The sequence below is a fragment of the Yersinia similis genome (genome assembly GCF_001053095.1).
In the GTDB taxonomy this organism is placed as follows: Bacteria; Pseudomonadota; Gammaproteobacteria; order Enterobacterales; family Enterobacteriaceae; genus Yersinia; species Yersinia similis.
In genome coordinates, this window is sequence record NZ_CGBP01000011.1 from 1 (window position 1) to 57,671 (window position 57,671).

Below are 57,671 nucleotides of genomic sequence, written 5' to 3' on the forward strand. Positions count from 1 at the left end.
GGAAGATCTCTAAAAATGAATGGGTCGTTTTGGTGGGATACTTACAATTTGGCAGCAAAACGAAATTTTGTGTTAAAAATAGGTCAGAGAATAACAACTCTTTCTCGTTTATTTGTAGTGACTGGCTACTTTTCAGTAATAAAATACGTAAATTCTAGTATGCTAATCAAATTGGCTATTGCAGAAATTAAAATAGCACTCTATTATTATCCAGACGCCCCCCCACCAATTATAATTTGAGACTAGGACAATGAGCGAAGCGTTAAAAATTCTTAACAACATCCGTACTCTACGTGCTCAAGCGCGCGAATGCACTCTTGAAACACTAGAAGAAATGCTTGAGAAACTTGAAGTGGTCGTTAATGAACGCCGCGAAGAAGAATCTCAATCACAAGCAGAAATTGAAGAGCGTGCACGTAAATTGCAGCAATACCGTGAAATGCTTATTGCTGACGGTATTGATCCAAATGAACTGCTACAAGCTTCAGCTGCAGCTAAAGCTGCTGGTAAAGCAAAACGTGCTGCACGTCCTGCTAAATATCAGTATAAAGATGAGAATGGCGAATTGAAAACTTGGACAGGCCAAGGCCGTACTCCTGCAGTGATTAAGAAGGCTATTGAAGAGCAAGGCAAATCACTGGATGACTTCCTGCTGTAATAGTTTTATTTCTTGAGCTATTACTATCGAAACACCCTCCCATCAAAAGGAGGGTGTTTTTTTCTTTCATTTAACTAACAGATATCACCCCAGTTGAAATGTGCGCTTTACAGCCGCTGTATTAACATACAACCAACGAGCACTATACTTTTGACCAGCAACCTTTAGCCAGCAACATAGTTATGATGAGTAACATAATTCAAAATGTATTATTTTGTACGAATAACTCTCTGCTCTCAATTCGGTTGCAATTTCATACGAATACTTTGCTAACCTATAACAATATAATAATCTATATAACTGCCCAAATCGAAGCAAGGGTATCGCTTTACTCTATTAGGTACTTGTTCTGTTAGCGACCAATTTGCAGTCATACACATAAAAATCAAGTACAAAAAATTTAACTAACGTTTTGTAATCAACACATAAAATCAGAGTTCTCACTTACTACGATAGATTAATCGAAACACCACGCCCAATTCCATAATAAGTGAACCCACGACTATTTAGGCGTTCTGGATCGTACAAATTACGCCCATCAAAAATAACAGGGTGCTTTAACCTTGACTTGATCATATCAAAATCTGGAGCGCGAAAATTTTGCCATTCAGTACAAATAATCAAAGCATCAGCTCCCTGTAATGCAGACTCTTTAGTCCCCATTAATCTCAAATCATCTCTTGCACCATAAATGCGCTGTGTCTCATCCATTGCTTCGGGATCGTAAGCTTGAATTATAGCCCCGGCTTCCCACAATGATTCCATTACCACACGGCTCGGTGCCTCACGCATATCATCGGTATTGGGTTTAAAAGCTAATCCCCAGACAGCAAATGTTTTTCCAGCTAGCTGCGAATTAAAATGACTTTTAATGAATTCAGTTAACTTATACTTCTGCTGATTATTGATTTGCTCGACAGCCTGTAATAGCTGGGGCTTATAACCATTATCTTCTGCAGTACGAATTAATGCTTGTATGTCTTTTGGGAAACAAGAACCACCATAGCCGCAACCAGAATAAATAAAATGGTACCCAATACGTGAATCGGAACCGATGCCTTGTCGAACTTTTTCGATATCTGCACCTAATCGTTCAGCAATATTAGCAATCTCATTCATGAAACTTATTTTCGTTGCCAGCATGCCGTTTGCAGCATACTTTGTCAGTTCTGCACTACGGATATCCATTACTAGCATACGATCATGATTTCGATTAAAAGGTTCGTATAATTCACTGATTAGCTCAAGAGCACCACTGTCATCCGAATCAATACCAATAACAATACGTTCAGGCCGTTTACAATCAGCAACCGCGGCACCCTCTTTTAAAAACTCAGGATTTGATACCACACTAAAATCTATCTTCTCACCGCGCTGATCCAAAATAGCTTGTATAGCTTGATGTACTTTATCCGCTGTCCCCACGGGCACTGTAGATTTATCGATAATGATCTTAGGTGAGTCCATATACGTGCCAATGGTACTGGCCACATCAAGGACATATTTAAGATCGGCAGCACCGTCTTCATCGGGTGGAGTACCAACAGCGATAAATTGAATGACACCATGTGCCACACCAGCTTGTGCATCTGTTGAAAACTGTAATCTGCCTGCCTCATAGTTTTCTTTGACCAACGGAGCCAACCCCGGCTCAAAAATAGCAATACGGCCTTTTTGCAAATCGGTAACTTTATTAGCATCAATATCGATACAAAGGACATCATGCCCCACCTCGGCAAGCACTGTGGCCTGAACAAGTCCCACATAACCAATACCAAAAACCGTAACCTTCATTCGATCGATCCTCGAGTTGAAATTCAATACCAGACTTACTCCCAGTGATTATCGGAAATTAACCTTAATTTATCCTGAGGTGACAAACTGTTATCGAAAATTAATAATATATCTGAATGTAAATTTTTAGACTCAAGTAGGCGCGAGCGTATATCTATCGATATTTCTCGCGACTCGACCATACACTTCAATTGAAGCAAGTTAGGCTGATTTTACTGGTTCGTTATAGAACCATTTATAAACAAGGGAAGGTTTAACTAATCGGGGAAAAAAGGAAGTGAACCAACAAACTATTCTTGAGATTACTATTCTTCAGCAGCAAGCATCAGCCTCAAACGGCTCCCACTCCCCCATACCTGACACTGCCATGCTTCACACCGCTGGCTAACCTGGTTTAGATGTGCTGTTTTTAAGGTCCCTAAGGGGACACCATTGTTAAGCTGAATCTGATTTTTACCCGCGCTGACATTTGCATGCAAACCTGCTGAAACCAGAATTAAATTCTGATACTCAACATGGTAATAACCAACTAATAAAGGAAACTGTCCATCAAGGTGCGTACGTCTTAATAGTTGATTGACCTGCTTAAGTAAAGATGACATCTGCGGTAAACGTTGCTGTTGGTGTGTCAAATGCTCTTGTAAAATGCCATTAAATAATACACGTAATAATAGTGCTGCTAAAACCCCATTATCACCCGCACGGGTGACATCCAAACAATAAAACGCTAAATCTTTATCGGATAACGCTGCAATATCGAGTACCAACCCTGGTTTTTCTACCATGGTAAGCTGGCGGTAATTTATCCGACAATGGGCAAGGGTTTGTTGCGCTGGAGGCTGTAACTGTTTTAACAATTGTACGGCATCACTAGGATTTTTGCGTAAAGCCTCCCAATCCTGAATAAGCTCTGTTTCCTCAATAGCATGGGAAGTAAATAATGTGGGATACAAGCAGGCCAATACGGTTTCACGTAAACGGTTCAAATCTACGATAGGTTTCAATAGCACATCTTTTACGCCTAAACGTAATACCTGAGCAATATCCGCCATCTTGTCAGTTGCAGAGATCACTAATACGGGGATCTTTATCCCTTTCAGTAATAACTGCTCAACAAACTCAATCCCCCCCATCTTCGGCATAGCCAGATCGCAAAGGATCAAGTCAGGAGAGTGACCTTTTAGCTGATACAAGGCCGCCAGCCCATTTTCGGCCTGATGGATTGTCGCGCCAAGTGAGCCGAGGTATTCCGCCAAGACGGTACGGAATACGACTTCATCCTCGACAACTAAAATACTTTTACCTACTAGTGGTTTTTCCATGCACGGCTTCTCTTGCTCACCTTAAGTTTAATAGTGGCTCAAAATAGTTGTTTGTGCTTGTCAGAAATTGTCATGCAATTCTGTTTTCTTATGCCAATGTGAATGACCACATCTGATCAAGTTGCTCATTGCTCAACTTATTGACATATGGACACATGATTTAACATAAGTAAGGATGTATTATCTCCCCGATTTATTGTTTGGTACCTATGACACTATAGTGAACTTTTATCTTTCATGCTGAACACATACATATGGTTTACATTTAATAACTAAAATATAACGATACGGCTGGAGGGTACATAGCGAAGACTGAAATATGCCAAACCGATCTATTTGATCATGTTCTTATTACATTGATTACTTAATTAGATGCGTACCAACTAGCATTCTACCTTGCAGAAAGCAATTACGCCGAATCAGCAGAAAACATGTGGCAGGAGGAATACTCGTGTTATATCGCTAAGATTGGAGAAAGCATTACTGGATGTAACACTTTCTTTCTAATGGAACGTTTTCCACTGAATTTAAACAGTTTTTATGCAGAAATGTCATGACTTATGGAAACACTCTATTTTTAAAGATTTTTATCTAAATATAATAGTTATTCATTAACCTAATCTACATAGTGGATAGTAGTGAAACCTCTGCATGGTACATACAATCAAGAGGTGGTATAGAGAGATAATGTTTGATTGGCCTGAGTATGCAAGAAAAATAGCCACCGTAAAGGTGGCTATTCAGCATAAATATTCGGAATGTAAGTTAAATAAAAAGGTTAAACGACACCTAGTAATACAATATTTCACACATAGGTAATTGCATATTATGCTTTCATTTCACAGATAACTCGCAATGGCTACTGTATCATTACCTACATGTCGAATTTAGTTCAGAATATTATGAAGACTGACGGATGATTAGAAATAATAATTAACCGTTGATAGTGCCAAATGATACGCTCATTTTTTCAAACATTGCGATAACTTTATTGATGAATTTCATGGGTTGCTCCTGTAAATATAATTATTTTATGTGATGCACATCACATTTACTAACTTACGCCATAATGAAACGACGGTCAAGTTTTTTTGTGACAAATATCACAAAACTTTCACGACGAAATATTCTTACCAGGACGAACAACTTTGAACCTCAATCAGTGATTAGGTAAGATAGGCCCACATTGAGCACCACCATCCTGTATATCGCCCTACTCTATCGTTAAACGATAAGAGCGAGTGGCCTTTGTTGATTCTTCTGGAGAGATTTTGTCAGAACTGTGTCCTTGCGGCAGCCCCCTTAATTATCACGAATGCTGCGGCCCCTACATCCTCGGCACTCAGGTTGCGACAAAACCGGCAATATTAATGCGCTCGCGCTATTGTGCTTATGTAGAAAAAAATGTGGATTATCTGATTGCTACCTGGCATCCGGACTGTCATGCACAGGAGTGGCGAGAAAGTATCATTCAAGACTTTACCAATACGGTGTGGCATGGGCTAACAGTTATTGCTGAGACTCCCGGTCGCCATCCTGATGAAGCTTTTGTGGAGTTTATTGCCCGTTTCACCGATGCAGATAATGCACAGATAACGGCAATGCACGAACGTTCTCGCTTCCTACGTATAAAAGAACACTGGTACTATATTGACGGTATTCGCCCCTCTTTGGGTAGAAACGATACATGTCTTTGCGGTTCGGGGAAGAAATACAAGAAATGCTGTGGCCGTTAATTAAACTATTTCTTTATTGTTACTCCTAAAACATCAGACACTTACACAACATCAAATAATGTTAAGACAGGATTTACCACCTTATGCCACACCAGAATGTACAAAAGAAAGTATTGCGCACTATTTGCCCCGACGCTAAAGGTTTAATCGCAAAGATCACTAATATCTGCTACAAGCACCAATTGAATATCGTACAAAATAATGAGTTTGTTGATCACCTGACTGGTCGCTTCTTTATGCGCACCGAGCTTGAAGGGATTTTTAACGACACAACACTACTGGCAGATCTTGACGATGCATTACCTGAAGGCACTAATCGCGAGTTACACGTTGCTGGGCGCCGCCGCATCATCATTATGGTAACGAAAGAAGCACATTGCCTTGGCGACTTATTAATGAAGAGTGCTTATGGTGGCTTAGATGTAGAAATTGCGGCGGTCATTGGTAATCATGATGCGTTGCAAAATTTAGTCGAGCGTTTTGATATCCCATTCCATCTGGTCAGCCATGAAGGCCTCACCCGTGAGCAGCATGATCAACGGTTGGTCGAGAAAATTGAACAATATCAACCAGATTATGTTGTTCTGGCTAAATATATGCGGGTGCTAACACCGGCCTTTGTGCAACGCTTCCCTTATCAAATTATTAATATTCATCATTCATTTTTACCTGCATTTATCGGTGCTCGGCCATACCACCAAGCGTATGAACGCGGTGTAAAGATTATTGGCGCTACTGCCCATTACGTAAATGATAGCTTGGATGAAGGCCCAATCATCATGCAGGACGTGATCAATGTGGACCATTCTTATACTGCTGAAGATATGATGCGTGCTGGCCGTGATGTAGAAAAGAATGTTCTCAGTAGTGCGCTATACCGTGTTCTTGCTCAACGTGTTTTTGTTTACGGTAACCGCACTGTTATTCTATAAAGTGATGTTTTTTGTCTAGATATCCATCTTCACGGACAAAAAAGCACCGAACGAATTATTTTTTTCATTTCAAGTCTTTACAGGGGCGCTTCATTTGATATGATGCGCCCCGCTTACCAAGACAGTATTGATAAGTAGCAAGACCAGTGGTGGGGTTCCCGAGCGGCCAAAGGGAGCAGACTGTAAATCTGCCGTCATCGACTTCGAAGGTTCGAATCCTTCCCCCACCACCATTAACTTTGAGCTTAAAAGTTAATAATTTTTAAAGGCTACTAATAATAAATACCACGTTATCAGTGGTGGGGTTCCCGAGCGGCCAAAGGGAGCAGACTGTAAATCTGCCGTCATCGACTTCGAAGGTTCGAATCCTTCCCCCACCACCATTTCTTATAAATACGCCCTCCATTTAAATACACTAAGCAGTAAAATAGTTCTCATATCTGGGGAAGGTAAGAATCTTCGATAAGGTTCGCGCCGAGCGTAGAATACAGTGACGAGTCCTTTCCTCACCACTGTTTCAGTTAAATTAACGTTTACTCCAATGTATATATATAATCTATAAGACGATTCAATACGCTAGAGTGTGAGCGTGATTTGTAAAAATATAATTTATTTTCATCTTTAAAGTTCGTTAAATTAACAAAGTCTAACTTTGAATCACCATTAAAATCATCCATTATTGAATCAGTAATGCAAATATAACGTCCTGAATAGATAAAATTCAAACAACAGGCCAAATTATCAACCTGCCTAACACTAACTTTATCATATTGTTTTTTAACAGATTCCTCTAGTGACTTGACAAATTTACTTTTGTATAAAGTTGGATTACATAACCAAACATTACTGTGAAGAATATTTATAATATCTTCACTTTCATTAATTATATCCTTCCTTCCATATATACCAAAACCAATATCTTGTACTTCGTTCAAAAGCATAAATCTTTCACTGGCTATTTTTTCAGATGTTAATATGAGTGAGTTTCCATCATAATCTCCAATTTCATCAATGTTTTCATAATAAAACTTAATTATGTTTGCTTGAATATTGTTTTTTTCTGCAATTTTATAAAGTTGAGTTAAGTTCTCACTTTTACCCCAGTCGTAATAAATATTAATAACATTTGACACATGACCCGTGAGATGCTTTTTAGTTATTTCTTTTTCTTGTTGATACAAATCTTTTAGATCATTGTATAGAACCTCACCATCGCGTGTCAGGCTCATACCAAACTTCTCTCTTTTAAAGAGTTTTTTCCCTATTATGCTTTCAAAGTCTTTTATCGATTTTGCAACAGGAGGTGTTGTTCTGTTCATCACTCTTGCGGCTTTACTTAGCGAACCATTCTCAACTACTGCCATAAAGGCTTCTAACTTTCGAGATAGAAACATAATTCACCAATCCTTTGTGTCAAAAGTTCATCAGAAAAAACCACAAGTCATAAAGACGTCTATGCTTTAGTTGCTTGTTATAGATGTGTTTAATTCATTTATTATCTCAATATGCTAAATTAAATTTATCATGGCTGAGTTATAAATTATAAAAATGACTACTGTATAGACTCTAACAACGTAAATTCTCATGTTTCTAGATCAATGTTGAGTGTTTGTTATGTATTCCCACTGTAGTATCACAAACATTTCTAACAGACATAACATTGTAGATCCATGATTTTTAATAACTAATTTTTAACCTCCCCATTACAAAATCAATTAACGGATTCAGGTATATAAAGGTATGAGACGTAATAAAAATCTATGATTTTCTTTTTAAAATAAGAGAAAATCGTCGTATCTATATCATTGAAGTTGTCAGGAAAGTGATCAATTTTATTCTAAATCTTACGTTTATAAATTAATGACATCCTAAATTTACTCATAAATATCGTAGCGGAGAGTTGAATTACTTTGGACAGTTAAATAACGACCAAAGGTAAATCACCTTTATTAAAATTAGTCATTAAAATAATAATTTAATGATCTTAAAAACTCACTAACTAATTAAATGATGTTTTGAAATAAATTATTAATACTTTTTGTACTCATAGATTGATAAATAAGCATTTATATAATCAGTTCAATAAATAGGAAATACATTAGATCATTTTATACTCAGCCAGAACATTACATTCTTCTTCTTATTCTGCTAATATCCACTCACATTTTTTAGCCAAAAACGGTGCTGACCATGAAGTTCGTTTCTTTTAATATCAATGGCCTACGTGCTCGTCCTCATCAACTAGCCGCAATAATTGAACAGCATCAACCGGATGTTATCGGCCTACAAGAAACTAAAGTACATGATGATATGTTTCCTCTTGAAGACGTCAGCCAGCATGGTTACCACGTTTTTTACCATGGGCAAAAAGGTCATTACGGTGTTGCACTATTGACGAAAGAACAGCCGTTGGCTGTGCGCCGTGGCTTCCCAGGCGATGAAGAAGATGCACAGCGCCGTATTATCATGGCTGACTTAGCCACCCCGCAAGGCACCTTAACGGTAATCAATGGCTATTTTCCTCAGGGAGAAAGTCGTGACCATCCAATAAAATTCCCCGCTAAAGCACGCTTTTATGCTGACCTGCAACGCTATCTTGAGGAGCAACTCTCCCCTGAGGCCCAGGTACTTATCATGGGGGACTTGAATATCAGTCCAACAGACTTAGATATTGGTATTGGTGAAGATAGCCGTAAACGCTGGCTACGCACAGGTAAATGCTCGTTCTTACCAGAAGAACGAGAGTGGCTGGAACGTCTGCAAAACTGGGGATTAGTTGATACTTTCCGCGCGGCTAATCCTGATTGTAATGACCATTTTTCGTGGTTTGATTACCGTTCCCGTGGTTTTGATGAAAACAGAGGCCTTCGTATCGATTTATTGCTGGCCAGTCAACCATTGGCGGCACGTTGTATTGCTACAGGTATTGATTACGCAATCCGTGGGATGGAAAAACCATCAGACCACGCGCCAGTTTGGTCCGAATTCTCACTCTAATGTCTGCGCCCTGTTTAAATACAGGGCCATCTCTCATGCGTATTAAGCACATTATCCGTAATCAGGTAAACACGAAATGATTGATGTCGTCGCCGCCATTATAGAGCGGGATGGGAAGATATTACTGGCCCAGCGGGATGGGCAAAGCGATCAAGCAGGGTTGTGGGAATTTCCTGGGGGCAAAGTGGAGGCGGGAGAAACCCAGCCTAAGGCGCTGATCCGTGAGCTTGCTGAGGAGTTAGGTATCGAGGCCACTGTCGCTGAGTATATCGCAACCAACCAATGGGTAGCAGCCAAGAATAGTATCCGCTTACATGCTTGGCATGTTAACCATTTTAGCGGGGAGCCGGTAAGACATTGCCATGCTGCGTTTATCTGGCTGACGCCGCAGGAGGCTTACCGCTATTCTCTGGCTCCCGCAGATATTCCACTGCTAGACGCGTTTATTGCACAAAGACAATCAACCTATGGAGATCTATCTGGTTAGTCTTTTCCAAATCAGTGGATTGGTGCCAATAACACTAGCATCACGCACACATTGCAAAACTTCACCTTCGACCCGCAATACCGCGCCTTCTGAATAGCTCTGATTTTGATAAACACAACAACGCGTACACGAGTTATTGTTCGTGTTACGGTTTGATGAGTTATTCCATACCTCCGGTGGCAAGGGAACAATCACATCAACATTGCTACGATTCGCTAATGCCGCACCAGAAATAAGTGTGGCAAAGCCAATGCAACTCAATAGCAACCGTGTTTTCATGATTTACTCTCCTTGGCCTTAGAAGATATTTTCTTACGTTTCTTGGGTGCCCCTGAAGGGGCTGCGGGTAACCCACGGAAAACCTGTGGAGAGCGATTTTGTTTCGCCTGACTAATTAAATCCTGCAATGTTATCACCAGTGGTTGCATAAAATCTTGATAGCGGCAGTTTTTTTCACTGATTTGTGTCAACGTTGATTCCCAATGTGCTGTCATATCTGGCCGTGCCGCAATATCCGGTAATGCATGAATCAAAGCGCGCCCCGCAGGGCTGGCATGTATATAACGCCCTTTCTTAAAGAGAAAAGTGCGCTTGAAGAGCAGCTCGATAATGCCTGCTCGAGTGGCTTCCGTACCCAAGCCATCGGTGGCACGCAAAACTTTTTTCAGTTCTTTATCCTGAACAAAACGAGCAATCCCTGTCATCGCAGATAACAAACTGGCGTCGGTGAAAGGCCGGGGTGGCTGAGTTTGTCGTTCAACAACCTCACCGCGTTCACATAATAATTCAGCCCCTTTTGCAACCACAGGCAATGGCGCACCTTCGTTCTCTTCATCACGCTCTTTACTACCCAGTAAGGTCCGCCATCCCGCCTCGGCCAAAAAACGCGCCTTGGCAACAAATTTCCCGCCGGCGATATCCAATTCAATCACACATTTACGGAACTGTGCATCTGGACAGAACTGCATCAGATATTGCTGTGCTACCAACCGGTATACTTTGCCTTCATCCGTCGTCAAATTTACTTTACTGGCGCGTGCTGTTGGGATGATAGCGTGGTGCGCATCGACTTTTTTATCATCCCAGCAGCGGTTGCGCCGATCACTATCCATGACCTCAAGCGGCAAAAGGTCTGACTGATGAATACTAATGGCATTAAGCACCAAATGACGACCGGCAAAATGCTCTTCAGGTAGATATCGGCAATCCGAACGGGGATACGTAATCAATTTGTGCGTTTCATACAATCGTTGGCAAATATCCAATACTTGCTGAGCGCTGAGGCCGAAACGCTTTGCGCCTTCGATTTGTAATGTAGACAAGGAGAATGGCAACGGTGCCGTTTCCGATTCCCGTTTATCATTATAGGATGTCACCAGCGCGGGCTGACCGGTTATACGATTGACAACATGTTCTGCAAGTGGCCGATGCAACAAGCGCCCTTCTTCGTCCTGATAAGATTCGCAGGAGTCACTCGGCTGCCATAGAGCAATAAAACGTTCATCTGCAGGCGTCACTATATGAGCTTTAACTTCAAAAAAATTTTTGGGAATGAAGCTTTCAATTTCTTCGTCACGGCGAACAACCAGCCCTAATACGGGTGTTTGTACCCGTCCGACTGATAAAACACCGTCATAGCCCGCATTACGCCCAAGAATGGTATAGGCGCGAGTCATATTGATGCCATAGAGCCAATCGGCTCTGGCTCGAGCCAACGCAGAAACACACAGCGGGATAAACTCACGGTTATAACGCAAACGCCCCACTGCACGCTCAACCGCCTGTGGGTTTAAATCGTTAATCAAACAACGACGAACATTTTGCCGTTTCTCTGCGGCCAATCCCAAATAATCCAGAACCTCATCAACTAACAGTTGCCCTTCTCTATCTGGGTCACCAGCATGGACCACTTCATCGGCTTGCTGTAGTAGTTGCTTAATCACATTGAGTTGTTTGCTGACTGAAGGACGAGGTTGTAGCTGCCATTTTTCAGGAATGATAGGTAAATCCGCTAATGACCAACGTGCATAACGGCTATCGTAAGCATCCGGCTGGGCTTGTTCGAGTAAATGACCTACACACCAGGTCACCATTTGATCATTACCACAGGCGATGAACCCATCACCTCGACGATGCGGTTTTGGCAAAATATCTGCAATCGCCCGCGCTAAACTGGGTTTTTCGGCAATAAACAGTCGCATCATTCACCGCATAAATACGTCAAAGAAAACATCACGCTACAATCTCAATCAGCGCCCGGCGACTATCCGTAGAGGTTAACTCACCAATTGGGCTGAGAATCATTCCATGCTGAGCGGCAATGGCCTGGACATCGGTTTCAGCATCAGGTAATACCGCCAACAGTAACCCGCCTGAGGTTTGAGGATCACAAAGTAGTTGTCTTTGTAAATCAGACATGTCACCGATCAGGTGGCCATAGCTGTCGAAATTACGCCCAGTCCCCCCCGGAACACAGCCTTCAGCAATATAGTCTTCAACGGCAGGTAAACGTGGGATCGCAGAGTAATGCAGAATGGCCTGGACACCAGAACCCTGGCAAATTTCACTCAAATGGCCCAACAAACCAAACCCCGTGACATCGGTCATGGCGGTAACACCGGGAATATGCGCAAAATCAGCACCAGACTTATTCAACTGACACATGGTTTCTGTTGCCAATCCCTGGTGTTCTGACCGTAATTTACTTTTCTTTTCGGCTGTAGTTAAGATGCCAATGCCCAGTGGCTTGGTCAAAAACAGTTTACACCCTGGCTTTGCTGCACTGTTTTTCTTAACCTGTTCAGTGCTGACAATTCCGGTGACAGCCAAACCAAAAATCGGTTCAGGGGCATCAATAGAGTGGCCTCCAGCCAAAGAAATCCCCGCTTGCTGGCAAACATATCGCCCACCCTCGATCACTTGCTGTGCGATTTCGGGTGCCAGTTTGTCAATGGGCCACCCTAAAATAGCAATAGCCATTATGGGTTTCCCCCCCATAGCATAAACATCGCTGATCGCGTTTGTAGCGGCAATTCGTCCAAAATCAAAAGGATCATCAACGATCGGCATAAAGAAATCAGTGGTGCTGATAATACCAACACCGTTACCAATATCATAAACTGCTGCATCATCACGCGTTTCATTGCCCACCAGCAGCCGGGGATCAAAAAACTTTTGTTGCTCAGTATGCAAAATTTTATCCAAAACTTTTGGTGAAATTTTGCAACCACAGCCCGCCCCGTGGCTGTATTGAGTAAGACGTATCGCTGGCGATGCCATAGAACTCTCCCGTTAGGTCATTCGGTGATAAGCAGTTTATTCAGTAAGTCGTCGATTGATTCAATAAAACAATCCCCAGATTGCCTATGGTAGCGCTTAAGACGTGGCTTGGTAAGTGCAGAGCCCCTGTCGGGCAGATAGGTTGGTCACAAAGCAGGCTAAAACGCAGCTTATTCCCCGTAAAGAACATAAGCTGCATGACATGAGTGGAGACAAAACGCGTAAGACTTAGAAATAGCGGACAAAAGCGCTGTGATCTGGGGGCATGATCTTGGTTGCAGATTTTAATTGCGGTGTCCCGATATACAGAAAGCCCACTATCTCGTCTTGTTCACGACACGCAAACCCCTGACGAACAACTGGATGGTGGGTCCAAGAACCTGTGCGCCAGATACCATTAAACCCCTGCGCCAAAGCAGCCATCTGCATTGCTTGTACCGCACAGCCAGCAGAAATAACCTGTTCCCAATTAGGCACTTTGGCATTCTCTGTCACATGGGCAATCACCGTAATAATCAGCGGAGCACGAAAAGGCGCCTGCTTTGCTTTCTCTAATACCGCCTCATCAGCACCATCTTGCTGAACAGCTTTTTGTAACAATTGACTAAAACGCGCTAACCCTTCGTTTTCAATCAAGACAAAGCGCCATGGCTGCAATGCACCATGGTCCGGTGCCCGCATACCTGCGTGAATAATATGGTCCAATGCCTCACCGGCTGGGGCCGGAGCGGTTAAACGGGACGCCGAGCGGCGGTTAAGTAAGAGTTCCAACGCATCCATTATTATCTCCTGATAACGATTTTCATTTTCAGCACGGTAGCATAAGTTGCCGTTTTGTTGCCAGCGTTGACCTATCAGCTAGGCTTATCGATGATTTAAAGCTGACTTTTTTTCATCAGGTCATTAGGATAACCCTACTTTCCCGGTTTTGTTGGAGATCATATGCGCACTTTGTGGCAAATTATTGCTGGTTTTTTCAAGTGGACCTGGCGTCTACTGAATTTCACCAGAGAGCTTATCCTTAATCTTTTTTTGGCACTGCTTATTTTGATCGGTGTCGGTATTTATTTTCAATTTCAAAGTAAGCCTGTGGAGCCAGTTAAAGGCGCATTGCTGGTAAATCTAAGCGGTGTGATCGTAGACCAGCCTGCTATCAATAATAAGCTACGCCAATGGGGACGTGAGCTATTAGGGGCATCCAGTAACCGTCTACAGGAAAACTCCCTGTTTGATATTGTAGAAACCATTCGATTGGCAAAAGACGATGACAATATTAATGGACTGGTTCTGTCTCTGAGTGACTTAACGGGGGCAGATCAACCCTCGCTGCAATATATCGGTAAGGCTTTACGGGAATTTCGCGACACTGGAAAGAAAATTTATGCCGTCGGCGACAGCTACAATCAAACCCAATACTATTTAGCCAGTTTTGCTAATAAGATTTATCTCTCACCACAAGGGGCTGTTGACCTACACGGTTTTGCCAGCAATAACCTTTATTACAAGTCACTGCTGGAAAATCTTAAAGTCACGACCAATATCTTCCGCGTAGGGACTTATAAATCAGCAGTTGAACCGATGATCCGTAATGATATGTCCGCCGCTGCCCGTGAAGCCGATAGCCGCTGGGTGGGTGGCTTATGGCAAAACTACCTCACCACGGTCTCCGCTAACCGCCAGCTCACCCCAGAACAACTGTTCCCCGGTGCCGCAGGTGTGATCAGTGGCTTACAGGTAGCGGGTGGCTCGCAAGCTAAATACGCACTGGATACCAAACTGGTAGACCAATTAGCAGCCCGACCAGAAGTAGAAAGTGCGCTGGTTGAGGCCTTTGGCTGGAATAAAAAGACTAATGACTTCAACTACATCAGTATTTATGACTATCAGCCAACGCCAGCACCACAACAAGGGGAACAGATAGCGGTTCTCTTCGCTAACGGGGCGATTATTGACGGCCCGCAAACCCCAGGGAACGTGGGTGGAGATACGCTGGCAGCACAAATTCGCCAGGCCCGTTTAGATCCGAAGATTAAAGCGGTTATCTTGCGCGTAAACAGCCCTGGCGGCAGTGTGAGCGCCTCTGAACGGATCCGTGTCGAGCTGGCTGCATTACGTGCTGCCCATAAGCCATTGGTGGTATCAATGGGGGGAATGGCGGCTTCTGGTGGATATTGGATCTCAACACCTGCAAACTATATCGTTGCCAGCCCAAGCACTCTGACCGGTTCCATCGGTATTTTCGGTGTGATTAACACCTTCCAAAATTCACTGGAAAGTATTGGTGTCCATACCGATGGTGTCGCGACATCGCCATTGGCTGATGTTTCACTGACTAAAGCATTGCCGCCTGAGTTCTCTCAGATGATGCAAATCAATATCGAAAATGGGTATAAAACCTTTATTGATTTGGTTGCAACTTCTCGCCACAAAACCCCTGAGCAAGTGGATCAAATTGCACAAGGCCATGTGTGGATTGGTCTGGATGCTAAAAGTAACGGTTTAGTCGATCAACTCGGCGATTTTGATGATGCAGTGAAAAAAGTGGCAGAACTGGCCAAACTGAAGACTTGGCAATTGAATTGGTTTGTTGATGAGCCAAGCTTAAGCGACCTTATTTTGGGTCAAATGAGTGCGTCGGTGCATGCTATGTTGCCAGCTGCTATTCAGACATGGTTACCCGCGCCTTTATCCGCCATGGCGCTTGCAGTTAAAGATCAACCTGGTTTATTCAATACCCTGAATGATCCGCAAAATCGCTATGCTCTGTGCCTAACGTGTGGTGATGTCCGATAATAATCGTCCTAAAATACAGATAAATATTCAGCCCGACACCCATCGGGCTGTTTTTCCTCGCTGAGCTCCTTATAATTCAATCATCCAATTCCAGTATTACTTTTCAGGCCTCCCCCATGCAAAAGAAGTCTATTTACGTCGCTTACACTGGTGGCACCATTGGTATGCAACGTTCAGATAATGGGTACATTCCAGTGTCCGGTCATTTGCAACGCCAATTGGCTTTAATGCCGGAGTTCCATCGTCCGGAGATGCCTGATTTTACTATCCATGAATATGCACCATTAATAGATTCTTCGGATATGACCCCGGAGGATTGGCAACATATTGCTAATGATATTCAGCAAAATTATGACTTATATGATGGCTTCGTTATTTTACATGGTACCGATACCATGGCATTTACTGCTTCCGCCCTCTCCTTCATGTTGGAAAATCTGGCAAAGCCTGTGATTATTACTGGCTCACAAATTCCATTGGCCGAGCTACGCTCTGATGGGCAAACCAATTTATTGAATGCTCTCTATTTGGCAGCCAACCACCCGGTGAATGAAGTCAGCTTATTCTTCAATAACCAACTATTCCGTGGCAACCGCACCACCAAGGCCCATGCCGACGGCTTTGATGCTTTCGCCTCGCCTAATCTTTCAGTATTACTGGAAGCAGGGATCCATATTCGCCGCCAATCATCAGTAGTGTCACCCGCCAGTAATGGTCCACTGATTGTCCATCGCATCACTCCACAGCCGATTGGGGTGGTCACTATCTACCCTGGGATATCCGGCGCGGTAGTGCGGAACTTTCTACTACAACCCGTAAAAGCCTTAATTTTACGCTCCTATGGTGTGGGCAACGCACCGCAGAAAGCAGAGTTGCTGGATGAGCTAAAAAACGCCAGTGACCGTGGCATTGTCGTCGTGAATTTGACGCAATGCATTTCCGGCAGTGTCAATATGGGGGGCTATGCAACGGGTAATGCCTTAGCTCAAGCTGGAGTGATCAGTGGGTTTGACATGACAGTCGAAGCGGCGTTGACAAAACTGCATTATTTGTTGAGCCAATCCTTATCTCCTCACGAGATTCGCCAACTGATGCAGCAAAATTTACGTGGTGAATTAACCGATACTCAATAATTTTTGGGGTTTTAATGAAAACAGCCTTGCTCTTAATCGATTTACAAAACGACTTTTGTCCTGGTGGAGCGTTGGCTGTTAGCGAAGGCAATGAGGTCATCAGCGTAGCTAACCGAATGATTGAAGCCTGTGTCGCCAAAAATATACCAGTGATTGCCAGCCAAGATTGGCACCCAATTGAGCACCGTAGCTTTGCGGTGAACTCCAATGCAGAGCCGGGCACGGTTGGGGAACTAGAGGGATTAGTACAAGTATGGTGGCCGGTACATTGTGTTCAGGAACAACCAGGGGCAGCATTGCACCCACAGTTGAAACAAAGTGCTATTACAGCCATTTTTCGCAAAGGGCAAGATCCTGATATCGACAGTTACAGCACCTTTTTCGACAATGACCGACGAGCTAAAACATCATTGGATAGCTGGCTACAGCACCATGGCATTAACCATCTGTATGTTATGGGGCTGGCCACAGATTACTGTGTGAAGTATAGCGTACTAGATGCACTCGCTTTGGGTTATCAAACAACTGTTATCAGTGATGGGTGCCGCGGGGTAAACTTGCAACCAGAAGATAGCCAGCAGGCTTTCGATGCTATGAGTGATGCAGGTGCCAACTTACTGGCTCTTGAACAATGCCTGGCTGAAGTTGCTTCAGCAGACTGACCCCTTTCTGAGCAAATATTGGAGCCTGCCCCGGCTCCAATATTTTATGTAAAGATACGCAACTCAATTTTGCGTACGTTAGCGATTATTCTGGTTTCAACTTAACCAACGTTGACTGACTGAACTGCTGTTTCAGCTCTTGTTTGGTTTTCATTACTATCTGCCCATCTGTGCCAATACTCATATGTTGAGCATCACGGTTATTACGGGCCTGCCACAGCATAACCATTTGCAGGCTATTTTCCTTCTGCTCAGGTGTCAGCGCCACACCGTCTGGCCACTTCCCCAGTTCAACTGCTTGCACTAAACGCTGGTATATTTCGGGGGTCATTACTGAAATCAGGTCTTCAAGCTCCATCAGAGCATCCTCGGATAAACGAATAATAAGCTGAATCGATTCTTTACATGTGGAATTGAGATGTTTCTCTTCAGCCTGCAGTTTGCTCACCATTTTGGTCATCAACGAAATTCAGTGATGCCGAATTTATGCAATAACGTTCCCCCGTAGGCTGTAGTCCGTCAGGGAATACATGCCCCAGATGGGCATCACAGTTACCACAACGAATCTCGACACGATGCATATTATGAGAGTAATCATCAATATAGCGTATTGAATCAGCGTCAATAGGTTGATAGAAACTTGGCCAACCACAGCCAGAATCAAACTTTGACTCAGAGATAAAGAGCGGCTGGTGACAACACAGACATTGGTACACGCCATCACGCTTATTGTGCAACAGTTTGCCCGTAAAAGGGGCTTCCGTTCCACGCTCCTGGGTGACATACCGCTGAATATCGGACAGTTTCTCAATATTTTCTGTAGGGTTCAGTTCTTTGGCCATTTTTGCGGTTCTCTGGCAGGGAATAAAGTCAACGAAAACAACGTCTAATAATAACAAAAAATTAACAACAAAGCAGTTAAAATTGTCCTAAACTGTATGCCATCGAGGTGGTAACGGCATAAATGTGATAAAAATCGCAAATATTATCAATTATCACTTTAAACTGAATATTGCGCCCCAACATAGCAATGACACTTATCGTATCTGGAAACGTGTAATTAATGTTCGAACTACCGCCCTTGGTTTGATTTGTAGCAATAATTGACACGATTCCGCTTGACGCTCGGCAAGGTTTTTGTAATTTTACAACCAACCTTTTATTCACTAACAAATAGCTGGTGGAATATATGACTATCAAAGTAGGTATCAACGGTTTTGGCCGTATCGGTCGCATTGTTTTCCGTGCTGCTCAGGAACGTTCTGACATCGAAATCGTTGCAATCAACGATCTGTTGGACGCTGATTACATGGCATACATGCTGAAATACGACTCTACCCATGGTCGTTTTGACGGTACTGTAGAAGTAAAAGACGGCCATCTGGTTGTTAACGGTAAAACCATCCGTGTTACCGCAGAGAGAGATCCGGCTAACCTGAAGTGGAACGAAGTTAACGTTGATGTTGTTGCTGAAGCAACAGGCCTGTTCCTGACCGACGAAACTGCACGTAAGCACATCGCTGCTGGCGCTAAGAAAGTTGTTCTGACTGGTCCATCTAAAGATGACACCCCTATGTTCGTTATGGGCGTTAACCATAAAACTTACGCAGGCCAAGAGATCGTTTCTAACGCTTCTTGTACCACTAACTGCCTGGCTCCATTGGCTAAAGTGATCAACGATAAGTTTGGTATCGTTGAAGCGCTGATGACCACTGTGCATGCTACTACCGCAACTCAGAAAACTGTTGATGGCCCGTCTCACAAAGACTGGCGCGGCGGCCGCGGCGCATCCCAGAACATCATCCCTTCTTCTACTGGTGCGGCTAAAGCAGTAGGTAAAGTGATTCCAGAACTGAACGGTAAACTGACGGGTATGGCGTTCCGCGTCCCTACTCCTAACGTTTCTGTTGTTGACCTAACCGCTCGTCTGGAAAAACCAGCTTCTTACAAAGAAATCTGTGCAGCGATCAAAGCAGCTTCAGAAGGCGAGCTGAAAGGCGTTCTGGGTTATACCGAAGATGACGTTGTTTCTACCGATTTCAACGGCGAAAAACTGACTTCAGTATTTGATGCTAAAGCAGGTATCGCGCTGAATGACAACTTTGTGAAACTGGTTTCTTGGTACGATAACGAAACTGGCTACTCAAACAAAGTTCTGGACCTGATCTCTCACATCTCTAAGTAATCGATTGATGTAGATTTCGACCTAAAGCCACCCCCTCGGGTGGCTTTTATTATTTATCGACACGGATAATATTTACTGCCCTATTCCCAACCCAATGGTCTCTCCTTCCCCCTATTTTCTACTCCAGCAAGTCATTCAGATGAGTAACTGAGCCGGGTGAGTGTGTGCGCTAATCCTACTGCGACATCAAGTATGAAGGATAATCTTGCGCCATATCAATGATTCGCCACACCTGCATCGCACGCTTGCTGCAAGATTCAATGCCTGTGATATTATCGAAAGACTGAAGATAAACTGAACCCAGCTCCTTTTCCCATAAGGCCAAACGAATGAACGAGAAAGTATTTGCCCTCCCCGTTGTCGAACAAATCTCTCCTTATATCAGCCAGCGTCAACTGGATGAATTGCCGGTAGTGGTTGTTTCTCATCCGAAGGTACGTGCGGCAATAAGTTTGCAGGGTGCCCATTTACTGGCCTATCAACCCAGTGGTGAACAACCAATTATTTGGCTGAGCAATAACACGCCTTTTAAAGAGGGTATTGCGATTCGTGGAGGGGTTCCAATTTGTTGGCCTTGGTTTGGCCCAACGGCACAACCCGCTCATGGTTTTGCCCGTATCTCACCATGGACGCTCAGTGCTCATGATGAAAATGAAAACGGCGTCATTCTGACTTTTACCCTTGAAGACAGCGACACAACCCGTCAATACTGGCCACATGCCTTCACCTTGATCGCGCGTTTCAAGTTGGGAGATGAATGTGAAGTTGAACTGGAATCACACGGTGATTATCAGGCTGCGGCTGCATTACATACCTACTTCCAGATTGGCGATATAAGTCAAATTAAAGTCAGCGGACTGGGTGAGAAGTATTTAGATAAAGTGCTGAAAGTTGCCGATGTCACTCAACAAGGCGATTTAGTCTTTAACGGCCAAACTGACCGTGTCTATACCCAACCTGAAGCCTATAGTCTGATAAAAGATGCCGCGCTGAAACGAACTATTGAGGTCCATCACCATCACCAAAGTGATGTGGTTGCCTGGAACCCCGGCGCTGAATTGTCCTGCAGCATGGTAGATATGCCAAATGATGGCTATAAAACGATGGTTTGCGTAGAAACCGCACGAGTCAACAAGCCATTGGTGGCTGCGCCTGATGCACCAGCACGTTTGGCGATGACGCTCCGGAGCCGTAAAAACACCTGATACCGACAGTTCGGTAAATATGAAAATGGGGCCTGTGGCCCCATTGGTCTTGTTCAACGCTGATTAGCGGAATGTATAGGTAACGCCTGTCCACAACACGCCAGTGTATGATTTATCCACCATTGGGCTGTTTTTAACTTCATTAGCCAGACGGATATAACGGCCAGTAAAGAAAGCATTCCAATTTGGATTGATATTGTAGTTAGCAGACAGCTCCAAATACGGTGACCAGCTATCGCTTGGGTTATATTCAGCCAAACCACTGCGCGCAGACTCACCACGGCTCACACCATAGTAGTAGCTATTCTGATCTTTGCTGTTCCAGCTCATACCGGCACCCGGCGTTAACGTCCAGCTATCAATGCTAAAGCGGTACAAATACGCTAAGTCACCAACAAAACCATTGCTGTTATCCAATACATCACCAGCAAACATCGCACGCAGAGTCCCCCAATCCTCAATGTGAGAATAAGACATCCCTGCCATCATGGTGCTACGACGTCTATTGAGTTGCTTCATCTGCTGATCGTCACTGTCACCGGGTTTGAAGTGCAGTGGTGAGTAGAAAGCATCAATTGATAAACGATTACTGCTATCGTTCCACAGGTAATAACCTGCTGCCAGTGTCCGGAAGTAAAAATTATCACTCTCATAAGAGACAACAGGTACGGGATAGACACGATCATTTTTGCCACGGTAAGGGTCCGGGCTGACTAATGCAGAAGCCCCCAGAGACCAATTTCCTGCATTGGCGGTTGGCATGCAAACAGCCAATGCAACTGTTAAAGCCGCCAGCGTTTTTATTTGGTTCATTTCTTTACGATCTTTTTTCACGAAGTAAATTCCCTTAGTAACAAAATAATCAGCTAACTTAGTGTAAATCAATTGGTTGTCAGTAGCGAAATCTTTACATATGCAAAATTGATGTGAATGCCCTCTGCTGTACTTACTGCCAATCATGAACTCACTGGCAATCCAAAATTTACGTCTATTTAATTACAATAAAATAACGAGATATTCAAACAGATAAGTCCAATTAATCATATACAACATACTGACAATGAAATAAAAAATAGATTTAATTACTAAATAATGGTTATTTATTGTTCTAAGGGTGGCAAATCTATGGTCAGGGCTAACTTGACCTTTAGAGGAGACGCGACCATAACAATAAGGTAGTAGTTTCAAAATTTTAACCCAATAAAACACTACTACTCTTTTATGTTCCCAACCATTCAAACAGGACGGGCATCGCTATGAACATATTTGATCATTATCGCCAGCGCTATGAAGCGGCCAAGGACGAAGAGTTCACTCTGCAGGAATTTCTCGCTATCTGTCAGCAAGATCGTAGTGCGTATGCCAATGCGGCTGAACGTCTGCTGATGGCTATTGGTGAGCCAGTCATGGTCGATACCGCACTAGAATCCCGCATGTCTCGGCTATTTTCTAATCGAGTTATCGCACGTTATCCTGCGTTTGAAGAGTTCTATGGCATGGAGGAGGCCATAGAACAGATTGTTTCTTATCTCAAACATGCCGCTCAAGGGTTAGAAGAAAAGAAACAAATCCTTTATTTGCTCGGCCCGGTCGGCGGGGGTAAATCATCACTGGCGGAGCGCTTAAAAGCGCTGATGCAACGTGTGCCTATTTATATATTAAGTGCTAATGGCGAACGTAGCCCCGTGAATGACCATCCGTTGTGCTTATTTAACCCGCAGGAAGATGCGGCAATTTTGGCCAAAGAGTACAACATTCCAAACCGTTATCTCGGTACTATCATGTCGCCATGGGCAGCAAAACGGCTACATGGGTTTGGCGGTGACATCACTAAATTCAAAGTGATCAAAGTCTGGCCTTCTATCCTTGAACAGATTGCGATAGCAAAAACTGAACCCGGTGATGAGAATAATCAGGATATTTCCGCATTGGTGGGAAAAGTGGATATCCGTAAGCTGGAGCATCACGCCCAGAACGATCCTGACGCCTATGGTTATTCCGGTGCATTGTGCCGCGCAAACCAAGGGATAATGGAATTCGTTGAGATGTTTAAAGCACCTATTAAAGTGCTGCATCCATTACTGACCGCAACGCAGGAAGGAAACTATAACGGAACGGAGGGAATATCCGCCCTTCCATTTAGTGGAATTATTCTCGCGCACTCAAACGAATCTGAATGGGTGACATTCCGTAATAATAAAAACAATGAGGCCTTCCTTGACCGCGTTTATATCGTCAAAGTGCCTTATTGCCTACGGGTCTCGGAAGAGATCAAGATTTATGACAAATTGCTCCAGAACAGTGAATTAACCCATGCACCTTGTGCTCCGGGGACGTTGGAAACGCTGGCACGGTTCTCGATTCTTTCGCGAATGAAAGAGCCAGCGAACTCCAGCATTTACTCCAAAATGCGGGTGTATGACGGTGAAAGTTTGAAAGATACCGATCCAAAAGCCAAATCTTATCAGGAGTATCGGGATTACGCGGGGGTTGATGAAGGTATGAGCGGCCTATCCACCCGCTTCGCCTTTAAAATTCTGTCGCGGGTATTTAACTTTGACCATGCTGAAGTGGCAGCCAACCCAGTTCATCTGTTTTATGTGTTAGAACAGCAAATTGAGCGTGAACAGTTCCAACAAGATATTGCAGAGAAATACCTTGAGCACCTGAAAGGTTATCTGATCCCGAAATATGCCGAATTTATCGGGAAAGAGATCCAAACCGCCTATCTGGAATCTTACTCTGAATACGGCCAGAACATATTTGACCGTTATGTTATCTATGCTGATTTTTGGATTCAGGATCAAGAGTACCGAGATCCTGATACCGGTCAGTTGTTTGACCGTGAATCACTGAATGCAGAATTGGAGAAAATTGAAAAACCCGCAGGTATCAGTAATCCGAAAGATTTTCGTAATGAAATCGTCAACTTTGTGTTACGCGCCAGAGCAAATAACAATGGCCGTAATCCAAACTGGACCAGTTATGAAAAGTTGCGCACGGTGATCGAGAAAAAAATGTTCTCCAATACCGAAGAGTTACTGCCGGTTATCTCCTTTAATGCCAAAACGTCAACAGATGAACAGAAAAAGCATGATGATTTTGTCGATCGGATGATGGAGAAAGGTTATACCCGTAAGCAAGTTCGTTTGCTGTGTGAATGGTATCTGCGGGTAAGAAAATCTTCATAATTTTTCTATCGAAAGTAGAGTTCAGGCACAGGAAGGCAAAACCATGCACTGAGTCATTGGCGTTACAGCTAACACCGCTGTAACGCCAAGTACAAAGGGACAGTGTGGGGCTGGTGGATGCAAGCTTGGCAAAGTCGTTTGGGGGATATATGGGCTATTTCATTGACAGACGACTTAACGGTAAGAATAAAAGCATGGTGAATCGCCAGCGCTTTTTACGCCGCTATAAGTCGCAAATTAAACAGTCGATTGCCGATGCCATCAACAAACGGTCGGTAACCGATATAGAAAGTGGCGAGTCAGTTTCAATACCTATCGACGACATCAATGAGCCAATGTTTCATCAAGGCAATGGTGGGCTGCGCCATCGGGTGCATCCCGGCAATGACCATTTTATCACCAATGACCGGGTAGACCGCCCTCAAGGCGGTGGAAGTAGTGGTAGCGGTCAAGGCAATGCCGGTAAAGATGGTGAAGGTGAGGATGAGTTTGTCTTTCAGATCTCTAAAGATGAGTACCTGGACTTACTGTTTGAAGATCTCGCCCTGCCTAATCTGAAAAGAAATCAGTACAAACAACTGGCAGAGTTTAAAACGCACCGGGCGGGTTATACCTCTAATGGCGTGCCTGCCAATATCAGTGTGGTACGTTCACTACAAAATTCACTGGCTCGCAGAACCGCGATGACCGCCAGCAAACGGCGCGAGTTACGTGAACTGGAAGCAGCGCTTAATGTGCTGGAGAATTCTGAGCCAGCGCAATTGTTGGAGGAAGAACGCCTACGCAAGGAGATTACCGAGTTAAAGCAAAAAATTGCTCGGGTACCGTTTATTGATACCTTTGATTTACGTTATAAAAATTATGAACGCCGCCCTGAACCCTCCAGCCAAGCTGTCATGTTCTGTTTGATGGATGTCTCGGGATCCATGGACCAAGCCACGAAAGATATGGCTAAACGGTTTTATATTCTGCTCTATCTATTCCTGAGCCGGACATATAAAAATGTCGATGTGGTGTATATCCGCCACCATACGCAAGCCAAAGAAGTGGATGAACAGGAGTTTTTCTACTCGCAAGAAACCGGCGGAACCATTGTCTCCAGCGCACTGAAATTAATGGATGAAGTGGTTCAGGAGCGTTATGACCCGGCGCAGTGGAACATTTATGCCGCTCAGGCTTCTGATGGTGATAACTGGGCAGATGACTCGCCATTGTGCCATGAATTACTGGCCAAAAAGATTCTACCGGTGGTGCGTTACTACAGCTATATCGAGATAACCCGTCGTGCTCATCAGACGTTATGGCGCGAGTATGAAGATCTGGAAGAAAAATTCGACAACTTTGCCATACAACATATTCGTGAACCCGAAGATATTTATCCCGTCTTCCGTGAGTTATTTCATAAACAGACCGTGGATAATTAGCAGTAATATTAGCCGGTTAGTTTTTTCTTATTCAGAAAACATTTTCCGGCTTTTTTATGGGCTAAAATTATCACTTCCCGCTATTCGTGGATCACAAGCTGAATTGATGAAATGGTATAATGGATTACGGCATCCGGGTGTATTAGCGGCATTCTCTGCAGCAATACTGTTTGGTGCCGGTACCCCTCTGGCAAAACAATTACTGAATACCGTTAGCCCATGGTTATTGGCCGGTTTGCTTTACCTTGGCTCCGGTATTGGTCTAACACTCTACCGCCTAATCACACGCCCAGCGGCGGTGAGCCTGCCCCGTAACGAATTACTGTGGTTTATTGGTGCCATCCTCTCTGGGGGCATTATCGCACCCGTACTACTAATGGTCGGCCTCACGGGTATGCCCGCCTCTGGCGCATCACTGCTACTCAATGCTGAAGGGGTATTCACCGCCCTTTTAGCCTGGTTCGCCTTCAAAGAGAATGTTGACCGCCGTATTGCTCTGGGTATGGTGGTTATCATCGCTGGCGCAATAGTACTTAGCTGGCCAAGAGGAGTACTTAGCTGGCCGGGAGAAGCTCAATTTGCCGGATTATGGCCGACACTGGCCATCTTAGGTGCTTGCTTTGCTTGGGGAATTGATAACAATCTGACCCGTAAAGTCTCGCTGAACGATGCAACCTGGATTGCCGCCGTCAAAGGGGGCGTTGCCGGAGTGGTTAATCTGGCGCTGGCCTTCGCCCTCGGAGCAACATTGCCTCCTTTGGGAAACCTCGTTGGCGCATTGTTGGTTGGATTTTTGGCTTATGGTGTCAGTTTGGCGCTATTTGTCATTGGATTACGCCACCTCGGCACTGCCCGCACTGGTGCCTATTTTTCTATTGCACCGTTTTTAGGCGCAGTGTTGGCGGTCGCCTTAGGTGACACCGTCACTATTCCATTGCTCATCGCGGGCATTTTGATGGCGATAGGGATCGGGTTACATCTTACGGAGCAGCATGAACATCAACATATCCATGATGAAATGATACATGAGCATGAACATATTCATGACGAACATCATCAACATCTCCATGACTTTTCGGTAGACGTGGGTACCTCCCACAAGCATCGTCATCAGCACCTGCCGATGACGCACTCTCATTCGCATTTTCCTGATTCACACCATCGGCATAAACATCTTCGCCATAAACATCATCAACACAAGCATCATCAACACAAGCACTAGCGGTATAAACACGAAGTTCTCACCGCTCATCCAATTGGCTGAAGCGCTGAACAAGATAATCCAATACGCTGCGTACCGAGGGTAGCAACCCGCGCCTTGAAGGATAGACCGCATGAATAATCTCATGGCGGACTGACCAATCAGGCAATAGGCGAACTAATGTGCCTACGGCCAGTTGTTCCGTCACCATCATCAGTGGCAATTGCACCCCCCCTACACCGGCCAATGCCGCACTACGTAAGGTATTCATATCTGCTGTCACCAACCGTGGCTGATGATACACCGCCGCATGAGCCTTCTCCGGCCCTTCTAAGTTCCAAATAAACGCTTGCTGAGGTTGCCCTAATCCAAGGCTTGGCCAACCAGTTAGATCAGCCGGAGTATTTACTTCACCCTGTCGCCCTATCAACTCAGGGCTAGCGACCAAACACTGGCAGCGATTACCCAGAACCCGCAGCACTAAATCGCTATTTTGTAATGGCGGTGGCCGAACGCGAATTGCAATATCAATGGCCTCAGCAACGGGATCTACTTGCCGGTTAGTCGCTTCCAGATGGATAGTCACCAAAGGACAACTGGCCATAAAATCCGCCAGCATGGTACTGACAGTTGCCTGCAACAGTGCCACCGGGCAGGTGATTCGCACCACGCCGCGGGGTTGGGCAACATCCACACCGTGGTTTTAAAACGGTTACCATTGTTTATCACGGTGAAGTCGAACACCGCGATTCAACCGGTAACGGCGGTATCATTGGTCCGGGTGATGTGCAATGGATGACTGCAGGTGCAGGTATTCTGCATGAAGAGTTCCACTCAGATACTTTTGCGCAAAAAGGCGGCCCTTTTGAGATGGTACAGCTATGGGTCAATTTACCGGCTAAAGATAAAATGACCGCACCCGGCTATCAGGCCATTCGTAGTGGGGTTATTCCACAGGTTAATTTACCTGACGATGCAGGGAATCTGCGGGTTATTGCAGGTGAATATGCCGGAAACATTGGGCCAGCAAAGACATTTTCACCACTGAATGTCTGGGATATTCGGTTAACTCAAGGAAATAATTGTGAGTTTTCACTGCCAACAGGCTGGAACACTGCACTGATTGTGTTACATGGGACCCTCTTAGTGAATGGTGATGCCGTTGCCCGCGAAGCAGAAATGGTGCTACTGGATCCCACGGGTACTCATCTGAATATTGAGGCCAATAATGACGCCGTGTTGCTGCTGTTAAGCGGTGAACCAATCGACGAGCCTATTGTCGGTTATGGCCCATTTGTGATGAATACTCAGACACAAATAGCTGAAGCTATTGGAGGTTATTGACAAAGTGCCCGCGACGGAGAGAACAGGCAGATCGTAAAGACGCCGTAAATACATCCATGTAGGCTCGAGCCGCGCCATCCCTGGCGCGGACGCTTTACTCCTCTGCCTATCCTCACCGTTCAAGATCACGTCATCGGGGTTTGTCAGCAGTCTGACATAGCTGAAGCTATTGCTGATTTTAATGGCGGCCGCTTTGGGAACATGGATGTTGTATAACGGCACCTATCCGCCATTACCTGGCCACCATTTGGGCAGGTAATGGCGTTCATTGATGAGAGCCTACTACTGCTGGTGTCTATTGTCGGCAGTGATAAGTGTGATAAGTGATAAGTGATAAGTGATAAGTAATATTCCCACGATTGTCGTACCATAAAAATTCAATTAACCCCAGGTGACGTTGTCACTTAAATACGCTTAGCACTTATAGGTTTCCTATTTACGGACAAAGCCCTTATTCTTGTCGCCTTTGTAATTTGGATACGACTTCTTTGTCATGCAAAAATTCCTTTTCCTGCTATTAAGCTTGATATTACTTGGCCCTTTGGGGATTGATCTCTATTTACCGACCATCCCAGCCATTGCTAAAGGGCTAAATAGTAGTGAGTCTCTGATTCAATCAACTATTGCGCTGTTTATTCTAGTTCTGGGGCTCGGGCAACTGATTGCTGGGCCATTGGTTGATAAATATGGCCGTAAGCCAATCGCTATTATCGGTATTGTTCTTTACATGCTGGGTGCCGCGATGGCCGCTCTGGCCGTGGATCCAGTCATGTTCGTCAGCTCCCGCTTGTTACAAGGTGTCTCGGTATGCTGCACAGCCGTGGTGGCCTTCAGTGGCGTCCGTGACCGCCTTAGCGGCAATGAAGCCGCACGTGCTTTTGGCTTCCTTAATGGCACGTTGAATATTGTCCCCGCATTGGCCCCGCTATTAGGTGGTTTACTGGCCGAAGCCTTTGGCTGGCGGGCACCGTTCTGGTTCCTGGCATTATACGGATTACTGGTTTTAGTCTTAATCATTATGTTCTTACCCGAAACCCGCCCGGCGAATACTCAACCAATAAATGGCCTGCCAATAAAAAACTACCTGCGTATTTTGCGTGATGGCCGCTTTTTGGTATTTGCTCTGGTCAATGCAGGGGCCATGGGCATGGCATTAACCTATGTATCATTGGCACCGAATGTATTGATGGTTGATGCAGGCCTCAGCCCGTTACAATTTTCGCTGGCATTTGGGGCTAATGGCTTCTGGATTATGGCAGTCAGTTTTTTTGCTAACCGGATTATTCAAAAAGTGGGCCGCCCTACCTGCCTGATGATCGGTAGCTTATTGATGGCCTTAGGCTGTTTTGGCTTGCTATTTGGTCTGACACAACTGTCCGTTGATGTGCAGCATCACTGGCTGGTTTATATGTTACCGGTTGCCAGCGCCTGTGCCGGTTTAGCCTTTATGATGGGGCCTGCCACCAGTTATGCTCTAGAACCCTATGCGAATGAAGCGGGTGTTGCCTCAGCGTTAGTGGGATTTGTTCAAATGGCTGGGGGCGCTGCATTAGGCCTGTTGGCGATGGCACTGCCGATTGAACCTAAGTTGTCACTGGCTATCGTGATGCTGGCTGGCTGTTTACTGGCGTGGCAAGCGCGCCGAGCCAGTAAACATGTCCGCGGCAAGTTGGAAGAAATACACTAACAACGGCAAATAATCGCGTTACACGATATTAACGGATGGGGTGAATATCGTGTAACGGGGCAATATTCAGTGGCTGAAAACCTGCGCGGTAACGCGCTACCGATAAATCATCAGCCACAATGGCTGGGCGACGACCTTGTATTATATCAGCCAATAATTGACCCGAGCCGCATGCCATCGTCCACCCCAATGTGCCGTGACCCGTATTAAGATAGAGGTTTTTCAGCGGTGTCCGGCCAACGATTGGAGTGCCATCGGGTGTCATTGGTCGCAGACCGGACCAGAATACCGCCTGGCTGATATCACCACCATGGGGATACAGATCACGGACGACCATTTCCAACGTTTCACGCCGGGCAGGTGCCAGTTGCGTGTTAAAACCAACAATTTCAGCCATCCCCCCCACCCGGATACGATCATCAAAGCGCGTAATAGCAATCTTGTAAGTTTCATCCAGAACCGTTGAAAAAGGTGCCGAGGCCGGATCCGTAATTGGGATGGTCAACGAGTAACCCTTCAATGGATAAACCGGGATAGACACCAGCCCGGCCAGTAGCGCGGTAGAATAAGCGCCGAAAGCCACCACATAGGCATCGGCTTTGATAATGTCATCACCACACAGTACACCGGCTATTTGGTCCCCCTCTACCAACAGTTTATCGACCGAGCGATTGAAGATAAATTTCACCCCAGCCTGCTCGGCCATTTTTGCCAACCGCTCAGTAAATAATTTACAGTCGCCCGTTTCATCATTGGGTAAGCGCAAACCGCCAGTAAGTTTATGTGCAACCTTCGCCAAGGCGGGTTCCACCGTGGCTAATTGTTCTGCCGTCAGCAGTGAATAAGGGACACCGGCATCATCCAATACGGCGATATCTTTCGCCGCGTTATCAAACTGCTGTTCGGTACGGAAAAGCTGCAGCGTCCCCCCTTGGCGACCTTCATATTGAATACCTGTCGCTGCGCGTAAGTCTTTCAGACAATCACGGCTGTACTCCGCCAGACGGACCATACGGCTTTTGTTGACCATATAGTGAGACGTATCGCAATTCCTCAGCATTTGCCACATCCAACGTAACTGGAGGCTGCTGCCATCCAAACGGATAGCCAAGGGCGCATGGCGCTGAAACATCCATTTGATCGCTTTCAGAGGAACGCCTGGGGCCGCCCAAGGTGCGGCATACCCCGGTGAGATTTGACCTGCGTTACCGGCACTGGTTTCCTGGGCGGGGCCATCCTGACGATCAATAACCGTGACATCATGCCCCTCTTTCGCCAAATACCAGGCACTGGTGACACCCACCACACCACTTCCTAAAATGACAACGCGCATATCACCCTCACCTAAAACATGTACAAAGCATAATATTCTGTTTACAGAAAATTAACCCAGTGAAAAAAACTAGCCAACATATTAATTATAGATTGTGACCTGTCTCTCAATTAATTTACGCTGTAATTTCTTTTCAGTTCAATGAGTTTGATCAGGCAGCAACAAACGCCCTACTCCAAGCCGTAATTCGGGATGAATACTGAAAAAGGCTATTATTATTACGAACGTCAGCACGAATGAATCGTATATTGCAAAAGTCTTTTTTATTAGTTTTATACTCCATAAAACAAACCATTTAACAGAATAATAAACTACAAATGACCTTAATAAGTTTATTCATTATGCCAGGAAGAAATAATCTATATTGACATAAGGTCTTGCCATGCCTCAGTTTGTTGATATTGAGCTAGGATTAGTAAAGTGACGAGTATTTGAGTTGGGCGATAAAAACGTGAGGATGCGCTAATGACAACTTCAACATCGAAACAGACCACACAAGATAAGCGCCTGACTGACGGCCCTGACTGGACATTTGAGCTACTGCAAGTGTATCTGGACCAAATAGATCGGGTGGCGAAACATTACCGGCTTGATACTTATCCCCATCAGATAGAAGTGATTACCTCAGAACAAATGATGGATGCCTATTCAAGTATTGGCATGCCCATTAACTATACCCATTGGTCTTTCGGTAAAAAATTTATCGAAACTGAACAAAAATATAAGTACGGTCAACAGGGATTAGCCTACGAGATTGTTATTAACTCGAATCCTTGTATCGCCTACTTAATGGAAGAGAACACCATCACGATGCAAGCACTGGTTATGGCCCATGCCTGCTACGGACATAACTCCTTCTTTAAGAATAACTATTTATTCCGCGCGTGGACTGACGCCAGCTCCATCGTGGACTACCTACTCTTTGCCCGCCACTATATTAATGAGTGTGAAGAGCGCTATGGCGTTGAAGAGGTTGAACGGTTGCTCGATTCTTGTCATGCGTTAATGAATTATGGCGTTGATCGCTATAAGCGTCCGCAAAAAATTTCGCTGGTCGAGGAGACCGCACGCCAAAAAAGCCGTGAAGAGTATCTGCAAAGCCAAGTGAATTCCCTGTGGAAAACGTTGCCACGTAAAGATCGGGAAGAAGCCCCTGTTCAGGCACAGCGCTACCCCAACGAACCGCAAGAAAATATCCTCTACTTTATGGAGAAAAATGCACCGTTGTTGGAATCATGGCAACGTGAAATATTGCGAATTGTCCGCAAAGTCAGCCAGTATTTTTATCCACAAAAACAAACGCAAGTGATGAATGAAGGCTGGGCGACATTCTGGCACTACACCATTCTTAACCATTTATACGATGAAGGCCGGGTCACCGACCGCTTTATGATGGAGTTTCTGCACAGCCATACCAACGTCGTGTATCAGCCACCGTATAACAGCCCTTATTACAACGGCATTAACCCTTATGCTCTTGGCTTCGCTATGTTTCAGGATATTAAACGGATCTGTCAGTCCCCGACCGAGGAAGACTATTATTGGTTCCCAGATATTGCCGGGAAAGATTGGTTAGATACCCTACATTTTGCTATGCGTGATTTTAAAGATGAAAGTTTCATCAGCCAGTTCTTATCGCCAAAAATAATGCGCGATTTCCGCCTGTTTACCGTGTTGGACGACGACAAGAATAACTACCTGGAGATTTCGGCTATTCATAATGAAGAAGGTTATCGTACTATCCGCAATCAATTGTCCGCACAGTATAACTTGAGCAACCATGAGCCAAACATTCAGGTATGGAATGTTGATCTACGTGGGGACCGCTCTCTGACACTGCGTTATATCCCGCATGACCGAGCGCCATTAGATAAAAGCCGCCAGCAAGTGATGAAGCATATTCATCGGCTGTGGGGGTTTGATGTTCATATGGAACAATTGAATGATGATGGCAGTATCGATTTGCTCGACAGCATTCCGCAGAAAACCAGTAAGATTTAAGTCATTACCGCATATGACATCGGTAAAAAAGGGGCATTAAACGCCCCTCAGACTGCTGAAAAAGTCAAATGAAGGGGAAACGTGCCGTTGGGGTCGTAGTGGCGTAAGCCACCGGAGTGCCCCGAGGTGCGGTCCCCCCTTCACTCACGAGGCTAAAAATAGCGTTGTCAATAACCTCAGGGGCATTAAACGCCCCTTCGCTTTTCTGCTTTATCGCCTAACGACGCGCTTCGGCCAAATCACTTGGCATGGTGCCCTGCATGCTATGCCAGATAGCCCCGCTCTCTTTGCCGTATGTGCGCAGGCACTCTAGTACCTGATCATAAGATTCTGTATCACATAACGTCGACAGTTTATTGTAAAAAGTCAGTGCCAGCTTGCGCGCTTCTGGATTAGAAAAGTAATAACGCCCTACTCGGGTGTAAAGCCCTTTCAAACCGTTAAGAATCAAACCATAAATCGGATTGCCTGAGGCAAATGCCAAACCACGGAAAATACCATAATCAAGAGCAGTAAAGGCTTCTGCGTTATCATCCACTGTTTTCGCTCGCGCCAAAATTTCTTGCGCTTTTTCTGGATGATGACGGATAGCTGTCCGCACAAAAATAGTGGCAATATTGGTTCGAACAGCCAGTAAGTTATCTATCAATTGTGGAACGCTGTCATGGTCAAGCCGCGCCAGTGTTTCCAAAATATTCAGACCAGATGTCTCCCAAAAATTGTTTACTTTCGTTGGCTTACCGTGCTGAATAGTGAGCCAGCCATCGCGGGCTAGCCGTTGTAGTACTTCGCGCAATGTTGTGCGAGTAACCCCAATCAGCTCAGAAAGTTCACGTTCCGCGGGCAAAATAGATCCTGGAGGAAAGCGATTATTCCAAATACTTTCAATAATATACTCTTCCGCGAAACCGGCAGGACTTTGCGCCTTTATAACCATGTTTTTGACGTTCCGTAGCGATAAATATCAGCAATTTAGTCGGCTCATCATACCAGACGAGTGTAATCCGATATAGCGCCAGAGCCGAACAAATGGTGAAAGCAGTCATAAAGTCGCAAAAATTGCGCAAATGTAATGTTAGTCAGAGAATACGTATTGCTTTTAGCTGGATTACGTAAACTAAAATGTAACTTTTCGTCGTAATAGCATCATAATAATTTATTAAGGGAAAAATCATTCACAATGGACATTACCAACAGACAAGCTGTGCTCAAGAATTTTCTTGGTAACTCCCCGGATTGGTACAAACTAGCAATTATGGGGTTCTTGATCATTAACCCTCTAGTCTTCTTCTTTGTCAGCCCATTTGTCGCGGGCTGGATGCTGGTTATCGAGTTTATCTTTACCTTAGCCATGGCGCTGAAATGTTACCCGTTGCAACCGGGGGGATTACTCGCTATTCAAGCCGTTGCCATCGGCATGACCAGCCCACATCAAGTTGCAGAAGAGATCGCCAATAACCTGGAAGTACTCTTGCTTTTGGTATTTATGGTGGCTGGTATCTACTTTATGAAGCAGCTGTTGCTGTTTGTATTTACGAAGTTGCTGTTGAATATTCGGTCAAAAACCATCCTTTCCTTGGCCTTTTGTCTGGCCTCAGCCTTCCTATCAGCATTTTTGGACGCCTTAACTGTAATCGCGGTAGTTATCAGCGTATCCGTTGGTTTTTATACTATTTATCATAACGTTACCTCGAATCACAGTGACAAAGATATTACTGATGACAGCGGGATAGATAATCAGGACAGCCATGAAACATTAGAGCAATTTCGGGCATTTTTACGTAGCCTAATGATGCATGCTGGTGTGGGTACAGCACTGGGGGGCGTCATGACGATGGTTGGTGAGCCTCAAAACTTGATTATTGCCAAAAGCGCGGGGTGGAATTTTGCTGACTTCTTTATTCGCATGTTGCCCGTCACCTTACCCGTCTTTATTTGCGGGTTATTGGTCTGCTTGTTGGTCGAAAAATTCAAACTATTTGGCTATGGTGCCCAGTTGCCAGAACGTGTGCGTCAGGTTCTGACCGAATACGACCAGCAAGCCAGTGCGAAACGGACCAAGCAAGAGAAGGTGAAGTTAATAGTACAAGCCATTATTGGTGTCTGGTTGGTATTGGCGCTGGCACTACATTTAGCTGAAGTAGGCTTAGTCGGGCTATCTGTTATTATTCTCGCCACCTCATTTTGTGGCATCACAAATGAGCATTCATTGGGCAAAGCCTTTCAGGAAGCCTTGCCTTTTACCGCGCTGCTAACCGTATTTTTTGCCGTGGTCGCGGTTATTATTGAACAAAGCCTCTTTACCCCCATTATTCAGTTTGTGTTACAAGCCTCGCCTTCCGCTCAGCTATCGCTGTTTTATCTGTTTAATGGCTTACTCTCATCGGTGTCAGACAATGTTTTTGTCGGTACCGTGTATATCAATGAAGCCCGTTCTGCATTTGAACATGGTATTGTCTCGTTACAACAATTTGAATTGTTGGCGGTCGCCATCAATACAGGGACCAACCTCCCCTCCGTGGCAACACCGAACGGTCAGGCCGCTTTCTTGTTCCTGCTTACTTCGGCATTAGCACCACTAATTCGCCTTTCCTATGGACGAATGGTATATATGGCTTTGCCTTATACTATCGTGATGACGATTGTTGGCCTGCTGGGTGTTGAGTTTTTATTGGTACCGATGACCGAGTGGCTGGTTCAGGCTGGATGGATCAGTTTGCCACACATCACAAACGGGGTTGCCATCACACACTGATCACTTGCATTATGGTTGGCCAGCCTTGGATATCGTGCGACAACTCAAGGTGACACGAATGGGGCTGGCAAAACCAACCAACATCTCACCCAAAGTAAAATTTGTACTTGTGATAGCCTGTCTTGTGTGGGAAAAAACTGATTTTTACCTAATTTTGCTTTTGGGTAGCTGGCAGCAAAGATGAATTGGTTTACACTGCCGGTACAATTGCTTACTGCATGGAAAATATAAAGATATGTTGCAATTCCTTAACCGCTGTTCCCGAGGACGCGGTGCTTGGCTATTAATGGCCCTGACTGCACTTCTATTAGAGTTAACTGCGCTCTATTTCCAACACATTATGTTGCTACAGCCGTGTGTAATGTGTATTTATGAGCGCGTGGCATTATTCGGTATTCTCGGTGCATCACTATTGGGTGCAATGGCCCCTAGATCACCACTACGCTATTTAGCTATTGCGGTTTGGATCTACAGTGCTTGGAAAGGGGTTCAGCTAGCTTGGGCCCACACTATGCTGCAGTTGAATCCATCCCCATTTAATACCTGCGACTTTTTTGTCAACTTCCCTTCATGGCTACCATTGGATAAATGGTTACCCGCCGTGTTTGCCGCCAGTGGCGATTGCTCGGAAAGACAATGGCAGTTTATGTCATTGGAAATGCCACAATGGTTAGTGGGTATTTTTTCCGCTTATCTGGTTATCGCCGTGCTGGTTCTGATCAGCCAATTTGTTAAACCTAAAAGACGCGATCTGTTCGGTCGATAATTTTTAGACATATCTTTATTTATCAATGGCGCCTATCCGGCGCCATTTTTATATCAGATTCAAACGGTTTGTTAATCCTAATGAACACTTAATTCCATGCAAAACATGGTAGAATTTACTCCCATATCCTGGCGGTAATAAATCATGTCCCTATTAGATGTGTTTAAATCTTTCTCCAGTAAGAGAGTAAATGTCACTTGCCCTGAATGTGCCTTAGTCTCAGAACAAGATAGTGCTAAGGTCCGCAAAAATATCACACTGGTTTGCCCTAGATGCGGCAACTTTTTTCATCCTAAAGATAATTAATTCAATCGGCAGATTGGATTGAAATCAGATCAACAGATTTCCCCCCTGTTGATCTGAGTTTCATTAGTGAATGTTCTCTGGGTAAGACAGAGAGAAAGGTGGATAATCTATGCCTGAGTGTGCGTACAGGTATACTGGTTAGCCTGCACCTCATCAATGACGGCCAAACGTATTGGTAACGCAGAAATATTCAGAGAGGCGATAACTTGCTCCTCGCTGTTTGCTTTCTGAAATATTAATGCTTCCCCTTGGCCTTCTGGATTCACTTTTATAAACTGAAACACTGATTTATCAATGATCAATTGCTGATTCGGGCCATCTAATATGGCTAAAAGGTCATTACCATCTTTCAATTGGCAATCAAGATTAATTAAGGAAGCCTCGGCAGCCTGTACCGGATTTGTGGCGCTACCTAGAGTCGCTGAAATGCCGAAGATAACAGCGGCTAACGTTGAATATTTCATTTTATACAGTTTCTTAGTTAAATTTCGGCATTAGTATGCCATATCTGGCCCGTCAGGTAAAAACCGCCATGGGTGAGGAAATATTCTCACCTTTTTCTCCATGCGTGAACCCTTCACGCCGAAGGCCTCAATGCCCAACTTTCGCCCTACCTCGGCTCCCTTTGCCAATAATCTATACCCGTCATACTTCAAGCTGCATGTGCGTTGGCTATGTTAATAATCATTACTCCTGCGCAGGAATAGTGAATCTATTAAAGAAAATACCCTAGCCAATCACATCCAATAAAAATTTGGGTTGAATGCAACGGGTTACCGAGCCAAGAAAACAGACTCAGTTTAACAAATCACAAAGATTACTATGTGGTTAATAATTAATTCACCTTTGCGGGAATAACCTTTTCTTAAGCAGAGAAGACGATTTAATACAACCACTAAAAGAAAGCATTCAGACTGATGACATATTGCTACAAATTTATTAAATTATTTTTCAGGTTTCACTAAAGATCTTGCCACAACTCTTATAATGCCTTATTTTTCACTACAGAATCCGATAGGGAACTTAAACACGATATAAATCGGTTGCATGTTAAGTCTCGAAAACAAGCCTATTGGCTAAGAGGGCCGCCTCATGGTGCTATGAGTTTGCCAATACCTCTTAAGATATGCGTCTCAATTTCGGTCAAGTGGATGTTTTTTCATTAATTTTACTTACAAGTAAAAAGGTTACAATACATCCTGAAAGTATTTTCTTATTTTTTATCGAGGATGCATCCCACTTATCTATATAAGCAGCTTGTTTAATGAGGAAATAATTTCCATGCATATTATAGAGCAATAATTGACCTTTAGTTAGTTGAAAGTGTTATCCGAATTAATAACTTCTTTATAAGTCATTTTTTACAAATCAGATTTTTATATATTAGCGATTATCAGAAGGCAATTAAGCATGCTGGTATATCTTACGCCGGATTTATAGTCGCTATTTTATTGCATAAGACTGAAAGGAAAGTAAATATTTTCAATTCGTATAAACAAGACGAAATTCTAATTTTTTGTATAAAGAAAAATACGTCATCACTCAAAGGAAACTGAGAAACATGGACCAACAGAACACTCACATTGGCATACTTGCCGGGAACTCCCGTGTTTATCTTGATAATAACGGCGCGGTTGCAATTGAGGCCCAATTAAACGCCTTTGATGCAGCGTTGCGGCTCGCTCGACAATCCCTGGATAGTGGAAATTTGCTACCCAAGTTGTCCGTAGCGTTCGATCATCTCGGTATTTTTCGTCTTCAGTTTCTGACAGAAAACCTTTCTAATGCCCAAAAACGCCGCCCGCGCTTGAGCCATCTCCATCCTTTAATCCAGCAGGTCTTCCTGCCTGTTGCGGAAAAATATCAGATAGATCTCAGTGATATCCGCGCGATCCACGAAGATTCAGCCCGACAGCACCTTGTTCATATCCTCGCGACCCAAGATATTCCTGAAAGGCTCACCCGTAGGATGCTAACCGGAGCGGCCTCACGACCAAACGGTGATACGCATAATGAGACGCCAACACAAAAGCTCACCTGTGCGGCTATCACCAAAGAGTATTTTGAACGGGCAGCGAGCGACCATCAAGATCCGCAAGCGGTTCTGGAAGTATTCTTCGAAGATAGTCCTTGGTCCAGAAGCCTGGCCTATGTTCGCGGGCTCCAGCTCAGCCACCTGCTAGGTGTCCCAGCCGCCATTCGCCTTAATCTGGTCAATGAGGCCGGTGAAGTCAGTCGGGGGGAGAAGATAACCGCTCAATTCACCTCTGACCCAAAAAAGCCGTTGTCATATCGCTTATGATTAAGGAAAAATTATTATGTACAGTCAGAACCCACCGATATATCTCGATAATAACGCGACAACGGCACTAGACCCTGCCGTCCTGCAAGCGATGATGCCATACCTAACCCACGCTTATGGCAATGCCGCCAGTAATAGCCACTCCTTTGGCTGGGAAGCGAGCCAGGCCGTTCAACGGGCCAGAACATTAATCGCGACTGCTATCAATGCAGTCAGTCCCGCCGATATCATATTCACATCTGGCGCGACAGAATCCATCAATCTTGCCATCTTAGGCCTTCAGTATCAGGGAAATTGGGGGCATATCATCACCTCCATGATTGAACACAAGTCAGTTCTGGACTGCTGTGCCAAACTTGCCGACAGTGGGGTTAGTGTGACTTATCTGCAGCCACAGCGTGACGGTATTGTTTCCCTTGATACCCTCTTCCGAGCTATCCGGCCCGATACTCGTCTGGTCTCAATCATGACTGCCAACAACGAGACAGGTACCTTGCAAAAAGTGGCAGAAATTGGCGCACTCTGCCGGGATAAGGGCATTTTATTCCATACCGATGCTACACAGGCGTTCGGGAAAATCGCTTTAGATGTGCAACGCATGAATATCAGTATGGCCACTTTTTCCGCACATAAAGTTTACGGCCCCATGGGGGTCGGGGCACTTTATGTCAATATCGCCGACCCACATATTATGCTGTCACCACTCATCATTGGCGGGGGGCATGAGCGCGGTTTACGCTCAGGCACACTCAATGTACCGGCCATTGTCGGCTTTGGACGCGCCGCCGAACTGGCGATGGAAAACATGTCAGCGGAATCGGCTAGGCTATGTGGTTTACGAAACAGGCTACGACAGCACATTCTCGATACCGTACCTAATGTACAGGTCAACGGTCACCTTACTGAATGCCTGCCCGGAGTGTTAAACGTATCCTTTGAGGGTATCGATGCCGACTCGTTGTTACTCGAACTCCCTGACGTTGCCTTGTCCTCAGGATCAGCCTGTACCTCCGAACAGCAGACGCCATCACACGTATTGCAAGCTATAGGGGTTAGTAATGAACAGATCCGGGGCAGTGTGCGCTTTGGGCTAGGCCGGTTTAACAACGAGAGTGAAATAGGTTACGTCTGCCAACGCCTGGAACATACGGTGAAAACGCTGAGAACAATGGCTCCGCCCTCACCCGGTACAACGACAAACAACACAGGAGCCTGAATCATGCGAAAAACTTCATCACTGTTTCTCCTGTTTGGCACGTTGTTCAGCGCTGGAGGCTATGGTGCCACTTTTCTCATTTCTGCTTGGTTCCACTCGCAGGGGGGCAACGACATTGATGCTGGGGCAACCCTCGGTATGGCTCTGTTCGGGACGCTAACAGGTGTACCTTTGGTCGGCTGGTTTGCTGGAAAGTTAGACGCCTCACGTCTGGCGGCTCTGGCCGCCCTGATCCAGTCCTGTGGCTACTTTCTGCTGGGGAGCCTCAGTGGTGGAAACGGCTATCTACCCCATATAGCGGCACTGCTGATTGGCCTAGGCTGGGGCATGTTCTATATCGGGGGGCCAATGGCACTGTCTGAACGTCTCACCGATACTGAACGAGGCCCCGGCTTTACGCGCTTTAGCGCATTCCAGATGACTGGAATTTGCGGTAGCCCTATCCTGCTGACTATCGCGGTGGCACAAGGAGGTATCCCTATTCAGGCCGCATTTCTGTTGGTGGGCGTGATGGGGGTCTTCGCTTCTATCTTACTGATAATTTTTGGCACCAGGGAGCCACTTCTCCGGCATGAGAATTCACTACGGCCTTGGGTAAAAAAAATCACCGTACTCGCCCAAAGCGGAGTCATCAGACCCATCGTGATGGTCTGTCTAGGGGGAGCTGTTTTTTCTGGAATGATGTCATTTCAGGACTCGCTCACCGACGGTTCATTGGCCAGCGCCAGTACTTTTTTTGCCGTGCATGCCACTACCGCCGTGGTTTCACGCCTGTTACTTGCACGCAAACTATCAAGCTGGCCCCGCCCCCCGCTAGTGACGGTACTCTTGTCCTGCCTAATTGCTGGCCTTGTGTGCCTATTAGGAATACCGACGCATGTGAGTTTCCAGATTGCTGCCGCCATGCTAACTGGCGCTGGCTACGGTCTGTTATATCCCGTGATTCAAACGTGGGCGGTCAATGAATCGGCCCCTGAAAACCGTCACGCCGCTCTGACTTGGTTTGTCGTTGCCTACTTCGTTGGTATTTTTGGTTTTCCGCCCTTTGGAGGCTGGGTCCTGGTGACAGCAGGCAAGGTCTGGTTTATCTGGGTGCTGGCTACCTTGGCCACCTTAGAACTGGTGACAGCGATAGTGAAATGGCCGCAAACCGCTCGCCGCACGATATCATCATAGCAATGAAGGTAAAGATGGCAGCTTAGGCTGTCATCAGCTAAAGCGGTTAAGACATATTGTATTAAAGAAAACGGGTATCCGGCATAGAAAGGCCAATGAAACTAGCCTCACCTATGCCCCATGCAGTTTCCATGCGATATAAAACCGCCAATATCAACTGTTACATCAACTGTTATTTGGCCCAACTTGGCTTGTTTAATATATGGTCTTGCCAATCAACAACTTCGCTCTCACGTACTGCGATATGGCGTACAGAGATCCGTTCACCATGCATCGCCGCTTTAGAGCCCGTTAAGAGCGGATGCCAACTGGGTAAATCATGGCCCTCTCCAATCAGGCGATATGCACACGTTGGTGGCAACCAAGCAAACGTCACCAAATTTTCCCGCGTTAACTTGATACAATCCTCTTCTAATTCAAAGCGGCGTTCATAGTTACTGCATTGGCAAGTTTTAATATTGAGCTGATCACAGGCGACATTGGTGAAATAAATTTCGTCAGTATCTTCATCAATCAGTTTATTCAAACAGCATTGACCACATCCGTCACACAATGATTCCCATTCACTATCTGACATTTCAGCCAATGTCTTTTGTTGCCAAAAATGAGGTTGTGACATATAGGTATCCGGTGTAAATAAATGAGCGGGTCGTTATAGACGCTTTAGCTTACAGATGCAAGTTTTGCCGCCCAACAGTTGGAGCAGACGGCAAGTTTACCTTTATATTATGCGGGTATTTAATGTCTTACCATTGAGCGTGATTTTAAGCATATCACCTGACTGCATCGGCCCTACCCCTTGTGGCGTACCAGTCAGCACGATGTCGCCAGCACGTAAGGTAAAAAAACGGCTCATGTAACTTATTAACGGAATAATAGGTGTAATCATGTCACGGGTATTTCCCTGTTGACGAATTTCATCATTAATCGTTAGCGATAACTCTGCCTGCTGTGCATCACCAAACTCAGCAACAGGAATAAAACCAGAAATGGGGCAAGAGCCATCAAACGCCTTGGATTTTTCCCATGGTTGCCCCGTTTTTTTAAAACCGGCCTGCAATTCACGTAGCGTTAAGTCCAATGCCACACCATAACCGGCAATCGCACGGGCGACTCTATCTTCACTGGCTTGCTTTAGCGGTGTACCGATCAATACGGCTAATTCAATTTCATGATGCACAGAGCCAAAATCTTTTGGAATCGATACCGGTTGGCGGATATCGCATAATGCGGTTTCAGGCTTGATAAACAGTACAGGCTCCACAGAGGCAGTACTCCCCATCTCTTTGATATGTTCGGCATAGTTACTGCCTACGCAAACCACTTTATTTACGGGGAAATCCAGCAAAGCCCCTTGCCAGTCTCTATGTTGATACATACTGCCTCTCTTGAATTTATACCCTGATAGACACACTGAGCAACGGTCTTACAACCGTGGCAAACACAGACTATTGACCGATACTATCTGCCATCATACCAATGCTAATGGCAAAATAGTAAGAGCGATTCCAATGCATGATAGTACGGAAATTGTCATAAACCAGAAAAACTCGCCCCTGTAGATCATCGGGAATGATCACCCAAGCACGCGCATCAGATTCAGCAAAGTGCGCTTTTTGTACAGGCGTGATGCCCAGTTGCTGCCATTGGGCGACTCTCTTAGCTTGCCCATCGTTCAAACCGGCCAACTTCACATCAAAATTTTGCGGTAACGTCACTTCCTGGCCCCATTCCATCTTGGGTTTCCAACCTTGAGTAGACAGATAATTAGCAGTGGAAGCAAATACATCATCAATATTATTCCAAATATCAATTTTTCCATCACCATCACCATCAGCGCCATACGCCAGGAAAGAGCTGGGCATAAACTGACTTTGCCCCATTGCCCCTGCCCAAGATCCTCTCAATTGGGGGTCGTCAACCTTCCCTTGATGGATGATTTCCAACGCAGCCATCAGTTCTTTGGTAAAAAAAGCTTCCCTACGCCCTTCAAAAGCCAATGTAGATAAAGCGGAAATCACATCTTCTTTACCTTGAATTTTACCAAAACCACTTTCCATCCCTCTGCGGTCAATGTAGTGATGCTGGACTTAAACGTGGCTGATACTCGAAAGTTAGCGTTATGCTTTGGTTTCACCTAGGTGCATTTTCAGTAAACTTTCCGGCGGTGGAGGAACTTGCAGGTAAAAACCTTGTTCAACAAGCGCATTTTTCACCTTCTCCACATCAGCAGTCGCCAAGGTCTTGCGTTCATTTAACGCAAGAAGCATCGCAAACTGTGGCTGGCCAAAACTGGCTAATAATTCAGCGGGAACCCGTGAAAAATCATCCTTCTTCTCAATATAAAGGTAGGTTTGATCTCGTTTAGAGCTTCTGTAAATCGCACAAAGCATGTTTGGACTCTTTATTTGATAAATTCAATATTTGATAAGTTCGATGCAAGTCTGCGTAGTGACACCCAAAATGACTCACATTGCAAGGTGGCCCCCCTCCTCCAAGCCAGTTCATGCCAGCGATTTGGGTGAGTGAGTACCACGTATGCCACTGCAATGTCTGGTAAGACAGGTATCATTGGCAACTATAACATGCTTAGTCGGGTCAATAGATGCTTATGGATTGATGATTGCCACCATCTCTCCAATGTCAGAGTAGTTTGAATCACCGATGAATGAATGAGATTTCTCCCAAATAATCACAGTGAGGTATTTAACTAAGCCAATAAGACAACTATCAATATCGCTATTTCGTCATCTTAAGAATGATAACAATCAAATATCATCGCCCCATTTGATAAAAAACACCCCATTACCTAGACAAAGACAACCCTTTGTAAAGTAAAACCAAGTGTTGAAAAAATATGCAATCATAAAACAGCGACTGAGTCGCTAAATATAGGGGCTCAGGACTAGCGAATAACCAAAAGTTATGCTGTAATTTCCTATCAGTTTGGAATAATTGTGACTTTAAGATTTCAATATATTGATACGGATAGATTTCTTTTTATATTCCCTATAACATGCTTAGGAACATCCGAATATTGTACCCCGCATGGTATTCTGGGGATTAAACGTAGCTGAAACTGAGTCAGGATAGATGTCACAATCGCCAATCGAGTTAAAAGGCAGTAGTTTTACCCTATCGGTCGTTCATTTACATGATTCGCGGCCAGAGGTAATCCGTCAGGCATTGCAGGAAAAGGTGGATCAAGCCCCCGCATTCCTGAAAAACGCCCCTGTTGTGATTAACGTTGCAACGTTACCTAACGGTGCTAACTGGAAAGATCTTCAACAGGCTGTCACTTCAGCAGGTCTGCGTATTGTTGGCATTAGTGGTTGTCAGGATGAGCGTCAGAAACGAGCGATTGCACGTGCAGGGTTGCCATTACTGAGTGAAGGTAAAGGCCAAAAACTGGCTCCAGAGCCAGTCATCAGTCCGCCGGAAAACGTTCCCACCCAAACGCGTATCATCAACACCCCTGTCCGCTCTGGCCAACAGATTTATGCCCGTAATTGCGATTTGATTGTTATCAGCAGTGTCAGTGCCGGTGCTGAATTAATTGCCGATGGTAATATCCATATTTATGGAATGATGCGAGGCCGAGCACTAGCAGGAGCATCCGGTGATGCTAAGTGCCAGATTTTTTGTACGCATCTGGGTGCTGAACTTGTCTCTATCGCCGGGCAGTACTGGTTGAGTGATCAGATACCGCTTGAGTATTTTGGTCAAGCTGCACGTCTGTATCTACAGGATAATACATTAACTATACAACCTTTAAATTAAGCCCTTTTGACAAGGAATCCATTTCATGGCACGCATTATTGTTGTTACATCGGGTAAAGGGGGCGTTGGCAAGACCACATCAAGCGCGGCTATCGCTACCGGCTTGGCCCAAAAAGGTAAAAAAACCGTGGTTATCGATTTTGATATCGGCCTGCGGAACCTTGATTTGATTATGGGATGTGAGCGCCGGGTCGTTTATGATTTTGTTAATGTTATTCAAGGTGACGCCACTTTGAATCAGGCGTTAATCAAAGATAAACGTACAGATAATCTGTATATCCTGCCCGCATCTCAGACCCGAGATAAAGACGCCCTGACCAAAGAGGGTGTTGAAAAAGTGTTAAACGATCTTGGTGAAATGAATTTTGAGTTTGTGGTGTGTGACTCTCCAGCGGGTATTGAAAGCGGTGCCTTGATGGCACTGTATTTTGCTGATGAAGCGGTTATTACCACAAACCCAGAGGTCTCCTCTGTTCGTGACTCAGACCGTATTCTTGGCATATTGTCATCAAAATCTCGCCGGGCTGAAAATAGCCAAGAACCGATTAAAGAACATCTGCTGTTGACCCGTTATAACCCTGGGCGCGTTAATCGCGGCGATATGCTTAGCATGGAAGATGTTTTGGATATTTTGAGGATCCCACTGGTCGGTGTGATACCAGAAGACCAATCGGTATTACGCGCCTCTAACCAAGGTGAGCCAGTGATTCTGGACAAAGAGTCAGATGCCGGTAAAGCTTATGAAGATACCGTTGACCGCTTGCTAGGAGAAGAACGCCCCTTCCGCTTCGTAGAAGAAGAGAAGAAGGGCTTCCTGAAACGCCTTTTTGGGGGATAAACCATGGCTTTGTTAGACTTCTTTCTGTCCCGCAAAAAACCGACAGCCAATATAGCCAAGGAACGGCTGCAAATTATCGTCGCTGAACGTCGTCGTGGGGATAGCGAACCCCATTATCTACCTGACTTGAAACGCGATATTTTGGCGGTTATTTGTAAATATATTCAGATCGACCCTGAAATGCTGCATGTGCAGTTTGAGCAGAAAGGGGATGATATTTCGGTTCTTGAACTTAATGTGACATTACCGGAAACGGAAGAAACGCCTAAATGATTTCTTCGCAATAGCTCCCCTGTATTTATTTACAGGGGAGCCATTCTCAATCAACTGTATATATACCCAGCCCATTAAGGTTGGTAGAATATTGACACGAATCCCTAACGAGAAAGTTTTAATCTTTAATTCATCAGAGTGTTCATAAATTAAAACTGAAAAGTGTCAGAGTGGAATTAATACCCCCCCTGAATACCGATTAATATTGTTGCAAGATTTCGATCAATTCAGTAGACAATAAATCGCCACGCCAGCCTGTTAATAATTCAGGTTGAGCATCTGAAAGCTTCAACTTCCAGTGCCAATTGAGTAACTGATTAATTTGGCGACGTGATGCCAGTAATTCACTACTTAATCCGCTACGTTCACTGACCGATTGAATCAATGCTTTAATATCTTTAAATACTTTTTTGTACCCTGGCTGATCAATCAAGTTGGCAATCGGAGGAGGAAGCTGATCTTCGGGGACAGCACTGCCTTCTGCAACCAGTGCCAGCAATGTTCGCCCGTGATAGCGGATCTCTTGCCCACTCAAACCAAGAGAATCCAATTCACCGAGTGATGTTGGTTGATAGCGGGCAACTTGCCACAGGTTCTCTTCCCTAACCACAAAGTTAACCGCCAGGTCCCGCTCCCGCGCCTGACGCAAACGCCACTCGGCTAATTTCTGCAAACATGCCAGTTGGTGACCACGGAGTTGCCAGGCATTGGTAATCTCACGGTAAGCCAATTCAGGATCGAGCGTCTCACTCCGACGACGGCACAGCAATAGACATTCGTCTTTCGCCGCGTCCATACGCCCTGCGGCCTTGGTGGCTTCGACTAATTTAGCCGCCAGAGGTAAAAGATAAAACACATCTGCCGCCGCGTAATCGCACTGTTTCTCACTCAATGGCCGGGCAATCCAGTCAGTACGTGATTCACTTTTATCTAACTCAACACCTTCGAATTCAGCCACCAGCATAGCAAAGCCGCAGGATAGGCTACGTCCAGAAAATGCCGCCAATACCTGAGTGTCAATCATCGGGGTTGGCATCTGTTCAAAAGCGTTTAAAAACACTTCGAGATCTTCACTGCCTGCGTGTAAATATTTCACCACATTCAGATCTTGCAGTAACGCGCGAAAAGGCTGCCATTCCGTGATAGGTAATGGATCAATAAGTGAGAGTTGTTCACCATCATACAGTTGAATCAGACCCAACTGAGGGTAGTAGGTGCGCGTTCTGACAAACTCTGTATCCAACGCGATGTGAGCATGTGTCCGGGCTTGTTCGCAGACCTGCTGCAATGCATTGTTGGTCGTGATCAACTGATAATTCAAAACGTCATTCTCTTGGTCGTTATATCCGTCATCTTTCAAGTGGCAGGCATTTGGCTACCGCCTTCCTGTCTCTTGAAATCTATTGGCTATAGTTCTATAACAAACACAACAACGCCGGTGATAACCGGCGTTGTTGATGATTAAGTGACTCCGCCAAATTAAACTGCGTCTGTACTATTCAGCTTAATTTCTTCGTCACGTAGTTCCCTGCGCAATATTTTGCCAACATTAGACTTTGGCAATTCGTCACGGAACTCTACAATTTTCGGTACTTTATACCCGGTAAGATAGCGACGGCAATGCGTTAGTAATTCTTCAGGGGTCAGTGATGCATCTTTTTTAACAACAAAGACTTTTACGGTCTCGCCGGAAACCTCATTAGGCACGCCAATCACAGCAGACTCCAGTACTTTCGCATGTAACGCTACCACATCTTCAATCTCATTGGGGTAGACGTTAAATCCAGAGACCAGAATCATATCCTTCTTGCGGTCAACGATGCGCAAGAAACCGTCCTCATCCATCGTCGCGATATCGCCTGTCGCCAGCCAGCCATCTTTCAATACTTCATCCGTGGCATCTGGCCGCTGCCAATAGCCTAACATAACTTGTGGCCCACGCACCCATAGTTCACCCGGCTTGCCTGATTCTACGTCATTGCCATCATCATCGCGCAGCCGAACATCCGTCGAAGGTACCGGTAAACCAATACTGCCGCTGTAATGTTTCAGATCATAAGGGTTACCGGTAACTAAAGGCGAACATTCAGTCAAGCCATACCCTTCCAATAGATGCTTACCCGTCAGTTTTTCCCACTTTTCGGCCACGGCTTTCTGCACCGGCATACCGCCGCCCACAGAAAGGCGCAAAGTAGAGAAATCCAAATGGGTAAACTCTTCGTTATTTAATAATGCATTAAATAACGTATTTACCCCTGTTATCGCGGTAAATGGATAATGACTCAGTTCTTTAACCATACCGGAGATATCTCGTGGGTTGGTTATCAATAAACTGCGCCCCCCCAGCTCGATAAATAACAGGCAATTCACCGTCAATGCAAAGATATGGTAGAGAGGCAGAGCCGTGACCACCAGTTCATGACCTGGTTGAAGCAATGGTGCATACGCCGCTTTTGCCTGCTCCAGGTTTGATTGCATGTTGCGGTGTGTCAATATGGCGCCTTTCGCTACACCAGTAGTCCCGCCGGTATATTGTAAGAATGCCATATCAGTATTGATAACATCCGGTTTGACGTATTGCATTCGACGTCCTTTTTGCAATACGGTACGAAATGAAATGGCATCGGGCAGATAGAACTTTGGCACCAGACGTTTAATGTATTTCACCACGAAGTTAACCAACGTCCCTTTTGCTGTTGAGAGTTGATCGCCCATCCGGGTCAAAATCACATGCCTGATCTGGGTTTTAAAAACAACTTTTTCCAGCGTGTGGGCGAAATTGGAAACAATAACGATGGCCACGGCTCCGCTATCACTAAGCTGGTGCTCAAGCTCACGTGGGGTATACAACGGATTAACATTCACGACAACCATGCCTGCCCGCAGAACACCAAATAAAGCGATAGGATATTGCAGCAGATTCGGCATCATCAATGCGACACGGTCACCTTTCTGTAACCCCAGACCTTGCTGTAGGTAGGCAGCAAAAGCACGGCTACGCTCTTCCAGCTTACGGAAAGTCATGACCTCGCCCATATTAATAAATGCGGGTTGGTCTGCATAACGCAACGCCGCGTTCTCAAACATTTCCACCAAAGAAGAATAGCGATCCGGATCAATCTCTGCGGGGACATCTGCCGGATAGCGCTTTAGCCATACTTTTTCCAAGGTAACACTCCTAAAATTATTATTGGTCGCCATGGTAAAATGCAAACTCACCCCAAAACCTTAACAATATTTTAACTCAGCTTACCAGTTTGTTTTTAAACAATTTTGAGGTTGAGATATACATCACTATTTTTTGGCGCTGAGGTCCCCAAAATAAAAAAAATGACCAAAACAACTAATAAAAATAAATAAAATCAAGTTGTTAGATAAAAAATCCAACGTTAATCGATATAACAGATTGATTATACACTCTTTTAAATCTAGCTCCGCGACAAAATACCCGTTTGACTAGCCGCTACCCAACTAGGTGCGTCACTACCCAGTAAGATGTTATTCATATAACGTTCAGTAATGGAGTATTTAATAAACGAATGCGGCATATCTATAAGATATATATGCATATATTAGGTGTAGGGTGGAAAGAGATATAAAAAAGGCGCTGGGCTTAGCGCCTTCTTGTGGCTCTGGATTAGTTAGTCTGTGACAATAGTTTGTATCTCTGCAGGGCCTGGATTGTACCAACCCGGCCATCCTGGCCCCCACATATCCGCAGGGCGGTAACCCCATGGACCAAATGTTGGCGGTATTATCACTTGCTGAGCAAGATGCCAGCGTTTGTAACCAGTCGCCTTGATTACCACGAAATTATAAGGCGTCATGCCTATTTTACCGGCTTCAACCCCGACAATCGGCCCAACAACGGTCACAAGATGACCGCGAAAATCAACAGGCTCGAGAAAACCATCAACATAAGCAATCACTCGCCCTTGCGAAGGTTCGCCTAGAATAGGTCTGGCACCGGAATCCAGCGGTACGCTAGCAATTTCCAAGCGGGTACGATTCGGTTCATTTTTAACGTTGACAACCGTACCGCCAAAGCGCGCTTCCTGACCAATAAATAGCTGTGGCGACGATCTGATCAAATTAAGGTCTTGCAACGGTGTCGCCGTCGTACCCTGAATGGCGGGCGGTATCGTTACACAACCTGAAAGTAGCAAAGCCCCCAAACCTAGCCAACCATACATCCATTTATGATTTCTAAATTTTTTAAACTGAGTCATTGACGTATTCATCGCCATAGCTTTCTACCCCTTATTATTTAGCTGTATTAATATCTTAGACCTTAAACGCAATGTTTTTCGGTTCTAATATAATAAGTTTCGGTTCTAATATAATAATTTCAGGCTCTAGACACCGTAGCATATCGCTCAGTTTTAGCGACCTGGCAGCTTTTTCCAGGTAACTTCATTACGCAGATAGACCGGTTCAGCCTGTTCAACCTTGACCGCGTCCCCTCTGGCCCATGATGACAAAGCCAGTGGGAGCATATCTTCCGCCAGTGGCAGTGACACTTGCCCATCAACCAGCACGATATTGTTACCACTAATCAGATCAGGATAAGTCTGCCAGCCCGTCCCCACAGTGGCCCAGTGACCATTGAGCGCCTCAGCCCGTACTAACGTCTGGGAGGGTGTCATCACGGCTTCGGTCTGATCACCCAGCCAATGCCCTTCAGCGTTACGCTCAAACTCGCCCCAATAAACCTCGCCCATTCGGGCATCTATAGCCGCCAAGGCCCGTGTGGCACCAGTGAGACGAAACGCCCCCTGCGCCATGGTTTGCAACGTAGAAACACCGATCATCGGTAAATCAGCACCCAATGCAAGCCCCTGACCAATGCCGATACCAATACGCACGCCGGTAAAACTGCCGGGACCACGGCCAAAAGCCAAGGCATCCAATTGTTGAAGCGACAAACCTGATGATGCCAGAATCTGCTGTACCATCGGTAAAATACGCTGGGTATGTTCTCGGGGGCAAAGTTCAAACAAAGCCTGAACTTCACCGTTGTTCCAAAGTGCAACAGAACAGGCTTCTGTCGCAGTATCAATCGCTAAAATTCGCGTAGACATGCCAACCTCGGCAGGAAATAAATGTGTATTCACAGGGCGCGCATAGTAGCACACCCCACTCTTCTTTACCCTTAATCGCGCTGCTTTAGGAAGGCGATGGCTTTCGCCAGATCCCGTGTACGGGGGGCTGGAGGCAAGCTATTTAAGAACATCGCGCCATAAGGACGCATGACCAGACGGTTATCGCAAATAACCAATACACCGCGATCATTAATATCACGAATCAAACGCCCCACCCCTTGCTTGAGTGTGATGACCGCATCCGGTAACTGCACATCATTAAACGGGTCACCGCCGCGTAAGCGGCAATCCTCAATACGGGCTTTCAACAACGGATCATCTGGCGAGGTAAACGGAAGCTTATCGATAATCACGCATGACAAGGCATCACCGCGCACATCAACCCCCTCCCAAAAACTACTGGTTGCCACGAGTAACGCATTACCTGCAGCCACAAATTGCGCCAAGAGTTGCCCTTTACTGGTCTCCCCTTGCACCAAAACAGGCAGTGTCATGCTGGCACGAAACTCCTCAGCTAATCCACGCATCATCTGATGAGAGGTACACAGGAAGAAACAGCGCCCTTGGTTTGCATCAATCAGCGGCTTTAGCATCACCGCTAATTTGCGAGCAGCCCCCGGTTCATTCGCAGAGGGCAAATTGCGCGGCACACAGAGCAACGCTTGATTGGCATAATCAAACGGACTGGGTAATAACAAGGTTTTGGCGTGAGTAAGCCCTAAGCGTAACGTGAAATGCGACAGTTGATCGTTAACCGAGAGTGTCGCTGAGGTGAAAATCCAGGTACCCGGTTTTTCCTCAATCAATTCCCGGAAGCGATCGGAAACAGACAGAGGAGTCAGTGCCAACACAAAATGACGTGAATTACACTCATACCAATAGCTGTAACCGGGGGTTGTGACATCTTTTAATCGTTTGAGGCGATTACGATAAACGGTGGCACGTTCAAAGGCGGCATCCAGCATTGCCGAACGACCAAGCGAGAGTTTCATTACGTCGTAGCAAAGCTCCAAGGCATCATCAAGCAACAATAACGCTCGCTGAATCGCAGGTTGCTCCATCACATCACGCAAGTTGCCACGGTAACCAGGATCGCCCAACACTAAACGAAAATCTTGTGTGCTTTGCGTAAGACGGTCTGCACTTTTTTGCAATTGGGCTGAATCACGCACCTCGGTGCGATAGGCAATAATAATATCTTTTGCCAAATCCATCAGTTGCCGGCTGGTGAGCTGTTGACCAAAATACTGGCTGGCAATATCGGGGATTTGATGCGCCTCATCAAAAATCATCACATCAGCGGTCGGAATCAGTTCGGCAAACCCACTCTCTTTCACCACCATATCAGCCAGAAACAGATGGTGGTTTACCACTACTACATCAGCATCCATCGCCCGGCGACGGGCTTTCACCACAAAACAATCTTTGTACAGTGGGCAATCGCTGCCCAAGCAGTTATCATTGGTACTGGTGACCAATGGCCAGACAAAACTGTCTTCCGCGACCTGACCACAAGTACTGATATCACCGTCAACCGTCTCTGCTGACCAACCACGCAACCGAACCAAATCGACCAGTGTCTCACTGGCTAAATCCCCTCCCGCCAATGATTGCTGTTCAAGGCGCTCCAGACAAAGATAGTTTGAACGGCCTTTCAATAAAGCTAACTTACCTTTGTATTTTAGCGCAGTCGCCATCATAGGAAGATCACGGGAATAGAGCTGATCCTGCAATGCCTTGGAGCCGGTGGAGATGATCACTTTGCAATCAGCCCGCAACGCCGGGGCTAAATAGGCAAACGTCTTACCAGTACCGGTACCCGCTTCTACCACCAGTTGCTGTTTGGCATCAATGGCTTCACTGATTGCCGCAGCCATCTGGCGCTGAGACTCACGGGGATTAAAACCTTTAATAGCCTGCGCTAATGCGCCGTCTGTTGCAAAATCGTCTATCACTCTGTCTCTCTGCCGGGCGAAATCAGCGCTGATTATGCCAAGCCAATTGCTCTACGACCACACATTCTCTTTCCTTGCTATGATACCCTCCATACATAACTGACATTGCCCCTCACAAAATGGAGTGAAAATGAGTATTGAGAGAATTAATCCGGAGAAGCGCTGGTCAGATGCTGTGGTATACAACGACACTATCTATTACACCAGCGTACCTGAAAATCTGGATGCCGATATCACCGCACAGACCGCCAATACTCTGGCAGCCATTGATATGATGCTGCACCAATTAGGCTCGGATAAAAGCCGGATTCTGGATGCTACCATTTTCCTGGCCGATAAAGCTGACTTTGCGGGTATGAATGCCGCCTGGGATGCCTGGGTTGTTGATGGTAACGCGCCTGTTCGCTGTACGGTCGAAGCCAAACTGATGAATCCGGACTATAAAGTCGAAATCAAAATCATTGCTGCAATATGATTAGTTCATGAATATAACTAAGTGATAAATTTTACTAAGTGACAAGTGTCACTAAGCCACAAAATAGAGGAGAGTAGCCGCCAGCTACCCTCCGCTTACTGCCTCTGACACCGCTATGACAACTTAATCATTACCATGCCCGCCAGCAGTAAGACCAAACCAATCCAACCTTTGTAGTTCAACCGTTGATTAAACAGAATCCAGCCAGCCGCAACAGTGGCCGCAATACCAAAGCCGCCCCACAAGGCATAAGCTACTGACAATTCAATCCCCTTCACAGCTTGCGCTAGGGCACTGAATGCCCCTAATACTGACAACAGGGACAATATCCCCAGCCATTTTCGGCGAAAGCCATCTGACATTTTCAGCAAGATATTAGCGACGATTTCCAGCATAACGGCCAAGATCAAGAAAGCTATATGGTAGAACTCAAGCTGCTGCATGGTGCTCACCTGACTCAACAGCAACACCCTCATGATGGCCATTAGTCCGTATTTTTAAATCTTGTACTGGAGAGGTTCGATTACCGCGATGACTATTCGGTTGCTTTGGTTTACGCGTACCCGATTTTACCAATAGGATCCCACCAATCAATGTCACTAAACCGGCTATTTTCAGTGGCGATAACGTTTCACCAAACCACATAACACTGAAAACGGTAATAATAAGGATACCGATGCCTTCCCATAACGCATAAGCGACGCCTAACGCCACTTTTTTAATCGCTAACGCGAGCATGATATAAGAGCCTGTTATCATAAAATACATCACGATATGACCCGTCATCTCGCCGCTAACACTGGCATATTTCATTGATAGGGTACCAATAATTTCAGCAACAATTGCCAAACCCAAAAATATCCAATAAATCATTTTTCTTCTCCTAACACGCATAAACGCACGCTAAGGTCTATTTGTTACGGCTATCCTGCTTCAGTGCCTTATTCACATGGAATAAACCTGCGCAGTCCGTAAGAAATAGATACTCACTTGGCGTATAAAACCGCTTTCCGGGAGACTTGCTTTTATCAGGACTCAGATGACCCAATAACATTGATACCAATTATTTATACTGACAAAACATTCTTCGCGGAAAATCACATTAACGAGGATGCCAATAAGCCAAACCATGGCAATAGACCCAATAGAGGCAATAAACCAAGCCGTGGCAATAGGCTAACGTGTTAACGCACCGGGTTTTAGGAGAGAGACGCTATAGCTCGCTGCACCAGTGATGCTCACTGGCCAGAATCGCTGACAGGAAGAGTTGGCATGTAGACGTTTTGAGAGTAATTCCATTAGTTTTCATCATAATATATCTATTTTTTTTGGCTGCACGTGTTTTAGCTACAGACTTATTCGCCAAACCCAGTGTGATGCGCCTAAAATCCTCATAAAGTTGGAATAATTAACTGCCATATTTTTACCACAGTCAATTTTATAAAGCAAACCATCAATTTCATAAATAGTTAAAGAAAAGAGATTAAAAAATAATAAGTTAGTGATTCTAAAAAAACAAAACCCCTGCAATGCAGAGGCTCTATTTTTGGTAAAAATGGGCGGATTCTCCCGTCATGTCAGGGAGTTAGAATGGCTTATGCTGTCGCACCTTCAACTGCTTGTTTCGCTAATTCAGTAATGCGAGCGTAGTCACCGCTCTCCAGCGCGTCAGCAGGGACCAACCATGAGCCACCAATGCACAATACACTCTTCAGTGCTAAATAATCACGGTAGTTATTCGGTGTAATGCCACCAGTTGGGCAGAAACGGACTTGCGAGAATGGGCCGCCAATGGCTTGCAACGCTTTGACACCACCGTTAGCTTCAGCCGGGAAGAATTTAAACTCACGTAAACCATAGCTCATCCCCAGCATCAGTTCTGAAACGGTGCTGATGCCCGGAATCAATGGGATAGATCCTTCAATGGCCGCTTTAAGCAGTTCATCAGTCAAGCCAGGGCTAATGGCAAACTGAGCACCAGCTTCAACCACTTCAGCCAGTTGTTGTGGGTTAAGCACGGTTCCGGCACCAATAATTGCCTCAGGAACTTCTTTGGCAATAGCGCGGATGGCCTCAACAGCACAAGGGGTACGCAACGTCACTTCCAGTACACGAACACCACCTGCCACCAGAGCTTTTGCCAACGGTACAGCTTGCTCGAGCTTATTGATCACAATTACCGGGACAACAGGACCTGCGGTCATAATCTGTTCTGCGCTCGTTTTCCAGCTTTTCATTAATTGTTATCTCCACTTATGCCGATTGGCATTGTACTCACCCGAAGGTGTTAGTTGAAATATGGTACGCCGATCGCCGTTCTCGATGGGACAACGGCGATCCTGCTTGCCATAAAGAATTAATAGGGTGTGAGCTCTTTATTATTACGCAGGCTGCCACCCTGCTATCCCAAGCAGTAGCGCCCCACCATATGAGTCTTTGGTGGAGCGCTCTTATCGTGCGCTCTCCGACTTACTCGAACTCATTCCATGACCTACCATCACGGGTGATCATAGCAACGGATGCTACAGGCCCCCATGTTCCGGACTGGTATGGTTTTGGCGCTTCATTATCTGCCGCCCATGCATTCATAATAGAATCGACCCATTTCCAGGCTTCCTCGACCTCATCACGGCGTACAAACAGCGCCTGAATACCCCGCATAGTCTCCAGTAACAGACGTTCATAGGCATCAGCAATATGCTGCTCGTTGAAGGTTTTGGAGAAACTGAGATCAAGTTTAGTGGTTTGTAAACGGTGTTTATGTTCCAAACCGGGGACTTTATTCAGCACTTCAATTTCGATCCCTTCGTCCGGTTGCAGACGAATTGTCAGTTTGTTTTGTGGCAGTTGTTGATAAGATTCGCGGAAGAGGTTCAGTGCGGGATTCTTAAAGTAAACCACAACTTCAGAGCATTTACTGGGTAGACGTTTACCGGTTCTCAGGTAGAAAGGTACCCCAGCCCAACGCCAGTCATCGATATCCACCCGAATAGACACAAACGTCTCGGTATTGCTATTCTTATTCGCGCCTTCTTCTTCCAGATAACCCGGCACTTTATTGCCCTGTACAAAACCGGCAGTATATTGCCCACGAACTGTGGTTTCGCGCACATTGGTGTGATCAATACGGCGCAGCGAACGCAGTACTTTTACTTTTTCATCACGGATACGGTCAGTACTGAGATCTGCAGGTGGCGACATGGCGATCATCGTCAGGATTTGCAACAGATGGTTTTGGATCATGTCACGCATCTGACCGGCCTGATCAAAATAGCCCCAACGCCCTTCAATTCCAACCTCTTCTGCGACGGTAATTTGCACATGATCGATAGTGCGGTTGTCCCAGTTTGACGCGAACAACGA

52 protein-coding genes, 2 tRNA genes and 4 pseudogenes (1 of these 58 running past the window's edge) are annotated in these 57,671 nt (G+C 45.3%); 29 read left to right on the forward strand and 29 right to left on the reverse strand.

Features of this window, described 5'->3' with window-relative positions:
* Both AC971_RS25130 and hns read left to right on the forward strand, forming a co-directional pair.
* Nucleotides 1–240: hypothetical protein (locus AC971_RS25130; RefSeq protein ID WP_231573005.1), on the forward strand; the 240-nt coding region annotated here is incomplete at its 5' end.
* A gap of 10 nt (nt 241–250) precedes the next feature.
* On the forward strand, nt 251–658 hold the full coding sequence (gene hns, locus AC971_RS09925) for a histone-like nucleoid-structuring protein H-NS (protein ID WP_002223593.1): 408 nt from the start codon (nt 251–253) through the stop codon (nt 656–658).
* Between the two features lie 447 nt (nt 659–1,105).
* On the opposite strand, the gene AC971_RS09930 is transcribed toward hns, so the two are convergent.
* Both AC971_RS09930 and rssB read right to left on the reverse strand, forming a co-directional pair.
* On the reverse strand, nt 1,106–2,452 hold the full coding sequence (locus AC971_RS09930) for a UDP-glucose dehydrogenase family protein (RefSeq protein WP_025383852.1): 1,347 nt from the start codon (nt 2,450–2,452) through the stop codon (nt 1,106–1,108).
* Nucleotides 2,453–2,757: 305 nt separating this feature from the next.
* The gene (gene rssB, locus AC971_RS09935; RefSeq protein ID WP_025383851.1) at nt 2,758–3,774 is read right to left on the reverse strand and encodes a two-component system response regulator RssB; all 1,017 of its coding nucleotides are present in this window, start codon (nt 3,772–3,774) and stop codon (nt 2,758–2,760) included.
* A 1,271-nt stretch (nt 3,775–5,045) separates the two neighbouring features.
* Between rssB and AC971_RS09940 the strand changes: the two genes are divergently transcribed.
* From AC971_RS09940 to AC971_RS09955, 4 genes are all read left to right on the forward strand, one after another.
* The gene (locus AC971_RS09940) at nt 5,046–5,510 is read left to right on the forward strand and encodes a YchJ family protein (protein ID WP_038402249.1); all 465 of its coding nucleotides are present in this window, start codon (nt 5,046–5,048) and stop codon (nt 5,508–5,510) included.
* 83 nt (nt 5,511–5,593) lie between these two features.
* Entirely contained in the window at nt 5,594–6,442 is an 849-nt protein-coding gene (gene purU / locus AC971_RS09945) for a formyltetrahydrofolate deformylase (protein ID WP_025383849.1), read from the forward strand.
* A 148-nt stretch (nt 6,443–6,590) separates the two neighbouring features.
* Nucleotides 6,591–6,675, forward strand: a tRNA-Tyr gene (locus AC971_RS09950).
* A 65-nt stretch (nt 6,676–6,740) separates the two neighbouring features.
* A tRNA-Tyr gene (locus tag AC971_RS09955) sits at nt 6,741–6,825 on the forward strand.
* 150 nt (nt 6,826–6,975) lie between these two features.
* Here the strand turns inward: AC971_RS09955 and AC971_RS09960 are convergent.
* The gene (locus AC971_RS09960; protein ID WP_025383848.1) at nt 6,976–7,836 is read right to left on the reverse strand and encodes a LysR family transcriptional regulator; all 861 of its coding nucleotides are present in this window, start codon (nt 7,834–7,836) and stop codon (nt 6,976–6,978) included.
* A gap of 796 nt (nt 7,837–8,632) precedes the next feature.
* Here AC971_RS09960 and xthA point away from each other — a divergent pair.
* The gene (xthA, locus tag AC971_RS09965) at nt 8,633–9,439 is read left to right on the forward strand and encodes an exodeoxyribonuclease III (protein WP_025383847.1); all 807 of its coding nucleotides are present in this window, start codon (nt 8,633–8,635) and stop codon (nt 9,437–9,439) included.
* A 76-nt stretch (nt 9,440–9,515) separates the two neighbouring features.
* On the forward strand, nt 9,516–9,926 hold the full coding sequence (locus AC971_RS09970) for a pyrimidine (deoxy)nucleoside triphosphate diphosphatase (protein ID WP_025383846.1): 411 nt from the start codon (nt 9,516–9,518) through the stop codon (nt 9,924–9,926).
* On the opposite strand, the gene AC971_RS09975 is transcribed toward AC971_RS09970, so the two are convergent.
* The 4 genes from AC971_RS09975 to AC971_RS09990 all read right to left on the reverse strand — a co-directional run bounded on the left by AC971_RS09975 (nt 9,915) and on the right by AC971_RS09990 (nt 13,985).
* A complete protein-coding gene (locus tag AC971_RS09975; RefSeq protein WP_025383845.1) occupies nt 9,915–10,205 on the reverse strand; it encodes a DUF1496 domain-containing protein in 291 nt (96 codons plus the stop codon). The two genes, AC971_RS09970 and AC971_RS09975, sit on opposite strands and share 12 nt — an antisense overlap.
* Nucleotides 10,202–12,127 carry a DNA topoisomerase III gene (locus AC971_RS09980; RefSeq protein WP_025383844.1) on the reverse strand — a complete coding sequence of 642 codons (1,926 nt, stop codon included), beginning with the start codon at nt 12,125–12,127 and terminating at the stop codon, nt 10,202–10,204. The genes AC971_RS09975 and AC971_RS09980 overlap by 4 nt, the downstream gene beginning before the upstream one ends.
* A 31-nt stretch (nt 12,128–12,158) precedes the next feature.
* Nucleotides 12,159–13,205, reverse strand: coding sequence for a selenide, water dikinase SelD (gene selD / locus AC971_RS09985; protein ID WP_025383843.1), 1,047 nt, complete (start codon nt 13,203–13,205; stop codon nt 12,159–12,161).
* A gap of 228 nt (nt 13,206–13,433) precedes the next feature.
* Nucleotides 13,434–13,985, reverse strand: a complete 552-nt coding sequence (locus tag AC971_RS09990) for an NAD(P)H nitroreductase (RefSeq protein ID WP_025383842.1) — start codon at nt 13,983–13,985, stop codon at nt 13,434–13,436.
* 162 nt (nt 13,986–14,147) lie between these two features.
* Between AC971_RS09990 and sppA the strand changes: the two genes are divergently transcribed.
* The 3 genes from sppA (at nt 14,148) to pncA (ending at nt 17,793) form a co-directional block, all read left to right on the forward strand.
* Complete coding sequence (gene sppA, locus AC971_RS09995) at nt 14,148–15,998, forward strand: signal peptide peptidase SppA (RefSeq protein ID WP_025383841.1); 1,851 nt, start codon at nt 14,148–14,150, stop codon at nt 15,996–15,998.
* 116 nt (nt 15,999–16,114) lie between these two features.
* A complete protein-coding gene (gene ansA, locus AC971_RS10000) occupies nt 16,115–17,131 on the forward strand; it encodes an asparaginase (protein WP_025383840.1) in 1,017 nt (338 codons plus the stop codon).
* A gap of 14 nt (nt 17,132–17,145) precedes the next feature.
* On the forward strand, nt 17,146–17,793 hold the full coding sequence (gene pncA, locus AC971_RS10005; RefSeq protein ID WP_025383839.1) for a bifunctional nicotinamidase/pyrazinamidase: 648 nt from the start codon (nt 17,146–17,148) through the stop codon (nt 17,791–17,793).
* Between the two features lie 85 nt (nt 17,794–17,878).
* On the opposite strand, the gene AC971_RS10010 is transcribed toward pncA, so the two are convergent.
* Both AC971_RS10010 and msrB read right to left on the reverse strand, forming a co-directional pair.
* Nucleotides 17,879–18,151 (reverse strand): YeaC family protein, encoded by a 273-nt coding sequence (locus tag AC971_RS10010; RefSeq protein ID WP_038402700.1) that lies wholly within the window; start codon nt 18,149–18,151, stop codon nt 17,879–17,881.
* 70 nt (nt 18,152–18,221) lie between these two features.
* Nucleotides 18,222–18,635, reverse strand: a complete 414-nt coding sequence (gene msrB, locus AC971_RS10015; protein WP_025383837.1) for a peptide-methionine (R)-S-oxide reductase MsrB — start codon at nt 18,633–18,635, stop codon at nt 18,222–18,224.
* A 347-nt stretch (nt 18,636–18,982) separates the two neighbouring features.
* Between msrB and gapA the strand changes: the two genes are divergently transcribed.
* Both gapA and AC971_RS10025 read left to right on the forward strand, forming a co-directional pair.
* Complete coding sequence (gene gapA, locus AC971_RS10020) at nt 18,983–19,978, forward strand: glyceraldehyde-3-phosphate dehydrogenase (protein WP_038402247.1); 996 nt, start codon at nt 18,983–18,985, stop codon at nt 19,976–19,978.
* Nucleotides 19,979–20,307: 329 nt separating this feature from the next.
* Nucleotides 20,308–21,183, forward strand: a complete 876-nt coding sequence (locus tag AC971_RS10025) for a D-hexose-6-phosphate mutarotase (RefSeq protein WP_025383835.1) — start codon at nt 20,308–20,310, stop codon at nt 21,181–21,183.
* Nucleotides 21,184–21,246: 63 nt separating this feature from the next.
* On the opposite strand, the gene AC971_RS10030 is transcribed toward AC971_RS10025, so the two are convergent.
* Together AC971_RS10030 and AC971_RS25610 are read right to left on the reverse strand one after the other, a co-directional pair.
* On the reverse strand, nt 21,247–22,017 hold the full coding sequence (locus AC971_RS10030) for a MipA/OmpV family protein (RefSeq protein ID WP_025383834.1): 771 nt from the start codon (nt 22,015–22,017) through the stop codon (nt 21,247–21,249).
* A gap of 162 nt (nt 22,018–22,179) precedes the next feature.
* Nucleotides 22,180–22,392 carry a hypothetical protein gene (locus AC971_RS25610; protein WP_071825507.1) on the reverse strand — a complete coding sequence of 71 codons (213 nt, stop codon included), beginning with the start codon at nt 22,390–22,392 and terminating at the stop codon, nt 22,180–22,182.
* 47 nt (nt 22,393–22,439) lie between these two features.
* On the opposite strand from AC971_RS25610, the gene yeaG reads away from it, so the two are divergent.
* The 3 genes from yeaG to AC971_RS10045 all read left to right on the forward strand — a co-directional run bounded on the left by yeaG (nt 22,440) and on the right by AC971_RS10045 (nt 27,020).
* Complete coding sequence (gene yeaG, locus AC971_RS10035; protein WP_025383833.1) at nt 22,440–24,374, forward strand: protein kinase YeaG; 1,935 nt, start codon at nt 22,440–22,442, stop codon at nt 24,372–24,374.
* A 149-nt stretch (nt 24,375–24,523) separates the two neighbouring features.
* Complete coding sequence (locus AC971_RS10040) at nt 24,524–25,798, forward strand: YeaH/YhbH family protein (RefSeq protein WP_038402698.1); 1,275 nt, start codon at nt 24,524–24,526, stop codon at nt 25,796–25,798.
* Nucleotides 25,799–25,904: 106 nt separating this feature from the next.
* Entirely contained in the window at nt 25,905–27,020 is a 1,116-nt protein-coding gene (locus AC971_RS10045; protein ID WP_025383831.1) for a DMT family transporter, read from the forward strand.
* Nucleotides 27,021–27,039: 19 nt separating this feature from the next.
* On the opposite strand, the pseudogene AC971_RS10050 reads toward AC971_RS10045, so the two are convergent.
* Nucleotides 27,040–27,684: pseudogene (locus AC971_RS10050) on the reverse strand (LysR substrate-binding domain-containing protein); the annotation flags it as partial.
* Between AC971_RS10050 and AC971_RS10055 the strand changes: the two are divergent.
* A pseudogene (locus tag AC971_RS10055) lies at nt 27,669–28,343 on the forward strand (pirin family protein); the annotation flags it as partial. The pseudogenes AC971_RS10050 and AC971_RS10055 sit on opposite strands and share 16 nt — an antisense overlap.
* Here AC971_RS10055 and AC971_RS25135 read toward each other — a convergent pair.
* Nucleotides 28,333–28,401: pseudogene (locus AC971_RS25135) on the reverse strand (gluconate 5-dehydrogenase); the annotation flags it as partial. The pseudogenes AC971_RS10055 and AC971_RS25135 overlap by 11 nt on opposite strands.
* Nucleotides 28,402–28,836: 435 nt before the next feature.
* Here AC971_RS25135 and AC971_RS10060 point away from each other — a divergent pair.
* The gene (locus AC971_RS10060; protein WP_025383829.1) at nt 28,837–30,030 is read left to right on the forward strand and encodes a multidrug effflux MFS transporter; all 1,194 of its coding nucleotides are present in this window, start codon (nt 28,837–28,839) and stop codon (nt 30,028–30,030) included.
* 28 nt (nt 30,031–30,058) lie between these two features.
* Here the strand turns inward: AC971_RS10060 and AC971_RS10065 are convergent, their stop codons facing one another.
* Nucleotides 30,059–31,363, reverse strand: a complete 1,305-nt coding sequence (locus AC971_RS10065) for a D-amino acid dehydrogenase (RefSeq protein ID WP_002211686.1) — start codon at nt 31,361–31,363, stop codon at nt 30,059–30,061.
* A 465-nt stretch (nt 31,364–31,828) separates the two neighbouring features.
* Here AC971_RS10065 and AC971_RS10070 point away from each other — a divergent pair, with 465 nt between their 5' ends.
* Nucleotides 31,829–33,364: a SpoVR family protein gene (locus AC971_RS10070; RefSeq protein WP_011192425.1), complete on the forward strand. Its 1,536-nt coding sequence runs from the start codon at nt 31,829–31,831 to the stop codon at nt 33,362–33,364.
* Between the two features lie 217 nt (nt 33,365–33,581).
* Here the strand turns inward: AC971_RS10070 and fadR are convergent, their stop codons facing one another.
* A complete protein-coding gene (gene fadR / locus AC971_RS10075; RefSeq protein WP_002211688.1) occupies nt 33,582–34,301 on the reverse strand; it encodes a fatty acid metabolism transcriptional regulator FadR in 720 nt (239 codons plus the stop codon).
* A 243-nt stretch (nt 34,302–34,544) separates the two neighbouring features.
* Between fadR and nhaB the strand changes: the two genes are divergently transcribed.
* The 3 genes from nhaB to AC971_RS25140 all read left to right on the forward strand — a co-directional run bounded on the left by nhaB (nt 34,545) and on the right by AC971_RS25140 (nt 37,191).
* Nucleotides 34,545–36,119, forward strand: a complete 1,575-nt coding sequence (gene nhaB / locus AC971_RS10080; protein ID WP_025383828.1) for a sodium/proton antiporter NhaB — start codon at nt 34,545–34,547, stop codon at nt 36,117–36,119.
* 235 nt (nt 36,120–36,354) lie between these two features.
* A complete protein-coding gene (gene dsbB, locus AC971_RS10085) occupies nt 36,355–36,885 on the forward strand; it encodes a disulfide bond formation protein DsbB (protein WP_025383827.1) in 531 nt (176 codons plus the stop codon).
* Between the two features lie 144 nt (nt 36,886–37,029).
* The gene (locus tag AC971_RS25140) at nt 37,030–37,191 is read left to right on the forward strand and encodes a YnfU family zinc-binding protein (RefSeq protein ID WP_220387943.1); all 162 of its coding nucleotides are present in this window, start codon (nt 37,030–37,032) and stop codon (nt 37,189–37,191) included.
* Between the two features lie 107 nt (nt 37,192–37,298).
* On the opposite strand, the gene AC971_RS10090 is transcribed toward AC971_RS25140, so the two are convergent.
* Nucleotides 37,299–37,655 (reverse strand): hypothetical protein, encoded by a 357-nt coding sequence (locus tag AC971_RS10090; RefSeq protein ID WP_025383826.1) that lies wholly within the window; start codon nt 37,653–37,655, stop codon nt 37,299–37,301.
* 1,097 nt (nt 37,656–38,752) lie between these two features.
* Between AC971_RS10090 and AC971_RS10095 the strand changes: the two genes are divergently transcribed.
* Genes AC971_RS10095 through AC971_RS10105 form a run of 3 tightly spaced genes read left to right on the forward strand, consistent with a single transcriptional unit; the run spans nt 38,753 to nt 41,885 of the window.
* On the forward strand, nt 38,753–39,493 hold the full coding sequence (locus AC971_RS10095) for a hypothetical protein (protein WP_025383825.1): 741 nt from the start codon (nt 38,753–38,755) through the stop codon (nt 39,491–39,493).
* Between the two features lie 16 nt (nt 39,494–39,509).
* Complete coding sequence (locus AC971_RS10100) at nt 39,510–40,709, forward strand: cysteine desulfurase family protein (protein WP_025383824.1); 1,200 nt, start codon at nt 39,510–39,512, stop codon at nt 40,707–40,709.
* Between the two features lie 3 nt (nt 40,710–40,712).
* Nucleotides 40,713–41,885 carry an MFS transporter gene (locus AC971_RS10105; protein WP_025383823.1) on the forward strand — a complete coding sequence of 391 codons (1,173 nt, stop codon included), beginning with the start codon at nt 40,713–40,715 and terminating at the stop codon, nt 41,883–41,885.
* Nucleotides 41,886–42,057: 172 nt separating this feature from the next.
* Here AC971_RS10105 and AC971_RS10110 read toward each other — a convergent pair whose 3' ends face one another.
* The 4 genes and pseudogenes from AC971_RS10110 to AC971_RS10125 all read right to left on the reverse strand — a co-directional run bounded on the left by AC971_RS10110 (nt 42,058) and on the right by AC971_RS10125 (nt 44,278).
* Nucleotides 42,058–42,504 (reverse strand): YcgN family cysteine cluster protein, encoded by a 447-nt coding sequence (locus AC971_RS10110; RefSeq protein ID WP_025383822.1) that lies wholly within the window; start codon nt 42,502–42,504, stop codon nt 42,058–42,060.
* Nucleotides 42,505–42,606: 102 nt separating this feature from the next.
* Nucleotides 42,607–43,263: a fumarylacetoacetate hydrolase family protein gene (locus AC971_RS10115; protein WP_025383821.1), complete on the reverse strand. Its 657-nt coding sequence runs from the start codon at nt 43,261–43,263 to the stop codon at nt 42,607–42,609.
* 70 nt (nt 43,264–43,333) lie between these two features.
* A pseudogene (locus tag AC971_RS10120) lies at nt 43,334–43,948 on the reverse strand (lytic murein transglycosylase); the annotation flags it as partial.
* 57 nt (nt 43,949–44,005) lie between these two features.
* Nucleotides 44,006–44,278, reverse strand: a complete 273-nt coding sequence (locus AC971_RS10125; RefSeq protein WP_025383819.1) for a YcgL domain-containing protein — start codon at nt 44,276–44,278, stop codon at nt 44,006–44,008.
* Nucleotides 44,279–44,978: 700 nt separating this feature from the next.
* On the opposite strand from AC971_RS10125, the gene minC reads away from it, so the two are divergent.
* Genes minC through minE form a run of 3 tightly spaced genes read left to right on the forward strand, consistent with a single transcriptional unit; the run spans nt 44,979 to nt 46,776 of the window.
* Entirely contained in the window at nt 44,979–45,665 is a 687-nt protein-coding gene (gene minC, locus AC971_RS10130) for a septum site-determining protein MinC (protein WP_002220631.1), read from the forward strand.
* A 25-nt stretch (nt 45,666–45,690) separates the two neighbouring features.
* Nucleotides 45,691–46,503, forward strand: coding sequence for a septum site-determining protein MinD (gene minD / locus AC971_RS10135; RefSeq protein WP_002211179.1), 813 nt, complete (start codon nt 45,691–45,693; stop codon nt 46,501–46,503).
* 3 nt (nt 46,504–46,506) lie between these two features.
* Nucleotides 46,507–46,776 (forward strand): cell division topological specificity factor MinE, encoded by a 270-nt coding sequence (minE, locus tag AC971_RS10140; RefSeq protein WP_002211180.1) that lies wholly within the window; start codon nt 46,507–46,509, stop codon nt 46,774–46,776.
* A gap of 199 nt (nt 46,777–46,975) precedes the next feature.
* Here the strand turns inward: minE and rnd are convergent, their stop codons facing one another.
* The 5 genes from rnd to AC971_RS10165 all read right to left on the reverse strand — a co-directional run bounded on the left by rnd (nt 46,976) and on the right by AC971_RS10165 (nt 53,833).
* Nucleotides 46,976–48,097 (reverse strand): ribonuclease D, encoded by a 1,122-nt coding sequence (gene rnd / locus AC971_RS10145; protein WP_038402691.1) that lies wholly within the window; start codon nt 48,095–48,097, stop codon nt 46,976–46,978.
* 158 nt (nt 48,098–48,255) lie between these two features.
* Nucleotides 48,256–49,944, reverse strand: a complete 1,689-nt coding sequence (fadD, locus tag AC971_RS10150) for a long-chain-fatty-acid--CoA ligase FadD (protein ID WP_025383817.1) — start codon at nt 49,942–49,944, stop codon at nt 48,256–48,258.
* A 473-nt stretch (nt 49,945–50,417) separates the two neighbouring features.
* Entirely contained in the window at nt 50,418–51,023 is a 606-nt protein-coding gene (locus AC971_RS10155; protein WP_025383816.1) for a Slp family lipoprotein, read from the reverse strand.
* Nucleotides 51,024–51,158: 135 nt separating this feature from the next.
* Complete coding sequence (tsaB, locus tag AC971_RS10160; protein WP_038402689.1) at nt 51,159–51,857, reverse strand: tRNA (adenosine(37)-N6)-threonylcarbamoyltransferase complex dimerization subunit type 1 TsaB; 699 nt, start codon at nt 51,855–51,857, stop codon at nt 51,159–51,161.
* 71 nt (nt 51,858–51,928) lie between these two features.
* Complete coding sequence (locus AC971_RS10165) at nt 51,929–53,833, reverse strand: DNA repair helicase YoaA (protein WP_025383814.1); 1,905 nt, start codon at nt 53,831–53,833, stop codon at nt 51,929–51,931.
* Between the two features lie 130 nt (nt 53,834–53,963).
* On the opposite strand from AC971_RS10165, the gene AC971_RS10170 reads away from it, so the two are divergent.
* On the forward strand, nt 53,964–54,308 hold the full coding sequence (locus tag AC971_RS10170; protein ID WP_025383813.1) for a RidA family protein: 345 nt from the start codon (nt 53,964–53,966) through the stop codon (nt 54,306–54,308).
* Nucleotides 54,309–54,421: 113 nt separating this feature from the next.
* Here the strand turns inward: AC971_RS10170 and mdtI are convergent, their stop codons facing one another.
* From mdtI to zwf, 4 genes are all read right to left on the reverse strand, one after another.
* A complete protein-coding gene (mdtI, locus tag AC971_RS10175) occupies nt 54,422–54,751 on the reverse strand; it encodes a multidrug/spermidine efflux SMR transporter subunit MdtI (RefSeq protein ID WP_025383812.1) in 330 nt (109 codons plus the stop codon).
* A complete protein-coding gene (gene mdtJ / locus AC971_RS10180; protein WP_025383811.1) occupies nt 54,738–55,181 on the reverse strand; it encodes a multidrug/spermidine efflux SMR transporter subunit MdtJ in 444 nt (147 codons plus the stop codon). The genes mdtI and mdtJ overlap by 14 nt, the downstream gene beginning before the upstream one ends.
* Nucleotides 55,182–55,903: 722 nt before the next feature.
* Nucleotides 55,904–56,545: a bifunctional 4-hydroxy-2-oxoglutarate aldolase/2-dehydro-3-deoxy-phosphogluconate aldolase gene (locus AC971_RS10185; protein WP_025383810.1), complete on the reverse strand. Its 642-nt coding sequence runs from the start codon at nt 56,543–56,545 to the stop codon at nt 55,904–55,906.
* A 232-nt stretch (nt 56,546–56,777) separates the two neighbouring features.
* Nucleotides 56,778–57,671, reverse strand: the 3' portion of a protein-coding gene (gene zwf / locus AC971_RS10190) for a glucose-6-phosphate dehydrogenase (protein ID WP_025383809.1). Its footprint extends 591 nt past the window's final position; 894 of the gene's 1,485 nt are visible here — the last part of the coding sequence; the start codon falls outside the window, past its right edge — the gene reads right to left on this strand; its stop codon occupies nt 56,778–56,780.

Coding starts and splice junctions, on each gene's coding strand:
- yeaG (WP_025383833.1), top strand. CDS start 22,440: ATGAACATATTTGATCATTATCGCCAGCGCTATGAAGCGGCCAAGGAC.
- dsbB (WP_025383827.1), top strand. CDS start 36,355: ATGTTGCAATTCCTTAACCGCTGTTCCCGAGGACGCGGTGCTTGGCTA.
- AC971_RS10065 (WP_002211686.1), bottom strand. CDS start 31,363: ATGCGCGTTGTCATTTTAGGAAGTGGTGTGGTGGGTGTCACCAGTGCC.
- minE (WP_002211180.1), top strand. CDS start 46,507: ATGGCTTTGTTAGACTTCTTTCTGTCCCGCAAAAAACCGACAGCCAAT.
- nhaB (WP_025383828.1), top strand. CDS start 34,545: ATGGACATTACCAACAGACAAGCTGTGCTCAAGAATTTTCTTGGTAAC.
- AC971_RS10070 (WP_011192425.1), top strand. CDS start 31,829: ATGACAACTTCAACATCGAAACAGACCACACAAGATAAGCGCCTGACT.
- AC971_RS10040 (WP_038402698.1), top strand. CDS start 24,524: ATGGGCTATTTCATTGACAGACGACTTAACGGTAAGAATAAAAGCATG.
- fadR (WP_002211688.1), bottom strand. CDS start 34,301: ATGGTTATAAAGGCGCAAAGTCCTGCCGGTTTCGCGGAAGAGTATATT.
- minC (WP_002220631.1), top strand. CDS start 44,979: ATGTCACAATCGCCAATCGAGTTAAAAGGCAGTAGTTTTACCCTATCG.
- AC971_RS10125 (WP_025383819.1), bottom strand. CDS start 44,278: ATGCTTTGTGCGATTTACAGAAGCTCTAAACGAGATCAAACCTACCTT.
- sppA (WP_025383841.1), top strand. CDS start 14,148: ATGCGCACTTTGTGGCAAATTATTGCTGGTTTTTTCAAGTGGACCTGG.
- AC971_RS10115 (WP_025383821.1), bottom strand. CDS start 43,263: ATGTATCAACATAGAGACTGGCAAGGGGCTTTGCTGGATTTCCCCGTA.
- AC971_RS10170 (WP_025383813.1), top strand. CDS start 53,964: ATGAGTATTGAGAGAATTAATCCGGAGAAGCGCTGGTCAGATGCTGTG.
- AC971_RS10105 (WP_025383823.1), top strand. CDS start 40,713: ATGCGAAAAACTTCATCACTGTTTCTCCTGTTTGGCACGTTGTTCAGC.
- msrB (WP_025383837.1), bottom strand. CDS start 18,635: ATGGCCAAAGAACTGAACCCTACAGAAAATATTGAGAAACTGTCCGAT.
- mdtI (WP_025383812.1), bottom strand. CDS start 54,751: ATGCAGCAGCTTGAGTTCTACCATATAGCTTTCTTGATCTTGGCCGTT.
- AC971_RS10045 (WP_025383831.1), top strand. CDS start 25,905: ATGAAATGGTATAATGGATTACGGCATCCGGGTGTATTAGCGGCATTC.
- AC971_RS10010 (WP_038402700.1), bottom strand. CDS start 18,151: ATGGAGCTTGAAGACCTGATTTCAGTAATGACCCCCGAAATATACCAG.
- ansA (WP_025383840.1), top strand. CDS start 16,115: ATGCAAAAGAAGTCTATTTACGTCGCTTACACTGGTGGCACCATTGGT.
- AC971_RS09930 (WP_025383852.1), bottom strand. CDS start 2,452: ATGAAGGTTACGGTTTTTGGTATTGGTTATGTGGGACTTGTTCAGGCC.
- AC971_RS09990 (WP_025383842.1), bottom strand. CDS start 13,985: ATGGATGCGTTGGAACTCTTACTTAACCGCCGCTCGGCGTCCCGTTTA.
- AC971_RS09970 (WP_025383846.1), top strand. CDS start 9,516: ATGATTGATGTCGTCGCCGCCATTATAGAGCGGGATGGGAAGATATTA.
- purU (WP_025383849.1), top strand. CDS start 5,594: ATGCCACACCAGAATGTACAAAAGAAAGTATTGCGCACTATTTGCCCC.
- AC971_RS09960 (WP_025383848.1), bottom strand. CDS start 7,836: ATGTTTCTATCTCGAAAGTTAGAAGCCTTTATGGCAGTAGTTGAGAAT.
- tsaB (WP_038402689.1), bottom strand. CDS start 51,857: ATGTCTACGCGAATTTTAGCGATTGATACTGCGACAGAAGCCTGTTCT.
- AC971_RS10060 (WP_025383829.1), top strand. CDS start 28,837: ATGCAAAAATTCCTTTTCCTGCTATTAAGCTTGATATTACTTGGCCCT.
- AC971_RS10100 (WP_025383824.1), top strand. CDS start 39,510: ATGTACAGTCAGAACCCACCGATATATCTCGATAATAACGCGACAACG.
- AC971_RS10095 (WP_025383825.1), top strand. CDS start 38,753: ATGGACCAACAGAACACTCACATTGGCATACTTGCCGGGAACTCCCGT.
- AC971_RS10155 (WP_025383816.1), bottom strand. CDS start 51,023: ATGGCGATGAATACGTCAATGACTCAGTTTAAAAAATTTAGAAATCAT.
- selD (WP_025383843.1), bottom strand. CDS start 13,205: ATGGCATCGCCAGCGATACGTCTTACTCAATACAGCCACGGGGCGGGC.
- pncA (WP_025383839.1), top strand. CDS start 17,146: ATGAAAACAGCCTTGCTCTTAATCGATTTACAAAACGACTTTTGTCCT.
- hns (WP_002223593.1), top strand. CDS start 251: ATGAGCGAAGCGTTAAAAATTCTTAACAACATCCGTACTCTACGTGCT.
- AC971_RS09975 (WP_025383845.1), bottom strand. CDS start 10,205: ATGAAAACACGGTTGCTATTGAGTTGCATTGGCTTTGCCACACTTATT.
- mdtJ (WP_025383811.1), bottom strand. CDS start 55,181: ATGATTTATTGGATATTTTTGGGTTTGGCAATTGTTGCTGAAATTATT.
- AC971_RS25140 (WP_220387943.1), top strand. CDS start 37,030: ATGTCCCTATTAGATGTGTTTAAATCTTTCTCCAGTAAGAGAGTAAAT.
- AC971_RS09980 (WP_025383844.1), bottom strand. CDS start 12,127: ATGCGACTGTTTATTGCCGAAAAACCCAGTTTAGCGCGGGCGATTGCA.
- xthA (WP_025383847.1), top strand. CDS start 8,633: ATGAAGTTCGTTTCTTTTAATATCAATGGCCTACGTGCTCGTCCTCAT.
- AC971_RS10185 (WP_025383810.1), bottom strand. CDS start 56,545: ATGAAAAGCTGGAAAACGAGCGCAGAACAGATTATGACCGCAGGTCCT.
- AC971_RS10110 (WP_025383822.1), bottom strand. CDS start 42,504: ATGTCACAACCTCATTTTTGGCAACAAAAGACATTGGCTGAAATGTCA.
- AC971_RS10025 (WP_025383835.1), top strand. CDS start 20,308: ATGAACGAGAAAGTATTTGCCCTCCCCGTTGTCGAACAAATCTCTCCT.
- AC971_RS10090 (WP_025383826.1), bottom strand. CDS start 37,655: ATGAAATATTCAACGTTAGCCGCTGTTATCTTCGGCATTTCAGCGACT.
- minD (WP_002211179.1), top strand. CDS start 45,691: ATGGCACGCATTATTGTTGTTACATCGGGTAAAGGGGGCGTTGGCAAG.
- gapA (WP_038402247.1), top strand. CDS start 18,983: ATGACTATCAAAGTAGGTATCAACGGTTTTGGCCGTATCGGTCGCATT.
- rssB (WP_025383851.1), bottom strand. CDS start 3,774: ATGGAAAAACCACTAGTAGGTAAAAGTATTTTAGTTGTCGAGGATGAA.